Source organism: Halopenitus persicus (assembly GCF_900107205.1).
Lineage (GTDB): Archaea > Halobacteriota > Halobacteria > Halobacteriales > Haloferacaceae > Halopenitus > Halopenitus persicus.
Genome location: NZ_FNPC01000001.1, coordinates 249580 through 305287, shown reverse-complemented (window position 1 = coordinate 305287; position 55708 = coordinate 249580). Strand labels below are relative to the sequence as shown.

Below are 55708 nucleotides of genomic sequence, written 5' to 3'. Positions count from 1 at the left end.
GGTGGCCATCCCGCTGGCGGTCTCGGGAGCGCTTAACCCGTTCTTCGCCGCCCTGGCGATGGCCGCCAGCAGCGCAATCGTGGTGACGAACTCGACGCGGCCGGTGCTCGACGACGACCCGGCGTCCGAGGCGTCCGAGGCGTCCGAGGCACCCGACTCGGCGTCCGGAACGTCCGACTCGGCGTCCGGAACGTCCGACCCGGCCTCCGAAGCATCCGGCCCGGCGTTCTGACCGGCAACCGACGGACGAACCCACAGCGGCGCTTGCGGGCCGTTATTCCTCGATACGGACGGTCAACACCGGCACCGGGGACTGCTTGACGACGCGCTGGGAGACGCTGCCGACGATGTTCCGCTCGTAGTTGTCGCCGCTGGTTCCCATCACCACGAGGTCGATCCCGGCCTCCTCGACGTACTCGATGATCGCCGGCGAGGGGTCCCCGACGTCGACCGCGGAGGTCGTCGGGATCCCCCGGTCGGCCGCGGCGTCGACGGCGGCGTCGACCGCGGACCGGGCCTGTGCCTCGAGGTCGCTTCGGACCTCGTCGACGCGGTCGTCGTCGAGGGTCAGAAAGGAGCGGTCGTCGACGACGGACAGCACGTGCAGCGTCGCGTCCCGGGTCTCGGCCATGTCGAGGGCGTACTCGAGCACCGCGTCCGTCCGCTCGGTGCCGTCGGTCGGGAACAGGATGTGGTCGAACATCAACGGGCGAATCGAGGCTCGTCGGCTATTTAAGTTCGCCGTGCTCGTCCGGGCGGAACGCGGCGGTCGGTTGACGATTGATCGTCCGAAAGTATTCGAGACGCGACACCAGCCCGCGTTCCGACGCTCACGGAACACTCGGTACGGATGGATATAGCCGTTAATGGAGCCATTAGTTAGTACGCTCTGTCGAGGACGTCACATACCGTTGTGCCGCGTAGAATCCGATGGCATAGATTCCGAACGCAAACGGCCCTACAGCAAAGATCCCGACCGAAAATATTCCGACGGAGAAGACGCCTGCAGAGAAGATCCCGACCGAGAAGATACCTGCGGACAGCACACCGAGGCTGAAGTTTCCCGCTGCGAGGAATCCGAATGCCGATTGCTCAGCGGAAAGAACCTCGTATCCTGCTACCGTTTCAATACCAGCCAGCGTCAACACTAACGCGATCGCCAACGAGCCGAGTGCGACGATACCGCCGGAATTCCGCCAATCAATCTCCATATCTGACTATCCGTTCTGAATAGTGTAAACTTTTCTACGAATCTGAACACCCAGGGAAGAATTAGCAGGTTTTGTATCATCCTTCGGTGGTCTGAATATTTTTCATCCTCCGGGTTATATCACATATTTAATATTTAAATGATGGCTCTATTTCGGGGCATTAAGAATGGTGATACATTTGAAGTTGTTAATCCTCAAACTTGTTTATGGAGAGAACTCCTATGCCCGTCGAAGACCTCGCACGAAGCGACGCCGTCACAGCTGATCCGAATACTCCCGTCGCCGAACTCGCAGCGACGATGGACGAGGAGAACGTTGGGAGCGTCGTGATCACGGATGATGATACTCCCGTCGGGATCGTCACGGACCGAGACCTGACCGTTCGCGTTCTCGGAGAGGAGGTTGACCCGGCCGACCGGACTGCCGAAGACGTAATGACCGACGATCTCCGTACAGCTGAGCCCGGTGCTGGGTTCTACGAGGTGACTAACCTGATGGCTGAACACGGTATCCGGCGACTCCCCATCCGTGAAGACGATGCCCTCGTCGGAATCATTACCGCTGATGATATGACTGAACTACTGGCCGACGAACAACAACAGTTCGGAGAGATCATCCGAGCCCAGCGACCTGAATACTAATGCCGGAAGAACAACTGTTCAAAACTGAGGAACGAGTGACGAGAGCGGAAATCACTGAAGCGCTACGTGATGCTGCCGATCAGATCGAATCAGGGAGTGTCCGGTTGGCGAATGATACCGAAAAGCGGACCGTTACCGTTCCGGAAAATCCCCGATTCGAAGTCGAACTTGAACGCCTCACGGATTCGGAAACCGGCGAGCAACGGTACGAACTCGAGTATGAAATCAGGTGGACAAAGTAGCGTTCAAAAATGTTCGAAAACGGAGACAGCTGAGACGACGTCTGTCCATCGAATTTCGTAGCTATACCGATCGAGGTGCGTAGAAACGTCCGGATATCACGATGCTGCTGATGATGATGCTGCTGATGATGTCGATCAACTGATCATATATCAACTCAAAAGTGGCTACAAATCCAGTATGAAACCATTAGAAACGCACGATATATTCCGGGTAGCGGTATAGTTGGTTACTATTCCCTATGTCACCGTCAAACGGAGACGGCAGTGCAGCTCTTCCGACCTTTGCTGCATTGGATACACGAGCGGTACTTGAACGGGAACGACGTGGTGCCAGTATTCAACTGGATACAAACTACTTTCGAGGTCAAGAATTAGCGCTCCAGGCTGTTGAGGCCTCTTCGATAACCGAGCGTCGGAACGTTGCATCCCGATCGCGCGAATTCTATCGTCAAATACAGGTTGACTTCGACTCGTTTACTCGGGAAAATCTCGAATCAGCGTCGGCGAAGTTCCGTCGTGTTCTTCAGCAAATACCCGAAGTACAGTATCTCAAAAGGAATTTCCCGGAAACCTGTTTCGTCGTCCCGGAATGGCTGAGAGCAGGTGGAAACGTCAACTACGGTGGCCGTCTCTACTTTTTCCGAGATGAAGATGCTCCGGAACCTACCGAGATCTTGCAACGGAATATTGAAGCAGTGATGAACGATGACCGTGCCGGTTTCGAGCAGTATCAAGGGGTTCTCCACGGATATCCGGCGTGTTGTGTCGATTATTTCTCGGACTATGAGCGTCGAGCGGAAACGGGTCCTGAGTTAGAAGCGGTGGAGACGATCGCGGACTGTATCAATACCGATATGATTCGTGACGACGTCGATCGTTCGGTTTCGATCGAGGAGATCGTGGATGGTATCTTTGAAATCCCGCAGGTGTATGCGTTTTTCACGCGGGAGTTTTACCCGGAACCGAGGTGTGAACGTGCACGTCGTCAGGGGGTTTCCATTTACGAGACCCTTTGTAAGACGTACCCGGAAGACCTCGTCAAAGATCATTTCCGCATTAACGTTGCGTGGAGTTATCTGATGGCGAAAGCCACTATGCCTGAAAACAGGCAGACTGATCGACCGGTTCCGGGCTCCCTCGGGCGGGAGCATCTCCTATTCTACTTACCGCTATCAATGACCGTGACGACTCCACAGTATCGACGTGACTGATCCTTCTGAAACGGTGTCCCGAGATGCCTTAACCGCCCCCGTCTTTTCCAGGTATCCCCGTCAGTTAGCCATTGGACTTCTCGGAACGGTGCTTCGCCCGTTCCCCCTGTAGACCGCGTATGGGTCAGAATATATCCCCCGTTGAGGGTTTCAACGGTGCCAGATCCTCATAACAATGCTCCGACACGCGCCGTCCGAGCGGCGCGTTCAGACGGTGCGCACGAACCGCCGCAGGGTGTCGCCGTTCGCGTCACGGAGCTCGATCTCGAACTGCGCGCCGGACGGGCCGTCCGAGAGGGCATCGCGGGATGCCGAGACCGCGTACGGCGGCTCGTCGCTTCGGTCGAGCACCTCCCCGCCGGAGGTGAGCACGACGTGGTCGACGCCCTCGCTCGTCTCGAGCTCGCAGCTGACGGCGTCGGCGCCCGTCTCACAGGTCAGCTCCGCGGTCACGTCCCCGCCCGCGTCGGCGCCGAAGCCGGACGAGAAGTCGAGCAGCATCACGCCCGGCGCGATCGTCCCCACGACCGCGACGATCACGAGGAACGTCCCGAAGTTGATCTTCGACCCGTGACGCGCGATCCGCCGCACGACGGGATGCTCGGCGGTCCGACGCAGCCGTATCACGGCCGGGACGACGAGCAGGTGGGTGAACGGCCCCCACGCGAGCAGGACGAAGCCGTAGGCCATCGCGTACCGCAGGACGATCGCGTCGGTCCAGTAGGCCAACAGCACGTTCCCGCCCATCCACAGGAAGAACCCGAGGAAGACGAGCGCGCCGCTTTTGAGCCAGCGCCACACGGGCGTGTTGGTGTAGTAGACGCTCAGGAGGTTCCGCCAGGCCTGGCGAACGATGCCGCCGAGCTGCATCGGGAGATGGATGCGTGGGGTGTCGGTCATTCGTTGGGGTCGTGGGGTCGTGGGGTCATTCGTCGGTCACTCGGTCGTGCGGTCTTTATCAGGCGTTCGGTCGTGCGGTCGGTGGAGCGTTTATCAGGCGTTCTGTCGTGCAGTCGTGCGGTCTTTATCAGGCGTTCAGTCGTGCGGTCGGTGGAGCGTTTATCAGGCGTTCAGTCGTGCGGTCGGTGGAGCGTTTATCAGGCGTTCAGTCGTGCGGTCGGTGGAGCGTTTATCAGGCGTTCAGTCGTGCGGTCGGTGGAGCGTTTATCAGGCGTTCAGTCGTGCGGTCGGTGGAGCGTTTATCAGGGGCGTTCGGTTAGCGGGTCAGTCGTCGCGAACCCGGCAGAGGCCGGGCGACGACCGGCGCCTACGCGCCGATCGACCACAGCTGCGTCACGAGGTACCAGTTCAGCACGTAGATGGCGATGAAGACGGCGAGGAAGACCAGACACAGCGTGAAGGTCCCGCGGAGTTCCACCGCGTGGATCGGCTGCCCGCCGTCGGCGTGGAGTCCACCCTCGGGCAACAGCCCGCCGTCGTCGCCGCCCGGGAGTCGGTCGCCGAACAGCAGCGAGCCGACCGACACGAGGATGAACAGCGCGCCGGAGGCGATCGCCACCACCGCGAAGATCCCGAAGATCATGAATATCGGGATCGCCGCCGCGAAGCTGAACTCGGAGCCGGGGATGTTTCGGACGACCTCGGCGGTCCGCCGCGGGACGCCGTAGAGGATCCCGGCGTACATCATCATCAGCGTGACGATGCTCATCGCGCCGGCGTAGGCGTACGGCACCGCGGACGCCAGCGTGTTCGAGACGAAGTCGCGGCGGAACATCGTCTTGATGACGAAGAAGACGAGCCCCATGAAGGCCAGCGTCGTCCCGAGCACGACGGTCGCGTGGAAGTGCCCGACCGCCGCGAAGGTGTTGTGCCAGGTCATGTTGACCTGCATTTGGCCCATCACGACGCCGGTGATCCCGCCGAGGAAGCCGAAGAGGATGATGCTGAAGACGGTGGCGGCGAAGACGGGATTCCCCCAGGGCGCGGAGGTGAGCCAGCCGAAGAGCCCGCCGCCCTGGCCGCGGCGACGACGGCCGGCCTCGATCCCGGCCGGGATGGCGAACGCGTGGATCATGCTCGCGAAGGCCGCGCCGTAGAAGGCGTAGGAGGTGTTCCAGATCCGCCAGCCGGCGGAGACGCCGGGGTCGACCAGCAGGTGGTGGGCCGCCCCGAGGTTGATGAAGAAGAGGTAGAACACGAACGCCGTCCGGGAGACCTTCTCGGAGACGACGACCGCGCCGCCCACGACGTGGGTCAGGAAGTACCACACGGTGATCATCGCGAGCAGGTTGATCTGCTGGCTCCCGTGACCGATGATCCAGTAGAGCTGCCGGTAGATCCCCGGCTCGACGGCGGCGATCAGGTCGACCCGCCAGGCCAGCGCGTACGCGAAGGCGGCGATCCCGCCGAGGATCGCCTCGACGGCGATGATGCCGGTGATGAACGCGCCGAAGGCGACCAGCGGGAGCGACCGACGGGTCCCTCGGGTCTCGAACCAGATCGTCGCGAAGAACGGCAGCGCCGCGATCGTGGTCCCGAACAGGAAGACGATGGCGGTCCCGTAGAACCACGGCGAGACCGGCAGCGGGACGTACGCCGTCAACAGCGGGGCCTCGTTGGGCGCCTCCGTGAGCAGGATCGACGCGTTGACGCCGACCGCGCCGAGCGCCATGATCACCCAGCCGGCGCTCGCGAGCCGCCGCAGCGGAAGCTTCCGGCCGAGCACCATCGGCCCGCCGACGTAGAGGATGGCGATCTCCATGAAGACCATCCAGAAGATGAGCAGGTTCCACGCGTGCAGGCTCAGGTGCGTGTAGTAGCTGCCCGGGTCGAGGAAGCCGATGAACTCCCAGCGCGTCATCGCGACGGTGAAGGCGAAGACGCCGCCGACCGCCAGCGCGATCACCGCGGTCAGCCCGAACAGCTTCACGTGGTTCTCCACCGACCGGTGGACGTCGAGCCCGGTCACCGAGCAGGTCCGGAAGCCGTCCGCATCGTAGTCGTTCCGGAAGAGGGAGGTGATCGCCGACATGCTATCCCTCCACCACCGTGAACCGGCCGTGCATCGTTCGGTGTCCCTGGCCGCAGAACTCGTTACAGACGACGTGGTAGGTGCCCGGCTCGTCGAACGTCATCGGGATCACCCACTCCGACCCGGGGAAGACCTGGAGGTTGATCTGCTTGTTCAGGTTCTCCTCCGGCCGGACCGAGAAGCCGTGCTGGACGTCGTAGGCGCCGAGGTGGATGTCGTACTCGCGGCCGGCCTCGAGCACGGCCGGGAGGCCGTCCCAGTTGAATCGCATCGCGCCGACGTAGACGGAATCGCCGGGCGGGACCAGGCCGTCCTCGGTCTCCTCGGCGGCCTCCTTGTACTCGGCCACGCGCTCCTGATACTGCTCGGGGTCGACGTCGTAGGTCGTGCCGATCGGGTTCTGGTCGCCGAACTGGGTGAAGCCGGCCATCCAGGCGAAGATGCCGACCGACCACGCGCCGGCCAGTCCGAGCCAGATGCTCTCGCGGCGATTCACCGGCGAGTTCCACCAGTCGTCGTCGGGGTCCTCGAGCGGGTCACTCATCGGTGATCACCTCACGGGCAGCGACAGGAGGTCGAGCAGCCCCCAGCCGACGTAGGCCACGAGGAAGAACACGAACGCGGCCACGGCTAGCAGCCAGATGCGGTCGTACAACCGTTGCATCGCCGGGGTGTCGGCGGCGTCACGAGTGGGTTCGTTGCTCATCGGTCGCTCACACCACGGGATACTCACAGGTCCCTCGTGGGGGTTGTCGCGTACATGTTCGACCGACGCTTTCGGATCGCGGAAACGGGGGCGAATCGATTCGGGTGCCGTGGCGGCGAAACCGGTCTCCCGCGCGTGTCGGCGGCATCGGTCGCCCGTGCGTGCCGGCGGCATCGGTCGCCCGTGCGTGCCGGCGGAACCGGTCGCCCGCGCGGTTCACCGCGACGATGGTGGACGGTCAGAACGCGAGCGTCTCGAGGAGGATCGCCCCGAGGATGGCCCCGAGATAGGCGTTCGAGGCGTGGAAGCTCCGGTAGGCGGCCGCGCGGGCGTCGTTCGCGGCCGGCGCGTCGGCGTCGGTGCCCACGTCACCCGCCCGCCGATCGGCGTCGTACTGCCGGACCACGCTGCGGACGAACACCGCCCCGAGCGCCGTGGTCGCGAGCGCGTAGAGGAGGCCCAGGTCGGTGACGGTGCCCAGCAGGGCCGCGGCGACAAGGGTGATCCCGAGCCAGGCGAGGATCCGCCGCCGCGCGGTCGAGACGCCGGCGACGACCGGTAACATCGGGTAGTCGGCGCGGGCGTAGTCCTCGCGGTGGGCGATCGCGAGGTTGTAGAAGTGCGCCGGGGTCCAACAGCAGACGACGACCGCCAGCAGGACCGCCGGCAGGCCGACGGTGCCGGTCACCGCGGCGTAGCCGATCAGGGCCGGCAGAGCGCCCGACCCGCCGCCGATCACGGTGTTCCATCGGGTCGTCGGCTTCAGCAGGACCGTGTAGACGTACGCGTAGTAGACGACCGCGAGGGCGGTCAGGACGGTCGCCAGAACGTTGACGAACGCGAGCAGGATCGCCATCGAGACGGCGACGAGAAGCACGCCGAAGGCGACTGCCCGTCGAACCCCGACCCGGTCGGTGGCGACCGGGCGGTCAGCGGTGCGGCGCATCCGCCGGTCGCGGTCGCGTTCGTACACGTGGTTGAACGTGCCCGCGGCGCCGATCGCCAGGACGCCCCCGCCGAGGGTCGCGACGACCGTCACGCCGTCGAGCGCGGCGCCGGTCGCGGTCGCCAGCCCCATCCCCGCGAGCGCGAGCAGACACAACAACCACATCAGCCGCGGCTTGGTCAGCTCGAGATACGCCCGAAGGCGGTCGCCGAGCGTGGTCGACCGGGAGTCGGACGCGGGCGCATCCCCAGCCGAGTCGACCGCGAGGGCGTCCCCAGCCGAGTCGGCCGCGGAAGCGGTCGCGGAGCGATCGGTCGGGGACTCCGCGTCGATCAGTTCGTCATCGGCAACCGACGCGCCCGCGGTCGTCTCCAGCCGGTGGATCAGGGTCGCCAGGAGGACCGCGAAGACGGCGATCCCGCCGAGCAGGTGGAGCCGCCCGCCGAAGGGCCTGACGCCGGAGCGCCCCGCCAGCCCGATGCCGGCCTGGACCGGGTAGGCGACCACGACGGCCGCCGTGCCGATCCGGACGCCGCGTGCTGCCGCCGCGCGGCGGGCGACGACCGCCGTCGCGACCAGCAGCAGGCCGACGAGGACGGCGGCGACGTGGTGGGCCGCGGCCAGCGCCGGGCCGGCGTCCGCGGCGGCGGTCGCTCCGAGCGCGACGAGCAGGTAGGTCCCCACGACCGCCCAGGTCAACAGCGTCGTGAGTCGTGGTCGGTCCATACGCCGCGTTCTCGTTCCGTCCCCGCGGACCTTCCCCCGAACGTGTTCGCGACGCGGCGGTCAACCGGCGCGAGCGACGCGAGCGACGCGTGTCGGTGCGGGCGGCGTGTATCGCCCCGGCGACCGTCGGGAGTCGGCGATAGCTTTAGCACGCCCCTGGGTGAGGGATCGGACGACTCACCGGATGAACCGGAACGATCGGGCCTTGACCGGGTTCACGATGCTCGGACACGCGACCTTCCACACCTACGAGCTCGTCATCCCGATCCTCGTGGTCGTCTGGCTCGACGCCTTCTCGACGACGCCGGCGTTCCTCGGGGCGATCGTCGGCGCGAGCTACGCGGCCACCGGCGTCGGCGCGCTCCCGAGCGGCATCCTCTCGGACCGGATCAGCGGCAAGCGCCTCGTCGTCGCCTCGATGGCGGGGATGGGCGGCGGCTTCCTGATCGTGAGCGCCGCCCCGAACCTGGCGACGCTGTCGGTCGGCCTGCTCGTCTGGGGGATCGCAGCCAGCCTCTACCATCCCGCCGGGCTCTCGCTCATCAGCCGCGGCGCGACGGAGCGGGGGACGGCCTTCGCCTATCACGGCGCGGCCGGGAACGTCGGCGTCGCGACCGGGCCCCTGTTGGGCGCGATCCTGCTGGCGGCGTTCGACTGGCGCACCGTCGCCGCCCTCCTCGTCGTTCCCGTGGCGCTCGCCGTCGTGGTCGCGCTCGGACTGGAGTTCGACGAAACGGCCGGGGGCGACGCGACGAACGACCGGGAGACGGCCGACCGGGAGACCGACGAATCGGGGACGGCCGACCGGGAGACCGACGAATCGGGGACGGCCGACCGGGAGACCGACGAATCGGGGACGGCCGACCGGGAGACCGACGAATCGGAGACGGCCGACCGGGAAGTGGACGGCACCCTCCGGGAGTTCGCGGCCGGCTCCCGGCGCCTGTTCGTCGGGGGCTTCCTCCTCGTGTTCGTCATCGGAGGGCTCTACGGGCTCTATTATCGGGGCGTGTTCACGTTCCTCCCGGACGTGCTCGCCGGGGTCGCCGTCTTCGATCCGGTCGTGGTCGGCGGGCGATCGCTCGAACCGAGCCAGTACGTCTACTCCGGGCTGCTCCTGCTCGGCGGCGTCGGCCAGTACGTCGGCGGGAGGCTCGTCGACCGGTATCCCGCCGAGCGCGTGCTCGTCGCCAACTTCGGGATCCTCGTGCTCGTTGCCCTCGCGTTCCTGCCGGCGGCGAACGCGGGCGCCGGGCCGCTCCTCGTCGTCTCCGGACTGCTCGGCTTCTTCGTCTTCCTCGAGGGGCCCGTCAACCAGGAGGTCGTCTCGAAACACGTGCCGCGGGATCTGCGCGGGCTCTCGTTCGGCTGGACCTACGTCGCGATCTTCGGCGTCGGCGCCGGCGGCTCGGCGCTTTCCGGCGCGATCCTGACGCGCTGGTCGCCGGCGGTGCTGTTCGCGGCACTCGCCGGGATCGCCGTCCTGGCCGGGCTCGTCGGCGGTCTGTTGTTGCGGCGATCGGGATGACGAATGGTGAACCGGCGGCTGGCGTGATCGGGCCGGAACCGGCCGATCATTCGCTCCCGTTCGGGGCGTCGACGGCGCGGACCGCGACCAGGCCGGTGGGGCTCGCGACGAGGACGCGGCCGGCCGCGATCACCGGGGAGGCGTACGTCGTCGCGTGGACGCCGTCGTACCGCCACCGGACGCGGTCCGGCGTGAGGAGTCCGTCCCGGTCCCGGCGGTACGCGCGGAGGTCGCCGCTGGCGACGAGCACGTCGTCGTCGGTCACCACGGGCGCGGCGGTCCCCTCGCTCGGGAGGTGCGCCTGCCAGGTCGTCTCGCCGGAGGCCGGATCCAGCTCGTGGAGGTCGTGTGCGGCGACGTAGACGTCGCCGTCGCCGACCGCGACCGGGGCCCGGCTGTGGAGGTCGCGCCGCCAGCGAACCTCGCCCGCGAGATCGACCGCGACGGTCTCCCGCCAGCCGGTCTGGATCACGCCGCCCGGGTCGACGACTGCGGCCGCGTAGGGCGTGTCCACGGGGACGCGCCAGCGTTCGGTCCCGCGCTCGCGGTCGATGCACACGAGCGCGTCGCGGTCGGGAACGAAGACGGCGTCGCCGGCGACCGCCGGCGCGATCTGCGTCGCGGTGGAGTCGCCGAGGTTGTACTCGTCGTAGATGAGAGGATCGAGCGGGCGCCGCCAGCGCTCGCCCCCGTCGGGGTCGAGCCTGACGCAGGCGGTGGCGCTGCGCACGTAGCAGTCGCCGTCGGCCACGGTGACGCCGTAGGTCGCGCGGTCGCCGACGCGGACCGACCCGGCGAGCGCCCCGTCGCGCATCGAGAGCGCGGTCAGGGACGCCGGCGCGGGGTCCGGCGCGTCGGTCGTTCGAACGGTCCGTGTCGGGACGTAGAGCCGGTCCCGATCCGGATCGAGGGCGGGAGCGCCGGAGACCTCGGCGTTCAGCGACTGCGACCACGCCTCGCGATCCGGGACCGCGGCGGCGGGCGAGAGCGCGCGGACCTCGCGGCCGGCGGCGAAATAGACCGTGCCGTCCTGGACGACCGGCGGGACGTGCGTCCAGTCGCCGGGTGCGAGGCGATCGAATCCGACGGGTTCCGGGGTCCCGCCGTCGACGCGGTTGTGGTTCCGCGGGCCGGCGCCGAAGGTGCGCCAGTCGCCGTGGTGGTACGGGGCCGGCTCGTCGTCGGGTTGGAGGGCGCTGCAGCCGGCGAGCCCGGCGGCGGCTCCGGTCCCGACCGCGGCGAGGAACGCGCGGCGGGACGCCGGAACGTCACCGGATGGAGGGTCGTCAGGGGCGGACATCGTTCCGGATTCAGTCCCCGGTCGGAAGTGCGTTGTGCTCGATACGGGCTGATGGAGGCGGCGGTGTGGAGCCACGGAGACGGTCGGTGTGGAGCCACGGAGACGGTCGGTGTGGACCGGACACCCGGAACGACGGTAGCTTCTTGATGACGGCGATCGAGGCTCCGCGTATGGACGAGGCGGCGGTGTTCGACCACGTCATCACGGCGCTCGAGGAGCGGAACTACGACCCGCTCGTCCACGTCCCGGAGGCCCATAGCGAGACGTACGCGGACGTGTTGGACCGGTGTCGCCGACACGCGATCACCATCCGGGGTCGGTACCCGGACGTGATCGGGTTCACGGACCGCAATCGCGTGTTCGCGGTCGAGGTGAAGGGCTCGTCGGGGCTGCTCCGGGGCATCGGCCAGGCGCTCACCTACCAGGAGGGCGCGCACGTCTCCTACCTCGCGGGGGACGCGACCGCCGTCGACTCGCACGCGTCGCTGCTGCGGTCGAAGGGGGTTGGCGTCATCGGCGTCCGCGAGGACGGCGTGAGCGCCTGGCGGGCGCCCCCGCGGGCGGAGACGAGCACCGAGGTGGCCGACGTCGAGGGACAGCTGTCGCTGCGGCTCCGGGGCGGCGAGTTCGGCGGGGACGTCACCACGCTGACGCTCGCGCAGCCGCTGAACTACCTCGCGCCCGTGGTCGGGCTGGATGGTGCGGGACCGACGCCGCGGGACGAGCTCGTCGAGCGGCTCGCCGACGAGTATAGCTTCGGCGCGGGGGACGCGGCGGTCGCGAGCGCGCGGACGCTCGGCCTGCTGGCGGCCGGATCGCCGTGTCGCCTCACCGACCAGGGCGAGCTGTCGGCGACGGTCCTCCGGGGCTACGGCGTCGCGGACCTCGACGAGCTGTGGGCGATCAAGCGGGAGACGCGGGGGAGCACCGTCGTCGAGACGCATCCGCCGCTGGCGATCCTGTTGCGGAACGCGTTCGCGCGGCACCCCGAGTTCGGGCTGCTGCTCGAGGCGCTGCGCGCCGAGGGCCCGCGGGTGCACTTCCTCGACCTCCTCGAGCGGCTGGTCCGCGAGTACCCGAACGTGTTTTTAAGCGCGGTCTGTACGACCCGCGGCGCCGAGCGCGCCCGCGAGCTGATCGAGCGCGGCGAGACGGCCCGGATCTACGCGGACCCGGACGTCTGGCGGGACGTCGTCCGGAACAACGTCCTGTTCAACTTCGTCCAGCAGCTCAAACACGTCGGGGTCCTGGCGTCGGAGACGCGGAGCCACAGCGGCGCGATGGCCGAGTACGACCCCGACGAGAAGCCCTGGATCCTCGCTCCGGACGAACGAGGGTGAGTCAGCAGGTCGGTCGCGTCGCGACCCTCAGAGCGCGGTCTGCATCCCGCACTCGGGACACTCGACCCCGGGCGCGCCGTCGACCATCGCGAACTCGAGGTAGTCGCTGTCGCCGCAGGCCTCGCAGGGGCCGGCGATCCGGACGTCGGTCGACTCCTGGGGGGTGCCCATCGCGAGGGCGCGGAGGGGCTCGTCCGACTCGTTGCGGCCCTGCTGGTACTCGCCGGGTGCGAACCGGACCAGCTGGCCCTCGCCGACGGTGACCGTCTCGGTCTCGGCGGTCGGGCCGGAGGCCGTCTCGAAGGTGGCCTCGCCCTCGAGGACGAGGAACGTCTCCTCCTGGTCGAGGTGCGCGTGGAGCCCGGCGGTGAACGCCTCGCCGGGGTCGAGCGCGTAGTAGTTCATCGCGAAGTCGGTCGCCCCGAGGGCGTCGGCGACGCTGGCGCGGTTCTGCGGGCTGTCCTCGGCGCCGAGGTCGGCAACGTCGATCGTTTCCATACGGGTTCGATTTGGGTCGGATGCGTGAATAAGGTACTGCACGGCGGGGGGACGGTTCATATGTGGTTGCGACGAAGTGTTTGCGCCGATCGCCATCGAAACGGATCCCAGTAGTTGCGAAACGGTCCGCCAGAAAACCGACGAAGCCGCGGTCGACACGGGGACTGCAGTCACCGACTTCCGTTCGTGTGCTCGACATAATTGACAAAATGATATGCCGGGAATCACCACACAGAGATGGCGCCCAGTACCGATCCCTCGACGGTGATCGATGACGAAGTCCGTACGCTGTACGAGCGGTATCAGGAAGCCGAGAGCGACGCCGAACGCCACGAAATCGCCCTTGAGATGGGACGGCTCGACGGACGCCGACACGCGGACGTCTACGACGCGCCGGAATCCGAGTGACGACTTCCACGACTTCAGTTGTGGACTCTCTTCTCGAATCCGGGTGATATCCGACGAGCGAGACGAACATCCGGCCCAGCAGCGTTACGGACCGGCCACCAGGCGCTCGAGTCGGTCGTTTCGGTGGGATGGATGGCCCGTTCGACGCTGGTTTGACTCTCCGCGGGGGAATAGCGTAGGAAAATGTATCAAATTCTACATAAACATTAACTTATGATTATTATGATATATAATATTTATTTAAATTTATAGTTATTGGTGTTTAATTTATATATCATAATTCAATTTCGTGTTCATCGTAGTTCGGGGTGCCATCTCCACTGATCCGAGTTTAACCGTGTCACGTTAGACGGCGTATTTAGTCCAGTTTGATACTGGTCGAGGCTGATTTGCGCCGGATCGCGGTCTCACCAACACATTATTTCTCAGATCCGCGTCCTCCGTCAGCAGTCTTCCGATCTCTTATCTAGAGTTACAAATAATTCTAATACTAATATACTTGTTATATATTGGAATTTTATTTATCATTTATATTATATATAGAATTTATCAATACTCCGAAGTCATCTCGTTCAAGATCTTCTCCTCCAATGTCTCAACCGATGATCGCAGTATTTTCGGGATCTCTTTTCGAAACCGAGTATCGGTCATCCGATAGCTCGGCCCGAACAAGGAAATGGCGCAGATCGTGTTCCCGCTTACTCCCTTAACGCGGTGTCCAACCGCTCGTAATCCCTCGACGGCTTCCTCGTCCGAATACGCAAACCCCCTCTGCTTAATGTCCTTCAGTTCATCAAATAGTTCCGTCTTTGACGTGATCGTGTTTTCCGTCCGACGTGGGAGACCCCATCGGTCAACGATCTCATTCACCCGTTCCTTCGACATCGTTGCAAGAAGTGCTTTCCCCGATGCAGTGCAATGAAGGTGATAATAGGTTCCGGAGTGATACTCCTGGTTACCCATTCCTCCATCACTTGCTGCATATCGGTGTTCCGGATGATAGGACTCCTCGAGAATCAATCCCCGTCCATCGTTTTCGACAACCATATCGACCTCTTCGCGTGTTTCGTTGGCTAGTTCTCGGGTGGTTTCTATTGCGAGTTTGTGCTGTTTCTTCCTACTTCGAGCGTATCCGCCGAGGTTGTAGAATTTCAATCCGATGTGGTACTGTTCCCCCTCTTTGACTACGTATCCGTTATGTCTCAGTGTTTGAAGATGTTTGTAGGTGGTACTCTTTACCAGATCCAGCTCGGCAGTGATATCTGCCATCGTTGCGCCATTTTGGTCTTGAATAAACTCAACGATATCTAGAGAGCGCTGTGTCGTGTCTAGTATATTATCATTGTGATCAGTAGGCATTGACCAATGATATCGGCTCTATTTTTAATAGTTTTTCTCTTCCGAACGGCATATATACGCACGGATGGAAATAACTGGGTTGTCTTCAATTTCGGTGTGCATCTCAGATAGAGAAGTGAATCCCAAAGAAAAACTCGATTTTAGCCTCTCGTAGTCATCCCGTGTGAATTACTAATCTAGTAGTGTAATTTCAGAGACCGTGATGGATTATTATTTAATAGTTTTCGAGAGAGAAACTCACCAAATGGATGAATTCCGACAAGCGGTTCGTTCAATCGAACTAATAATTTGACCCGGTGGTCGCCGAAGGCATCGACGATTCGTGGCTTGATTACTTGCAGAACCACGGTGCGGGGGAACGGCACGCAGGTGACTCGACGAACCACTAGCAACCGACGAAGTCTGTGACTGATCTCGAATACGAAAACCTCCACAAGGACTCCGTGCACTGCTGCTGTAACCATCGTGCCTGGGTGAGCGTCTGTGATCCGCGAAATCCACCGTCGCCTTCGGAAACGTGGGGACAACGAGTTGACTGCGATGGTACTCTACCGGCACGGGTTATCCATCCAAGGTTGCCAAATATTTTTATACTATGGCATATGCTGTTTGTTGTATGGGTGCAACCCAATAGAACTATGGCGGGGACAGAGATCACTGCGGACGATGACGAAGAGTTCGGAGAGTCAGTCGATGAGATGTACAAGTCGCTTCACCCACAGGTGCTCTCGGACTTCGAGGATGAAATGCCCGAACTCTGGGGTGAAAAGTGGAAGGCGAACACCACGGTCGGGAAGCTCAGAACCGCACTCCTGCACAAACCGGGCGAAGAGATGCTCCAGGTCGGCGAGGAGACCCCCTGGGAGCCCCACGAATCCAGCCTTGCGGCGTGGCGTATGCGGGAGCAGCCGGATCTCGACGAGATGGTGGAACACCACTACAATCTGAAGGATACCCTTGAGGCGGAGGGGGTGGACGTCATCACCCGTGAGCCGGACCCGAACGATCCGCCGTACCAGGTCAAGTCGATTTATTGTGATGACGTCGCACAGCCTGCCGTATACGGGCACGTTATCCTCCGTATGTACGATAACGTGCGACGGGGTGAGGAGGTCCCGACGTACAAAACCCTGGCCAAGAACGACATTCCGGTCGTCGGAATGATCACTGGGAAAGGGATGGTTGAAGGAGGGACATGCGGATGGTTCGACGAGAAACACGCGTTTATTGAAGTCCACGTTCCTCGGGAAAACACGTCCGAACCGGAGGTGATGCGTGCAAACGAGGCGGGACACCAGCAACTGGCGAACATCATCAAATCACAGGACCCCGAGGTGGACATTCGGATTCAGTCGGGATACGGGGAAACGAAAGGGAACATCCCGTATGCGATGGTCGATCGCCATACCAGCATCGGCAAGGAGGAGTGGTACGATCCTCATCTGGTCGAATGGATGAAATCCGAGATGGACTGGAACTTCATCGAGCCGCCGGAGCACCTGGTTCGTGATCAGGTTCGGGCATTCACGCGTGGACCAAACACGGGAGTCGTGCTGGAGCCAGGGAAACTGCTCACCACGGATCAGTATCCGGAGGCGACGAGGTGGTTCGAATCGATCGGCCTCGAGGTGGTGGAAGTCAACGTCGAGAGCCTGGTTCGACCGCGAAATAGTGGGAGTATCCACTGCTGTGTCGGAAGCCTCCGACGCGATCCGGAACCCGAGGAACCGGATACGTACGCATAATCGGCCGATTTCGAAGGGACTGACGGTTAACGTGGCGAACGGCGTCGATTGAGCCTGGCAGCAAAAAGGAGTCGGGTATACTCCTGCTGAATTATTCGTTTCTCCTGATGCCAATCCAAAAATCATCTACCGCGATATGTGAGCATCCTGGACCACGTTCGACGAAGCGATCGTATATCCCACACATCCAACGTTCTCGCAGTTGACCTTCACACCACCGCGGGATGGAGGTGTATTATTGTTTCGATCTGGGATAAATTTATATGGATGGGCTATACAGATCGCTTTGATGCGTTCAAGAAGACGATTCATTCAGTCAGCGGGGGTTGCATCGTCGATGGTTGCTGGCCTCAGCGGCTGTTTGGGTAATGGCGATGGGGGCAATGGTAACGGCGGCGCTCAAACCGGAACCGTCGACGGTGACCCGGAGTTGGCCGACGAGCTTCGTGTTTCAACGTACGGCGGGGCGATGGGCAACGCAATCACGAGCACCGTGCTTGACGGTTTTGAGGAGGAATACGGCGTCGAGATCGTCTCCGGAGATTTCCCATCAAACTGGGGTCTCATCTCCCAGCTGCAGGCCGGAGAAGTCGATGTTGACGTTCTCATCCTGGATAACACCGCTGTTCCAACGGCGTACGAAGCCGATCTAATGCTGGAGCTTCGGCCGGAAAACATCCCGAACCTCGAACGGTATCAGGACCGGTTCGACCCACGAAACGCTCGATGGGACCCGACCGAAAACGGAGCGAGCTACGCACCGTTCCAATACTTCGCGGACGGAATGACGTATAATACGGAACAGCTGGAGACGCCGACGGAGTGGGACGATATGCTCACGGAGGAGGCGCAGGGACACGCGATCAATGCGTCGTGGATCGATCGGGTGCTCGGCGTGGCCGGCGTTGATATCGGCGTCAACGTCAGCGACCTCGGAACGGATACCGAATCAAAGCTGAATCAGATCTGGGAACGTGTAGAGGAGCAAAACGAATACATCTTTGAGTGGGCGGACACCGGAGGAACCATCCAGGATGCCTTCGCGAACGGGACTGCATACATCGGAATGATGTGGTATGGGAGAGCAACGACGCTCCACAATGAGGACGACGTTCCGATCGAGTACATCATCCCGGAGGAAGGAACGACGATGGCCACGAGCGGCTGGAGCGTTTCCGAGACGACGGATCGTCGCTACACCGCCGAGAAGTTCATCGATTACAGTCTCTCCGAGCAGGCACAATACGACTACGGCGAAGCCATCGGATACGTCCCAACGACGGAGATGGACGAACTCCCGCAAATCGTCCGAGACAACCCGGATTATCAGCAGCAAGATCGTCTGGAGTTCTTCGACGGCCACGCGCTTATGGACAATCAGTCCGATTGGGCAAGAGAGTTCCAGCAGCGCATTCGGCAGTAACATAGTGACCGCATATGACACCAACGCTACAGCAGACGGAGCCGACGTCGTCACGTGACGATCGAAAGGCAGTCGTTACGCTCGATTCCATAGTCAAAGAGTTCGGGGATGTGACGGCGGTTGACGGCGTTTCGATCGAGGTACGGGATGGGGAGTTCTTCTCGATCGTGGGACCGAGTGGGTGTGGAAAAACCACAACCCTTCGAATGATAGCCGGGTTTGAACGGCCGACTCGGGGACGGATCCACCTCGAGGACGAAGACGTCAGTCAGGTTCCCGCGTATGAACGGGATATTGGTATGGTATTCCAAGGGTACGCCCTCTTTCCACACAAAACCGTCGGCGAAAACGTCGCGTTCGGGCTCAAAATGCAGGGGGTCCCGGAGGAGGAGCGTGAAAAACGAGTCGCGGATATACTCTCGCTGGTGAATCTTCCGGGAACCGAGGATCGAAATCCCACGGAACTTTCGGGCGGGCAACAGCAGCGAGTCGCACTCGCACGCGCACTGGTCGTTGAACCCTCGGTGTTGTTGTTGGATGAGCCGTTATCGAATCTCGACCGCAAGCTGCGGGAGGAGATGCGCTTTGAACTCAAGCGGATCCAGAACGAGCTGGGGATCACCACGATCTACGTCACTCACGATCAGGAGGAGGCGATGTCAATGAGTGACCGGATACTGGTGCTAAATAAGGGTGAAATGGAGCAGATCGGGGAACCGTACGAGATCTATCACGGACCGTCAAACCAGTTCGTCGCCGACTTCATCGGAGACATCAATGCGTTACCGGGGACCATCGTGTCAAAGACGGATTCCCAATATACGGTTGAGCTTGAGGACACGGGAGATGAGATCGATCTCCCGCGTTCGGTGGCTGGACGTGAGCTTCAGGTGGACGCCCGGGTCAACGTCAACGTTCGTCCGGCGGACTCCCAGCTGGACACGAAGCTTGAGGAAGGGATCTCCCTCCAAGGAACGATCGAGGCGATAAACTTCCTCGGGAAGAGTGCGAACATTCTCATCGACGTGAACGGTCGCGAATTCCTCGTACAAGCGAACGGAAGAACGGCTGGTGGTCGTTACCAACCGGGAGATTCGGTCACGGTCAATTGGAAAACAGAGGCCAGCATACTTCTGCAAGAATCCTAAACAGATGTCAATCAAAAATAAGTTCGATGAGTTAAACCGAACGGCGAGCGTCTATTTCAAACGCGAGGAGGGGCGGCTGGGGTTACTCGAGATTCTCCCGGGAATAACGCTGATCACCATATTACTGGGTGGCTCACTCGGGATCGTTCTCCTCTACAGCTTTCTCGATCCTGCACCAGTCTCCGCCGAGTCAACGTTCACGCTCCAGCATTACAGAGAATTCTTCGAAACCGGATTCTATCTCTCGGTTCTCCTGGATTCGTTCATCATCGCGGTCATCACGACCGCCGCAGCACTCGCCTTGGGATACCCCGCCGCATACTACTTGACGATTATGGACAGTAAGTGGAAATCCCTCTACCTGCTGTTGATGATACTGCCGTTCTGGATCAACGTGGTGGTACGAACCTACGCGTGGCGCCTCATCCTCGGATCGAACGGGCTCATAAATTATCTTCTCGTCGATATTACAGGCGTGATTAACTCCCCGTTAGATCTGCTGTACTCGAAATCCGCGATCGCCATCGGCCTCGTCCACGTTTTTCTCCCATTTATGGTCATCCCGATCTACATCTCGTTGAACAATGTCGACCGATCAGGTATCGAAGCCGCAAAGAACCTCGGAGCGAACAAACTGGTGGCGTTCTCGGAGATCACGTTCCCGCAGAGCCTTCCGGGCGTCGCGGCGGGGGTATTGCTCGTGTTCGTGATGTCGTTCGGAGCGTTCGTCACGCCGTCGCTGCTCGGCGGCCAGCAGAATATCATGATCGGAAACATCATCGGACAGATGTTCAATGAACTCCAATCCTGGGGGCTTGGAGGAGCAATATCCGTCATCTTCATCGCCCTCGTGGTGACTATCGTGTACCTGTTCAACCGCCAAATCGGACTCGATGAACTCTACGGATCCGGAGGTGACGCGTGATGGGACTGATTCGAACGCTCAGTTCCAACATCGACCTCTCTGATGGATTCAGTACCCGGCTTCTGAAAGTCCACACACTGTTGCTTTTCACGTTCCTTTACGTCCCGATCGGCGTCGTCGTGCTGTTGTCGTTCACGCCGGATCAGGTGCCGACGTTTCCGATGCCGGGGATTAGTCTTCAGTGGTACGCGGAGATACTCCCGCCAAACTACAACGAGGAGCTGATATCCGCCCTTTTCACCAGTCTGAAGATCGCGACGTTGTCCTCGATCGGAGCGGGAGTCATCGGGACGCTCGCGGCGTTCGGAATGGTTCGACACGACCTCCACATCCGGTGGCTCTCGACTGACAAATTAAATACGGCCTTCCTGCTTCCGCTCGTCGTTCCGTGGATCGTGACGGGGATCGCCGTTGCAACCCTCTACAGTCTGCTCGGAATCTATGGGACGTTCTGGTCCGTGGTCCTTGGCCATATTCTCATCACGATACCGTTCGTCGTGACGATCGTTTCGAGCCAGCTCTACGGTTTCGACCGATCACTTGAGGAAGCGGCGCAAAATCTCGGTGCGTCGGAGATTCGAACGTTCTACGAAGTCACGTTCCCGATCGTCGTCCCCGGTATCCTCGGCGGAATGCTGTTCGCGTTCACGATCTCGTTTGACAACTTCACTCAGACGTTCTTTTGGACGAGTTTCGGAACGGACACGCTCCCCGTGTTCATTTACTCAATGATTCGAACGGGTATCGATCCCTCCGTGAACGCGATCGGAACCGTGATCGTTGGGTTCTCATTGACGGTTGCCGTAATCGGAGAGAAGCTTTCCCAACGAGTACTGGATTAATTCCGTTGCAGGTCTCAATTTCGTCAGCCACGTTTCTCACCGGCATAGATGCCCGGTTCGTCGTGCAGTTCACGGCGCTTCTGTCAGGTGCCGCCGATGACGAACTGCGCTGATATTGAGCTTGCGGAGACCATCATTGCGGTAGAAAGCCGCTCCGGCTACCTGGTCGGAGTATATGCCCGTTCCCCGATCGTGTATTAAATATATTTTATATATAATATCAATAGATATTATTTTATAATCGGCATTTGAACTACGGCCTATGGTGGAAGCCGAGGCTGCCAAAGCGTTCGCTATCGACTGGTTAGAGCAGAATCAAGATTGGCTCGCCGAGTTCGAGCAGGAGATCTGGGAGTATGCCGAACCGGCGTTTCGGGAGTACAAATCAGCGCGTGCGTATCGAGAAGTGCTCGAAGAACACGACTTCGAGGTTGAGGTCGGCACCGCTGATATGCCAACGGCGTTCCTTGCCGAATGGGGGACCGGTGAGCCGACGCTGGCGACGTATGCCGAGTACGACGCGGTGCCGGGAAACTCACAACAACGCGTCCCGTACGAAGCGCCTCGTGAAGGCCTTCATCCGTATGCAGCAGGGCACACGGATCCTCACTCCATACTTGGGGTGGGAACCCTCGGGGGGGTTCTCGCGGCGAAGAACGCGATGGAGGAGTTCGATCTCGACGGTCGGATCCGATACTTCGGAGAACCGGCGGAGAAGATCTGTGCCTCCAAACCGGTCCACGCGACGAAAGGCTACTTTGAGGACCACGATGCCCACATCTCCTATCACCCGTACCCGACGAATACCACGGTCTGGGACACCCAGTGTGGATCGTATTGGAGCGTCGTGTTCACCTTCGAATGTGATGAGCCGGAAACGTGGTCGGACCCGAGCGTGCTACCGGATATGGGGCCGTGGCATGCAGGGGCACGCGCACCCGGGGCTCTGGACGCCATCTCCCTTATGTATACGAACACGAAGCACACGAAGGAAGCGATGTTTCCCCACACCGGCACGTGGATCGTGAACGAACACGTGATGAATGCGGGTCAGAAAACGTCGGATAACCTCGCGCCACGCATCGGGCAGATACAATACTGCTGGCGTGCTCCGACCCTCGACATTCAACAACGGATCTACGAAATCCTACGACAAAACGCCGAACACGCAGCGTCGGTTTCCCATTGTTCGCTGTCGGAGACCTGGGTTACCAAAACGCGCGTCGGGCTGACTAATCACACCCTTTCAACGCTCACTTACGAGAACCTCAAACAGGCCGGCGCGCCGGAGTTGAGCGAGGAGGCCCGTGAATTCGGTCGAGAGATACAGCGGAATCTGGACGTCGAGCCGATGGAGAACCCCTTCAACGACGGAGCGGAAGAACTCATCGAGCCGCAAGACTACGAGGCCCAGCTCCGTCGCGGACTTCCGGAATGGCAGCAAAACTTCACCTCCGACGACTACGTCGATTATACATGGCACGCTCCAACGGTTCGCCTGTACACCGGCCGGCCGTGGCTTGACCCGCCGACCGAGGACTACAGTTACCCGGAATGGGCCTATAACGCGATCGGTGGCGTGCCCGAAGTAACGCATCCAGGGATGTTCACCGCCAGTAAAACGATCGCCGGAACGATGCTCGATCTGTTCGTCCGTCCGGACGCTCTCGAGGCTGCGACGGAGGAGTTCCGCGAACGGACCGGTGGCGGCATCGGCGGGAACGACTGGGTGTCGCCGCTGCTGCCGGAAGACCACACGCCGCCGACGGACCTGCCGTGGCCCGAATACGTTGAAACGCCACGCGGGAGGGAGTGGTCACTGGCGACGCCATCTCGAACGTGGAACGGAAACAAACCTTATGAGGGAACAGACTGACCGAACCGAAGTCGATCACTGAATCATTACGAACCATCAACTGTCATCGAATATGTCATCAAACTATACAGGCTCGGATCTAGTCGTCGACGCACTGGAGTCGTATGGAGTCACTCACGTCTTCGGCAATCCGGGAACGACGGAAGTGCCATTGCTCAACGCGCTCGGCGACTCCGAACTCCAGTACGTTCTGGGTTTACACGAGGATATTGCGGTTGGGATGGCTGCTGGGTACGCGAGTACCCGTCGATATCACGCCCACAAAGGAGACGCGTTTCCGCTCGGTGTCGTCAACCTTCACGTTGCGCCGGGGCTCGCACACGGACTTGGAAACCTCCAAAACGCGCATCAAAGCGGCGTTCCGCTGCTCGTGACCGCGGGCGAACACGGCACGAGCCATCGACACGAGGAACCGATCCTCTCGGGCGATCTCGTGAAGATGGCCGAGGAATACACGAAATGGAGCGCCGTCGTCGAGGACGTCTCCGCGCTGCCGACGATGCTCCGGCGGGCGATCCGAACCGCTTTGACCCCGCCAACCGCCCCCGTCTTCCTGGGATTTCCGATCGACGTGATGATGGCCGAGACGGATGAACGACCCGAGCGACTCGGTGGGATACCCGCCGCCGGACGTGGTGATCGCCAGCAGATCGAAGCGGCTGTTCGTGAGCTCGAAAACGCGACCGATCCCGTCCTGGTTTTGGGCGACCAAGTTGCACGAACCGGTCCTCGCGGGATCGAAGCCGCAACCACGCTCGCAGCCGAAACGGGGATGCCGGTGTACAGCGAGATGGCCACGGGCGAGATCAATTATCCGCCCGGCGACGACCAGTGGGTCTCCTTCATTGCGCCGGATCCGGACATGGCCCGAGTCGCGCTCGATTCCGATGCGCTCGTTTTCGTCGGATGTTCGACGAACGTTCCGTACATTCCATATGACGAGGCGTTCGTTCCGGATGACGCGACGACGATCCATATCGGCGATGAGGCTTGGGAACTCGGAAAAAACGAGCCCGCGGATATCGCGATCGTCGGCGACCCGGGGAGCGTGATGTCCGAGATCGCCGGTCTGGTTGACGTTTCGGAGGCGGAACGTGAGCGTCGGTACGGACGGATTCCGGAGCGACGCGAGGAGATGGAGCCGTTCCATCCGACCGCGGACGTGGACGCACCGTCGATCTCCAAACCGGCGCTCGCGGAGACGCTGGCTACCGTCGCACCCGACGCGCTCGTCGTCAACGAGAGCAACACCAGCAAGTACCCACTCCTCACTCGGTGGCCGCTTGATCCCGAACAGTTCATCGCCAATAAAAACGGCGGCCTAGGCTATGCGCTCCCCGCCGCCGTCGGGGCGGGCATCGCGGTTTCACAGAGTGGCGAGAAACGCTCCGTCATCGGATTCATCGGAGACGGATCGTTTTTGTATTACCCACAAACGATGTACACCGCGGCTCGATACGGCGTCGACGTGACCGTCGTCGTTCCAAACAACCGGAACTACCGGATCCTCAAGGACGGGATGTTGGAGATCTTCGGTGGAACCGACGACGATTACGACTACGTCGGAATGGACATCGATCCCGAGTTCGACATCGCCGAAAACACCCACAGCCAGGGTGTGGTCGCCGATTCGGTCCGGGACATCGAACTGCTCGAATCAACACTTCGCGAAGCAGTGACGACGGACAAGCCTGCGCTCGTCGACGTCCGCGTTGAAGACTAGAACACAAATCAATCAACGGAGGCACAACGGGTATGACTCGAGAATTCACGATGGTGGAGTTCGACGATACGCCGACGGAACCGTCCCGAATATCCGGGGTTCCGGGCATTGATCTGACCGAACGACTCGGGTGCGAGGAGGTTCGAGCGAGGGTCTGGTATCTCGATCCCGGCGACGCGATGGCACCCCATAAACAGGACCGACAGGAGGAACTCTATATCCCCCTTGCAGGACCGTGCCAGATCCGGATCGACGGAGAGCTCGTCACCGTTCCGACTGACTCCGCGGTGCGGATCCCCCCGGATACGCCGCGGCAGTTGCGCAACGACGATCAACACCAGCACGTGTGGCTCGTCGTTGGTGCTCCGCCGGTCGAAGACGACGGGATTCCGCTCACTTCCGAATAAATATCAATTTTAAGCATTGTTTCTCATCCTGACTTCAGTCAGTATAGCTGTTCACGGCTTACGGTCGACGAAAAACTCGATCACGGCGATCCCGACATACGAACGGCTCATCCCTCTCCCCGGATCCTGAAATAGCAACTGTATTACCAGTATTGATGACCAGATATAGCATCGATGAGGATTAGAAGCATAATTTAAATCGTTAATAGTATACGACGTCGTTGAATCTGAGTTTCATCGGCATCCTCGTCCCTCACGCCGCGACCGTCAGTATGCGATCGGAGTCGACGTAATCAACCGGACTGGGAAGTAACAAATATATTATTAGATAGTTAACTAATCATAATTACTATAATTCAGTCGATTGTGGATAGGGCGAAAGACGCGGTTCGGAGAACCTCCTTCCGCCCCGGCTAGCAACGGTCGCCGTCGTCGGGCGTCCACGCACACGCGTCGCCCGTCGCGAGGTCGCGCTCGTCGATGTACGCCGCGAGGCAGGCGTGGTTGCAGAAGTACGTCGGCGAGCCGCAGTCGTCCTCGCAGTCGCGGACGCAGACCGGGTCGTGGTCGAAGACGTGCGACCCACAGTACGCACACGGTTCGTCCGCGTCGGGCGTCGTGACGATCGTCGACATACCCCGTGTAGGGCGCTGCTACGGAAAACGGTTCCTCGGGCTGAGGGGTCGGACGTCCGTCACGACTCGGGGGCCGTCACGACTCGGGGGCCGTCACAGCTCGGGATACGCGTCCCGCCAGGGCGCGCGGCGCTCGACCGCGGCGCTGGCGGCAAGGATCGCGTCCTCGTCGAACCGCGAGCCGACGAGCTGGGCGCCGACCGGGAGCCCGGAGGGGGCACGGCCGGCCGGGACCGAGGCGGCGGGGTGGCCGCTGAGGTTCATCGGCCAGGTGAGCAGCCAGTCGAGGTAGGGGTCGATCTCGGTGCCGTCGACCGTCTCCGGGCCGATCCGGCCGGTCTCGAAGGGCTCACACGCCAGGGTCGCCGACAGGAGCAGGTCGTGGTCGTCCAGGACGTCCTGGAGCGCGTCGTACACGCGCGTCCGGACCACGTCCGCCTCCTTGAGCGTGAGGGCGTCGTGGTCGGCGCCCGCCTCGATGTGCTCCACCAGCGTCGGCGTGAGATCCGCTCGATGGTCCCCGAGGAGGTCGATCCCCTTCGTCTCCAGGTTTTGGGTAATGGAAGCCAGCGTGGACTGGAAGAGAACCATCTCGGCGTCCCGCATCCGCTCGAGGGGGAGGTCGAAGGCGGGGTCGACGCGGGTCACGGTGGCGCCGGCCGCACGCAGCGTCTCGGCCACCGCGTCGACGCGGTCCCGAACGGTCGGCTCGACCGGGAACGTCCCGAGGTCGGGGGAGTAGGCCACCGACAGGTCGTCGATCGGCCGGCGGGTCGCGGCCAGGTAGTCGGGGTCGGGGTTCGGGATGCTCACCGGGTCCCGGGGATGGGCGCCCGAGATGATCTCGAGCACCAGCGCCGAGTCCGCGACGGTCCGCGTGATCCCGCCGAGGGACATGAACGGGTACAGCGACACGAGCGCGTCCGGCCGGGAGGCCTCCGGAACGAGGCCGGCGGTCGGCTTGATCGCGTAGACGCCGCAGGCGCTGGCGGGGATGCGCAGCGACCCCGCCGCGTCCGAGCCGAGCGCGACGGGCACCATGCGCGCGGCCACCGCCGCGGCGCTGCCCCCGGAGGAGCCGCCCGCCGTCTTCTCCGGGTCGAAGGGGTTGCCCGTCGCCCCGTGCAGGGGGTTGGCGGTGTCCCCCTTGTGGCCGAACTCCGGGGAGTTCGTCGACCCCACCACGATCGCGCCCTCGTCGATCAGCCGCTGGACGATGACGGACGTCCCCGGGGGGTCGGCCCCCTCGAAGACGACCGATCCCTGCGAGCAGGGCAGCCCCTCGATGAAGGTGTCGAGGTCCTTCAACGCGATCGGCACGCCGTGGAGCCGCCCGCGCGGTTCCGCGGCGTCGTCGGCCGCGGCGGCCTCCTCGCGAGCCGCCTCCTCGCGGAGCTCGACGACCGCGTTGATCGTCCCGTTCGTTCGCTCGATCCGCTCGAAGGCGTCCGCGACCGCCCCCGTGGCGGTGGCGTCACCCTCCTCGATCGCCGCGGCGAGTCCGCGTGCCGAGAGTCGTGTCGTGTCGGTCATCGGTCGGTGGAAATGCCGGTCGGTCGGGCGGCCGCGAGTCCCGTCCGGGTGGGCTCGCGTTTCGTCCGGGCGGTCGTGCGTCTCGTCCGTCTGGAGAACGTCGATCGGTCACACATTCCACGCGATACACTCTCGCGGGGGGAGTAAGAAGTTCACCGTGACTTGGTCAACCTTTTAAATATGAATAGGGGTCAGCCGTCGAGCACGTTGTCGACCAGTCGCTGCTGGCCGCGCCGCAGCCGCGTCGAGACCGCCTGCGTGGAGACGCCGAGCTCGGCCGCGATCGCGTCCATCGTCGTCCCGCGGGGGACCTCGAAGTACCCGAGCTCGGCCGCGGTGCACAGCGTCCGGCGCTGCACCTCGGTGAGGCCCGCGGCGGTCGCCCTGGCCGTCGCGTTGATGCCGGCCCCCGCGTTCGTTCCGGGCTCCGCGTTCGTGCCGGTTCCCGCGTTCGTGCCGGTTCCCGCGCTCAGGTCGGGCTCCCCGCTCGTCCCGGTTTCCGAGTAGAGCGTTCGCAGGCGGAACGGGATGTCGCGCTCGGCACAGCCGTCCCGGTACGCGATCAGCGCGCTCCGGGAGGGGAAGCGCGCCCGCATCTCGAACCCGTCGGGGGTCCCGCGCGCCTCGAGAAGACGACCGAACGACCGCCGGCTCCCATCGCGATTGCCCAAACGCCAAGCTATATGAGATCGATCACCGATCGGGCGGTGTGATCGAACGCGACACACCGATACGCGTCGTCCAGTGTGGCATCGGCGCGATGGGGACGGAGATGCTTCGACTGCTGACCGACGATCCCGGCGTGACCGTCGTCGGCGCTGTCGACGTCGATCCCGAGAAAGTCGGGCAGGACGTCGGCGCCATCACCGGCGGTGGCGACGTCGGGATCGAGGTCGCGGACGACCTGGAGTCGGTGCTGGAGGCGACGGAACCGGACGCGGTCTGTCTGGCGACGGCGGACGCTGCGGCCGAGGCAATGGTCGCGGACCTGCTGACCTGTCTGCGTGCCGGGGCGGACGTCGTCTCCTCGAACGGCGGGTTCTTCTACCCGTACCGGACGCATCCGGTCCTGGCCCGGAAGGTCGACCGCGTCGCCCGAAAAAACGACGCGTCGGTCCTCTGCACCGGGCTCAACCCGGGCTTCGCCCTCGACACCCTTGTCGTCGCGTTGACGGCCGTCTCGGAGTCCATCGACGCCATCGAGGCCAGCCGGACCGTCGACTTCTCGCCGTACGGCGCCGGCGTCCTCGAACCGGGCGGCTTCGGGCTGGCCCCCGACGAGTGGACCCGCCGACGCGACGCGGGCGACCTGGCGGGACACGAGTCCTTTCCCGCGCAGATCCAAATGATCGCCGACGGCATCGGCCTCGACCTCGACGCGGTCGTCCAACGGGAGTTCGACCCGGTCGTCGCCGACGAGCACCGTCCGGTCGCGAGCGAGTACCCCGACATCGAGGCCGGGGCGGTCGCCGGGTTCGAACAGACCTACGCCGGCCTCGTCGACGGGGACCCCGTCGTGACGCTCACGCTGGCAGCCGTCGTCGACCCTGCAGCATCGGGGCTCGAGGGCGGCGACCGGATCGCCATCCGGGGCGTTCCCGACACCACGGTCACGACCGAGGCCCCCTTCGAACCGGGGCCGACGACGTGGGCGACGGTCGTCAATGCGCTTCCGAACGTCAGCAACGCCGATCCGGGCCTCAAGACGATGCTGGACCTGCCGCTCCCGTCGGCGTCGCTGGGCGATATGCGTAAGTTCCTCGATCCCGACCGCTGAGGACTGCGTCTTTCAATCCGCTCCTGTGTCCGCACCCTCCTCAAGCAATCGTCGAGGGAGTTCTGCTCCCTGATCGACTAATTCCGAATCAAACGAGACGAGCGTTGCGTCGGCAGCGTCAGCTGCTGAAAGGATCATCGCGTCCATCGGATACAACAGCGTTTTCGATCGGAGGCGGTTCGCTGCCATCATATCCGAGGCATCGGGGAAAGTCACAGTCATTCGGGACGTAATTCGATCCTCGATCGCATCAATTCGATCCCGTTCGAACCGTTTCTTTTGCTCAGAACGCTCCGCAGTTCCATCAGGCTGAGAACCGAAACGAGTGGATCGTCGGCTTGATCAAGTAGCTCGATCGCCTCGTCAGACCGATTCGTATCCCGAGTGACTGCTGCGACGAGGACGTTGGTGTCGATGAGATCCTCATAACCGTTCGCGGATGTCACGAACGGCCGCAACGGAGTCGGCCTCAACATCAAGCCCCAACTCTGACAACGCCTGTCCGAGCGGGACCGTCTCGTCATCGTCAGGATCCGAGGAAACGAACTCCTCGAAGTCGTCCGAGGTGAGACTCATACCAGATCTTACCTGTCGATTCGCAAAAGGCTACTGGTGGGACGTATCGCCCGAGCGAATACTGTCACCTCAATCAGCGTTCGTCCGCAGCAATAGTAGCGTCAGGAACTCTTTGTGTAACCAGATAGAGGAGAGCAGTTCCATCAGCCGATTTCCGGGGCATTCACTGAAAACGTGTGCAGATCTTTCCGGAGATTGCTATACCACGGTGACGAAGCCGACGAACCTGAGTCGGATCCACTCACGCCAAGCCGGCACAATGCCTTTCACCCGTCCGATGGTTCGATGTGATGATGTATTCCGGGCCGATTGACGTCCTCATCCGTTTCGGCGCCGTTCTCGTCGGCGTTGGATTCCTCGTGCAAGCCGGCCTGGTCCTCCGGCAAAGCATCGCGATGGCTGCCCCTGCGGCGGATCGGATCCGCGACGCCACCGGCGGTGACACCGTCGCCATCGACGGAACGGTCCGGGCAACTCGGGACGACGCCGGCGGGCTCCGAACCGTGACGGCTCCGCTCAGCGGCGATGACTGTGTCTTCGCGGCCTGGCGCATCGAGGAGTTCTTCGGACACGAAGTGGCCACGCAGGATGGCTGGACCGATCACGCCTCGGGCTACGATGCCGAAGCGTTCGAACTCGCTGACGGGAGCGGGACGATCGCGGTCGACGTCAGCGGTGACTGGGAGTTTCTCGAGACGGAATTCGATCTCGCGGGCCTCGACTCGCCACACCGGACGGTGTCGATCGACGAGGACGTCCCCGCAGAGATCCGGGACTTCGAGGCCGCCGTGGGCGCCGAGGATCGGACGCCTGCCGCCATCGACGTGCCGACGAGCGACGCCGGCCCGAAACAGGGGGACCGCCGGTACTACGAGGCAACGATCGACGCCGGCGACGACCTGTTCGTCTCGGGAGTCGCCAGCGAACGGGACGCCGAAACGGGACTCGTCGTCACTGGCGGCGGTGACGACCGGCTTCTGGTCTCGGACCAGGGCCGACGCGGTGCGACGCGGAGCCGGCTGTTCGGCGTCGTCGTGCTGTCGGTCGTCGGTCTCCTGCTCTGCTGGTACGGTGTCGCGCCACTCCTTCGAAGCGTTCCGATCACCCCGACGTGATCAATACACAGCGCGTATTCAGCACCCGATCGGGCGTCGACCTCCCAACGGAGGGTGCGCAACTCCGAAAGGCGGTCTCAATCCCGTACCATTCTTGCTGCTGCCGACGAAACCGGCAGCTATGCGCCGTCGCGCATTCCTTGCGTCCGCCCTGACCGCCGCCTCCACCACCGCTGCGGGGTGTAGTGCCGTCGAATCGCGAACCGAACACACGGATCCAACGGTGACGGCCGACGACGATCCCCGGGATGATGCGAGATATCTCGAATTTCGCGATGGCGGCACTGATCTCGCCACCGTGGGCGTTGACCCCAGGTTTGCTCCCCTGCCGGACCATCTTCACACGTGGGTGTCACACACTGACGACACCGAACTGCAGTCGCTCACACAGCGGTTTGTGGCAGTCGGCGGTGACGGAACCCCGCCGGAGCTGGCGCTCCAGGGCCCGTTTATGGGTGACTACGAACCCCATCCATCCGTGTCACTGTTCCGGGACGGGATGGCTGCCGTCGTCGACGTCCACCGGTTCGGCGAGATCGCCGACGAGACCGTATTCATCGATCTTCCGGTCACACACTGGCCGGAGTCGGCCCATCGACTCGTCGTCGAGAGCACCGTCGAACTCCTCGAACCGGGGCTCCGCGACCGAAGACACGTCCTCGACGGCCGACTCGAGTTCGAGTTCGCCGCCGAGACCGAAGCCGATGGACCACCCGATGACACGCCGGATCCCTCGGGGGAAAGTGAAAATCCTATGAAATGAAGGGGGATGATCGACGTTCGACGACGGCCTCCGGATCGGCGATCGAGCCGTTAAGCGGTCCAAAGACGGAGCCCCACTCTGACGACGCTATACGGCGACAACGCGGGGAGTTCCGTCGTCCCTGAACCAATGACTGGCCCCGAGATCAGCGGAGCGGATGGATCAGCTCACCGGTTGCACCAGTTGCGTGGAACGGCGACGTGGACGGTTCACCCGGACTCGGCGGCGTCGGCCCACGCGATGAGTTTCTCGAAGCCGACGAAGACGAGCAGGAACAGTACGATGAACGCGCTCCACCGGCCGACGTGGAATTCGCCGGTAAACGCGAGCACGTTGAAGATGTAGGAGATCGATGCGCCGATGGCGCCGGCCAGATACAGCCGTCCGCGGACGTTCATACACCCATCTTGGCCCGCGCCGAGATAGCCGTATGGGATCCCACCCCTCGGTCACGACGTCTCCGACCCCGCACCGCGAGTTCCGTCCCCGTCGCCGCCCGTTCGGACGTCCACCACACGATCCCTTAAATACCGTCGCGACGAACCGGTAAAGGTAACCCGACCTCACGAAAGGATCCCGTATGTCCACGTCCGATCTCGATCCCGGTGACGTCCGCGTGCTCGATCTCTTCTGCGGCGGCGGCGGCCTCTCGGAGGGGTTCCTCCAGGCCGGCTACGACGTCGTCGCCGGCGTCGACGTCAGCGAGGACTTCCTGGCGACCTACGAGCACAACCACGAGGACGCGCTGGCGATCCGGGCGGACCTCGCGGAGGTCGACCCCGCCGACTTCTTCGCGACGCACCCGATCGACCCCGACGCGATCGACGTCGTCATCGGCGGCCCGCCGTGTAAGGGGTTCAGCATCGCCGGCCACCGCGACCCCGACGACGAGCGCAACTCCCTGGTCGGCAGCTTCATCGACTTCGTCGAGTACGTCCAGCCGGCCGTCTTCGTGATGGAGAACGTCCCCGGGATCACCTCGATGGAGGACGGCGACACCCTGCGGTCGATCCTGGCGGGCTTTGCCGACGCGGGCTACGAGAAGACGCGCTACGAGACGCTCAACGCCGCGGACTACGGCGTCCCCCAGACGCGCCGCCGCGTGATCTTCATCGGCCGGCGGGACGGCGAGCAGCCGACCTACCCCGAGCGCACCCACGGCCCCGCCGAACAGGCCACGCTGACCGGCACCCGGCGCCAGTCCTACGTGACCGTCGCGGACGCCATCCTCGACCGGGACCTCGAGGGGCTCCCGAACACCGAGACCACCGACCACTCCGCGGACATGGTCGACCGGATCGCGGACGTCGACCCCGGCGAGAGCCTCTATGAGAGCTACGGCGACAGCTGGCGCCGGCTCGAGCCCGACGAGCCCGCGTTCACGATCAAGGAGAACCATAACGCGCCGTTCATCCACCCCGAGGAGGACCGCGTCGGGACCGTCCGCGAGTGTGCCATCCTCCAGTCGTTCCCCGACGACTACGTCTTCAAGGGGGCAAAGAGCACGCAGCTGAAGGTGGTCGGCAACGCCGTCCCCCCGGGCCTGGCCACCGCCGTCGCCGAGGCCATCGCCGCCGACGTCGCCGCGATGCGACGCGCCGAGCCCGTCTCGGAGTAGCGGCGGGTCGCCTCAGGGCGGGCGACCGGTCGGTTCCGCCAAAGCGACATCGAGACGAGTCCGAGGTATAACCCCTCTCGTTGCTGTCATTCGACCACGACGCGTTCGCTGCGTGTCGAACGATATCCGTGGCAACGAAACGCCGACTGCGTGTCTCGAGCGAGTACCGTACTCGGAACATCCCTCATTGACGATCAGCGCACGCCCAAGTAGCCGGCTGCCTCACGGGCGATCGTCTCGAGCGTCGCCGTGACGAGCTGACCTTCCTGCGTATTGATATCCCCGTGCCGGATCGAAACGACCGTCCAGGGGTTGACGTAGCTCTCTCGTGGCAATCCTCCTGATACGAAATCATCATCAGTAAGCGGGATCGCGACTGCTCTTCGAGTCGTCGTGATCGCGGCGTAGAGCGCTTCTTCGTCGCTGAACGGATGTGTGTCATCGCTCACCCGAACGTATGGACGATGGTCGTAGTCGGCGAACAGGTCGGGGCCCTTGACGACGGCACCGCGGTCGATCGGCATCGATCAGTCGTCCCCGTAGTAGTCGTCCGTCACCGACTCCGAACTGGCCTGCGTCTGTGCCGCGTACGACGCGAGTCGATCGTCCTCGGCGACCGCCCAGTACCGACCACGGTGACGCACGAGCCCTCGATCCTCGAGACGTGAGAGAACGGCACCGACGCTTCCGCGTGCGATGCCGGTTGCCTCGTGGATCTCGGTCTGCGTGAACGCGTGGTCCGGATTCTCGGCGAGGAACTCGAGGATTCGGGCGGGCTGTGTCCCCGCTTGGAGGTCGAGGACATCAGTTGGCTGATCGTCGAAGGCGTCGATGCTGATCGGCATATGTAATAAATTGTAATATACAGCAATAAATTTACGGGCGTGTAGGGCTCATCACTCCGTATTCGTTCGACGGACGTCGGAAGACGTCCTCGTCGTTGAGAGCCGACGTCTCTCCGCTGCGGCTATTGCGTCCGGTCGAGTATATAAATCACTCTCGCAGTCTTGCGATTATTGCTTATAAGGTGATGGGCTGGCCAAGATTTGAACTTGGGGCCTGCTCCGTGTGAAGGAGCCGTCATAACCGGACTAGACCACCAGCCCGCTATCGCCCGCTAGCCGGCGTTCCGACTTAAGGATTGCCTTGTGCCGCGACTCGTCGGCCCGAAAAACGGGTCCCGGTTCCTAGGCGGCGTCGCCGTCGTCGCGGGAGCCGCGCACCGTCTCCCGGAGGGACGCCGCCGCCTCGCGGGCCGTCTCCGCCGCGCGCTCGCCGGCCGCGATCAGGTCGGCTTTGATCGCTTCGAGCCGCGAGGGTTCCGGCTCCTCCTCGATGCCCGCCAGCTCGCGGGCCCGTTCCGCGACCGGTTCGACCTCCTCCTTCACGCCGGCCGTCGCGTGGTCGACCGCTCGTCCGAGGTAGTATCGTGCGTCCGTGAAGTGCTTGCTCATACCCATCGGTAGGGTGCCGACGGATATAGTCCTTGTGGAGACAACGGAACCTTTCCGAAGCGACGGAACCTTTCCGAAACGACGGAATAGTCGACCGCGGACGGGAATCGAGGTCGTGGAACGGGGTGGAACGAGGTGGGACGAAAACGAAACGGGTCGACCGGAGGGCGGTCCCTCGCCCGACCCACGGCATCCCGCCCGAAACTCAGTACGTCGGCGACTCCTCGGGCTCGTCCGCGCGGGCGTTCACCACGCGCGCGAGCGTGAACAGCGCGTCCGAGAGGCGGTTCAGGTACGCCAGGACGGCCTCCTCGACCGGTTCCTCGCGGGCGAGCGCGACCGTGCGTCGTTCGGCCCGCCGGACCACGGCGCGGGCGTGATGAAGCCGCGAGCCCGCCTCGCCGCCGCCCGGCAGCACGAACGACTGCAGCGGCGCCAGCTCCTCGGAGAGGACGTCGATCCGGTCCTCCAGCGCCGCGACGTGCTCGTCGGTCACGCGGGGATCGTCCGGATCGGGGTCGGGGTTCGCGAGGTCCGCCTGGACGACGTGGAGGTCGTTTTGCACGTCGGCGAGCGTCTCGTCGACGTCGGGATGGCCGGTCGGCCGGACCGTCCCGATCAGCGCGTTCGCCTCGTCGACCGTGCCGTAGGCCTCGATGCGGGGATCGGTCTTGGAGACGCGCTCCATCGTGCGGAGGTCCGTCTCCCCGGCGTCCCCGCGTCCGGTGTAGATGGTCACGCCAGCGTCCGCTCCACGTACTCGAGGATGTTCGCGCTCTCGGCCATCGTCACGCCGCGCTCGTCGTCGACGAGCACCGGCACCGCGCGCTGGCCGCTCACGCGTTTCACCTCGTCGCGCTTCGAGTGAAGCCCCTCGACCCACTCGGTCCGATACTCCAGGTCCGCCGCCCGCAGCGCGTCGTGAACCTTCTCACACCACGGGCAGCCCTCCAGGGCGTACAGCGTCAGCGCCATACGCGCCGTTGGGCCCGCGTCCTCATCAAGCTCCCGCCGCGCCGGCGGGCGCGTCCCTTCCCGGGAGTCGACGCGCGACCGCCTCGCCGTGCGGTCGGATCAGCCCCCGCCGAGGTACAGATCCATCACCTCCTCGCTCTCGAGCAGCTCCGTGCCGGTCCCCTCGAACCGGTTCTCGCCCATGTCGAGGACGTATCCCCGGTCGGAGACGCGCAGCGCCTGCTTTGCGTTCTGTTCGACCATCAGGATCGCCGTCTCGGTCCCGTCCCGGATGTCGACCAGCCGGTCGAACATGTCGTCGACCAGGTCGGGCGCCAGCCCCGCGGAGGGCTCGTCGACGACGAGGAGATCGGGGTCGACCATCAGCGCCGAGGAGAGCGCGAGCATCTGCTGTTGGCCGCCGCTCATGGACTCGGCCCGCTGGTGTTTCCGCTCCTCCAGGATCGGGAACCGGTCCCACACCTCCTGGTAGTCCGCCTCGGTCACCTCGTCTTTGATGTACGCGCCCATCTCCAGGTTCTCCTTGACCGACAGCGTCGGGAAGACGTTGCCCCGCTGGGGGACGTAACACATCCCGAGCTCGCTGACCGTGTCGGCCCGGCGGTCGGTGATGTCCTGGCCGTCGAAGCGAACCGTCCCCTCCCAGCAGTCGATGAGCCCGTAGATCGCCTTGAGCAGCGTCGACTTGCCCGCTCCGTTCGGGCCGATGATCGTCACTATCTCCTCCTCGTCGGCGTCGAGATCGACGCCGTGGAGGATCGTCGCGTCGCCGTATCCGGAAACCACGTCCCGGGCTTCGAGTAGTGCCATGGATGTATGTCGTGTCGCGTCGTGTCGGTTCTCGCGTCGCGTCGGTTCTCGTGTCGCGTCGGTTCCCTCTTCGTCCCCGTGCCTCGGGTCGCCCCAAACGGGGGCCGGGGCGGTCGGTCAGTCCACGCCGAGTGCGGTCAGTCCACGCCGAGGTAGGCGTCGATGACCGCCTCGTCCTCCTGGATCGCCTCGGGCTCGCCCTCGACGAGGACGTCCCCCTCGCTCATCACGATGATGGTGTCGCTCAGGTTCATGATGACCTCCATGTCGTGTTCGACGATACAGAAGGTGTAGCCCTCGTCCCGAAGCGTCTCGATGCGGTCCATCAGCTTCCGGGTGAGCGAGGGGTTGACCCCCGCGACCGGCTCGTCGAGCAGGATGACCTCCGGCTCGATCATCAGCACCCGACCCAGCTCGAGCAGCTTCCGCTGCCCGCCCGAGAGGTTGCCCGCGCGCTCGTCGCTCACGTGGTCGAGCTCCAGCAGCTCGAGCATCTCGCGGGCCTGCTCGCGGACTTCCGCCTCCTCGCGTTCCATCAGGTCCCGGCGCAGCCAGGTGTTCGCCAGGTTCTCGCCGGCCTGCCCCTGCGGGGCTAACATCAGGTTCTCGAGGACGGTCATCTCGGTCAGCTCGCGGGTGATCTGGAAGGTCCGGACGAGCCCCTCCCGGGCGAGCATATACGGCCGGCTGTTGGTGTGGCCCTCGCGGGCCTGCCGGACCCGCTCCTGGCCGGCGTAGAACCCGGCCCCGAGGCCCGCGCCGACCGCGAGCGTCCCGAGGCCGCCGACGGTGCCGAGCCCGAGGCCGGCCACGCCCGCGATGCCGCCGATCGTCCCGGCGGTGATCGCCGAGGCGCCGCCCCAGATGACGCGCTCGTCGCGGCTGGGCTCCATCAGGTCCTGGAGGTCCTCGCCGCGGAACCGGACGGTGCCGCCGTCGGGCTCCTCGAAGCCGCTGATGAGGTTGAACGTCGTCGTCTTGCCCGCGCCGTTGGGTCCGATGAGGCCGGTGATCGACCCCTCCTCGATCCCGAACGTCGCGCCGTCGACGGCGGTGATGCCGCCGTAATGCTTCTCGAGTCCCTCGACCTCGAGGACCGTCGTCATGAGTCACCCACCCCCGAGGAGTACTCCTCGCGGCCAAGCAGCCCGTCGGGCATGTAGTACAACACGATCAGGAACAACACGCCGACCACGACGAGCCGGAACGCGAGGACGTTCACCCGCAGCGCGGGCGGGAAGAAGCCGGCCAGCTGCGTGGTGGCCTGCTGGAACCCCCAGTAGAGGACCGCGCCAAGCAGAACGCCCTTGTTGTTGCCGACGCCGCCGACGAAGACAATGAGCAGCGCGATGAAGGTCGTCTCCGGGGCGCCGGTCCGGAAGGTGAGTCCCTGGGAGTACATCGCCCACATCGCCCCGGCGAAGCCGCCCAGCGCCGAGCCGATCACCATGCTCTGCACCTTGTAGACGAACGGGTCCTTCCCGAGCGACTTCACCACCGCCTCGTCGTTGCGGATCGCGCGCAGGACGCGGCCGAACGGCGACTGGACCGCGGCCTCAAGCACCGTGTACAGCGCCCCCAGCGACAGGAGGAACAGCGCGAGCTGGAACCGGCTGTAATCCAGCTGGACGGTCACGTCGCCGATGACCGCGATGGAGTAGCCGATCCCGGCGCTGCTGCCGAACTGGAGGAACCAAACGACGTTTCGGAAGAGCGTGCCGAGCACTCCCGAGAGGCTCCCGGAGCCGAGCGGGCCGAGGATCGGCAACAGGACGTACCAGATCCCGACGAACCAGACGGCGCCGAGTCCGACGACGGTCAGTTTGACGTCCGCGACCCACTCGTAGGACGTGATCGCGTGGTAGTAGGCGTACACGAGCGCGCCCAACAGCGCGAGCGTCCCGACGATCGACACCGAGATCCGGTCGGCGATCGGCAGCGGCAACAGCGCGACGAGCAGCCCCGTCCCGAACCCGACGCCGAGGGCCAGTTCGCGGCGGTCGAGATCGGCGTAATGCTGGCCGATCGCCACGAGCACCACGAGCCAGCCGTACACCGAGACCAGGGCGCCGACGAGCAACACGAGGGAGGCCGCAAGCAGCAGCGCCGCCGATATCACGGCCGCGATCAGCCCCGCGACGCCGGCCACCGCGAACCGGGATCCGAGAACGCCGGCGGCACGCGTTCCGAGGCCGAACGTCGTGACCGCGTAGATCCGGTCGAGCGGGAGTCGAGAGTCGTTTTCGCGCTGCAACGACAGCGCCGCCGTGGCGACCGCCCAGACGACGAACACCACGACCGAGAAGGCGACCGCGCCCACGAGGGTCCCCGGTTCGATCGGGAAGAGTCCCTGGAACGGCGGGGAGTACCCCCGGAGCGCGTCCGGCCCGTTCGCCAGCCAGCTCTCCGACTGGACGACCCGCTGGAAGATGACCGAGATCCCCAACAGCGTGATCGCGAGGTAGTCCTCGCGCAACCGTATCGTCGGCAGGGCCACGAGCCCGCCGATCACCCCCGTCAGTATCGTCGCGACGATGATCCCGAACGCCCAGGTGCCAACGAGGGGGATCTCCCCGAACCCGATGACGTAGTTGGTGAAGTCGGCCGGGTCGTCCGGCGGCAGCACGAACAGCGCGGAGGTGTACGCGCCGACCAGGAAGAACCCGACGTGGCCGAAGTCCAACAGCCCGGTGTGGCCGAACTTGACGTTCAGCCCGAGCGAGAGGACGCCGTAGATGGCCACCAGCAACGCGAACGAGACGACGACGTCGGAGACCGCCATCTCAGTTCCCCCCCACGATGCCTTCCGGCTTCACGAGCAACACCACGAGCAACACCACGAACGCGACCGGGATGCGGTAGGTCGCGCTGAGCCCGGGGATGGCGAAGATGCCGACCTCCATCGCCAGCCCGACGGCGTAGCTGCCGAGGATGGCGCCGTAGACGTTGATCCCGCCGAGGATGACGCCGGCGAACATCGGCAACAGCAGGTTGAACCCGAGGTTGATCGAGAGGTTCGAGAAGAGGAACCCCAACAGCACGCCCGCGAGCGCCCCGAACAGGCCGGCGATGATCCAGACGGTCATCATCACGCGCCGGGTGTTGATCCCGCGCACCATCGCGAGGTCGCGGTTGTCGCTGGTCGCCCGCATCGCCTTCCCCAGCGTCGTCGCTCTGAGCAGGTAGTGGAGCAGCCCCATCATCACGAGCGCGGTCAGGATGATCCCGATCCGGAGCGGGGACGCGCGAACGCGGGTGGCGTACCACGCAGTCTCGGGGACCGCTCCGGGGGCGAGCGCCGTTCCGCCGACCACGACCGTCGCGACGACGGCGAGCGCCGCCGCGAGGCGGCCGCCGATGACGCCCGCGGTGTCGGTCCGCCACCGGTAGGCCGCGACCCCGAGGATCGCAGCGATGGCGACGACCGCGACCACCTCGATCCACGAGTAGGAGAACGTCGCCAGCGGGATCTCGTTCCCGCCACGCGTCTCGCGGATCGCGAGCGAGAAGCCGTTGCCGGCCACGAAGAAGTCGAAGAACTTCGCGAACGTGATGTCGAGCTGGCCGCCCGCGAACGGGATCGTGGTGTCGACCTGGTAGGACCGGATCTCGCCGCCGAAGATCGTCTGGACCCCGAACCGGACGATGAACGCCACGGCCAGCGAGGCGATGAGCAGCATCGCCACCGAGGCGTCCTTCGCCCGGAACTTCCGGAAGACGAGCGACTCCATCAGGGGGACGAGCGCGCCCACGACGACGACCGCGAACAGCAACGCCGCGAGGAACGACGGCGTCCCGGTCACCACGAGGACGCCGACGACGGCCGCCGCGAGCACGTGTACCGCGACGGCCACCGACGGCGGGGCGTCGATCCCCCACCAGCCGCCCTTCAACGCGCGTCTCCCGCCGAGGTGATACACGATACCTAACACGCCAACGAACGAAACCGCGAACAGGAACGCCATTCCGCCGATGCCGATCCCGCGCGTGTCGGTCGCGAGAGCACCGAACCCGGGCACCGTGCCGGGCTTGTTCACCAACAACGCCGTGTAGGCGCCGAGCGTCAGGAGGTCACCGTGAGCGAAGTTGGGCACGTCGCCGATGTCGTACACCAACGCGAGCCCGATCGCGCCGAGCGCAACGATGCTCCCGGTGACGATCCCGTTCGATATCGCGTTCAACAACCCCGTTTCGACTGCCATGTACGCCATCTCATACCGCAGTACCTATACGATTATGGTATTTTTCATCTATTTTCGTCCGCATTATACATTCGCCGGCGTATTCGCCGCGGTTCCCTGCACCGCATTCGTCTCGGTCCCGGGACGTGAAGAACGGCGGACGTCGCGGTGATCTCGCGGATCGAACGCTCGCCCGGATCGAACGCTCGCCTGATCGGTCACGCTGAGCCACGCTCCGTGCGCATACGGACGGTAATTCGGGGAAATTCGTTGTATACTCGCCCCGCTGCGAGCACATGGTTTAATTACGCAGAAGGTCGAAACCGTTGAATGGACCATGTCATCGTACAACAGACGAGAGACGCTCAAGCGACTCGGCGCCGCGGCCGGCACCGCCGGCGTCGTCTCGCTTGCCGGTTGTTCACAGCAGGACGGCGGCAACGGCGGCGGCAACGGTAACGGCAACGGCGGCGGCAACGGTAACGGCAACGGCGGCGGTAACGGCAACGGCGACGGCAACGGCGATGGAAACGGCGACGGCAACGGCGGCGGTGGCGGCGATCCGATCCAGCTCGGGACGCTGTTCCCGATCACCGGCACGAGCAGCGCCTACGGCGGCGGCCATCAGCGAGCGGCGAACCTCGCGATCGAGGAGATAAACGCCGCGGGCGGGCCTCTCGACCGGGAGATCCAGGTCACCAACCGCGACACCGAGGGTGACCCCGCACGGGCCGGCCAGAAGTTCCGAACGATGATCAACGAGCAGGGGATCGTCGGGCTCATCGGGCCGTACTCGAGCGGCATCGGGACCACGCTCGCGCCGATCGCCAGGGACAACCGGGTGATGGAGGTCTCGAACGGCAACACCTCGCCGGCGCTGGCGACGGCCGGGATCAACGATAGCAACGGCGTGAAGTACTACGGCCGGGTGTCGCCGAACGACACCCAACAGGGACTGGTCGTCGCCCGGATCATGAACCAGACGCTGGAGGCCGAGACCGCCTCGTTCCTCTACGTCGATAACCCCTACGGCGAGGGGCTCGCGCAGGTCGCAAGCGAGAGCTTCGACGGCGAGACGCTCAACATGGTCGGCTACGCTCAGGAGGCCAGCGACTACACCTCCACGCTCGATTCGCTCTACGAGGGCGACCCCGACGTCGTCGGCGCCGTGATGTATCCGGGGAACGGGGAGACGATCCTCAACCAGTGGAACCAGGGCGGCTACGGCGGCCAGTGGGTCGCCGCCGAGGCGATCTGGTCGCCGGACCTGCTCTCGCGGCTCTCCGACATCGTCGAGGGGATGTACATCACCTCCCCGCAGACGGCCAACAGCGAGACGTTCCAGGAGAACATGGGCGGCCAGGACCAGATCACCCAGTTCGCGCCCCACGCCTACGACGCGACCTACCTCGAGGCGCTGGCGCTCCAGCGCGCCGGCGAGGCCAGCGGCACGGCGATCGCGGAGAACATCCGCGCCGTCTCGCGGCCGAACAACGGGGACACGACCATCGGCGTCGCGGAGTTCGAGGCCGGCAAGGAGGCCCTCGCGAACGGCGAGGCGATCAACTACGACGGCGCCTCCGGCAACGTCGACCTCAACGAGAACCTCGAGCCGGTCGTTCCCTACCGGATCATGCGGGTCGAGGACGGCGAGGCCGTGCTCCAGGAGGAGGTCCCCGTCTCCTACTTCGAGGGGAAGATCTAACGGCCCTCTCGGCCGATCCCTACCGGCCCTCTCGGCCGACCCGATTTTTTAAGCCCCGACCGCGAACCGAGGGTATGGTCGAGCTGGAAACGGAGTGGCATCCGTCGACGAAGCTGAACGTCATCGCCGGCGAGCTGGATTTCACGGCCGTGGACCCGCTTCCGGACGGCGTGACCCGGGACGAGATCGAGGAGAACTGTTACGCGCTGCGGACGCTGTACGGCGAGTACGTCGACGAGATCGTCGCTGAGACGACGCTGTCCCGACGGGAAGCCCAGACCTGGGTGCTCACGCGGCTCGTCCACGAGGGCGCCGAGCGGCTCTCCTACGAGGCGGTCGGCCTCTACATCTGGGCGATCGGCCGGTCGACCGACGGCGACCCGCTCTCGCGGACGATCGTCGCGGATTACGCCGAGCGCGCCGCCGAGAAGGTCCGCCGCGCCGAGGAGACCGTCAAACGAACCGGGCCGCCGCCGTATCCCGACGACTGTTACGAGGAGCCGGCGCTCGTGTGGCTCGAGGGAGCGGTCGCCGACCGCCTCCGCCGCCGCGCGGGCCCCGAGGAGACGTACGGCGACCTCCTCGAGCGGCTGCTCGACGAGACGCTCGCGTCGGTCCCGATCGCCGACCTGATCGCCGCTTACCGCCGGGAGGCCGGCAGCGAGTACGTCGCCGTCGAGACCGTCTACCCGAACTGGGACGAGCAGCTCCGGATCGTCGCGCACGCACCCGAAACCGCGACCGAAACCGCCCCACCCGAGGCGGTCGCCGAGGCGGACGCGGTGACCGTCGACGGAACGCCGCTCCCGTTCCGGTTCGAGGAGCGTGCCGAGCCACGGCGCGAGCGGTCACACCTCACCCTCTATGACGCCGCCGAGGGGATCGAGCCCGAAACCGGGATCGACCGACTCCGGGACGCCCTGGCCGCGGTCGAGGGAACCCTCCCGGAGGTGGTCGACCGCGTCCGCGAGGCGGGCGGCCGCGCGCTCGCGGTCGCGAACGAGCCCGCGGGCGCGGGCGCACACCTGCATCCCGTCTTCCCGGATGCGGAACGCGGCGACGCCGTGGACGCGTCCGACGCTGCCGAGGACGACCTGCCCGAGGGCGGCGGGCTCGCGCACCTGGAGCGGATCGAACTCGACGACCGGACGCTCGCGGTCGGCCGGATCTCGCCGACGACCGTCGCCGAGTACGGGACGCTCGCGGGGTCGACGACGCTGCTGTGGGCGGCGCCCGGCTTCGAATCGGGGCCGGTCGAACTGCCGGACGACCCGGTCGAGCGTCGCGAGCGGTTCCCCGCGACAGTGCTGCGGACCGCCTGACCGTCGAGCCACGAGGGACGGGATGGCGGACGCTACAGACCGTGGTACTCGCGGATCGTCGACCGCCAGTCCTCGGGGATCGGAACCGACTCCCCGGCGTCGGCGTCGTAGCTCACCTGGACCGACTCCGCCTCGGCGGCGACGCCCGCGTCGGTGGCGATCGTGTAGGTCATCGGGACGCTGGCGGTGCCGATCTCGGGAACGTCGATCGCGACGGTCACGGCCTCGTCGTCGAGGTCGATCGGGGCACGGTAGTCGATCGAGAGGCTCGCGAGCACGGTCTCCACCGCGGAGAGGTCGCGACCCAGCACCTCCCGGAAGTAGGCGGCCCGTGCCTGCTCGAGGTAGGTCGCGTAGACCGCGTTGTTGACGTGGCCCATCGAGTCGACGTCGCGGAACCGGACCGCGATCTCGGTCGTGAACGTGCTCATAGGAGGGCCTCGCCGGGAAGCGGTATGTAGCCATCGGCCGACCGACGCCGGATCGACCGACCACCGCCGGATCGGCCGACCGGGCCGGTATGGTCGGCCGCAACCGGTGCGACGTCAGTCCTCGGCCCGGGGCGCCAACACGAGCAACGCGGTGCTGTCGGCCCTGGCGACCGGGGAGATCTCCCGATCCCCGTCGAAGCGGGCGACGTCGCCGGGCTCGAGCTCGTGGATCTCGTCGTCGAGGTGCAGATCGATCGCGCCCTCCAGGAGATACGCCACGATCTCCCGGTCGGGATGGCGGTGCGGGTCGACGCGCTCGCCCGCCTCCAGCCGCAGCCGGATCGTCTTCGGCTCCGCGCTCGGGAAGGCGTTCGCGTGGGGCGCTCCCTCGAGGTCGGCGAGGGACCGGATCGTCGCCATCGGGATCACCGCCCTCCGTCGTCATCGCCATCCTGCTCGGTCTCGGTCCCGCCGTCCGGGTCGAACTCGCCGCGTTTGAGCCCCCGGCGGACCGGGTCGTGTTCCGCGTCGGTCGGCGGCGGGGACGTCACCAGCAGCGCCTCGAGTCGGGCGTCCTCGTCGGCCCGGATCCCGCGGTCGACGTCCGCCTCGACCGCGACGACGTCGCCGGGTTCAACGCGATGCTCGCGGTCGCCTTCCCGGACGAGGCCGGTCCCCGACCGCACGCTCACCACGAGGTCGCTGCCGGGCGCGTGGACCGGGATGAACTGGCCGGGCTCGAAGAAGCCGCAGACGACCTTCGTCCGGTCGGTGCGGAACGCGCCTTGGGCGCTGAACCGGTCCGCGTCGTACTGCCGCTCGGCGTCGAAATCGATCGCGGGCATTCACGCCACCTCGCCCGCGTCGTCGATGGCCGCCTCACTGGGCACGCCCAGTCTTGTCCTGCCGGTTGCTTCCAGCCTTATCCCGCCGGTCGCTTGCGGTCTCGTCTCGGTCGGACGGCGTCCGGTATGCATACGCTCGGGAAAACGGTCGCCGCACGGGTGTACGTTCACGCGAATATATTCCGATCGGGCGGCGCCGGGCGGTCGGCTCCGACGCGGTTGCGGGCCCGGCGCGGTTGTGACTCTCCGACGGTCAGGCGTCGGGCCAGCGCTCGATGTAGACCGTCTCGTCGGTATAAAAGCGGACCACGTCCTCGGCCTGCGCGTGGAGGTCGCCGAAAAAGGAATCCTTCCGGCCGCCGAAGTGGAAGAACGCCATCGGCGCCGCGGTCCCCGCGTTCACCGCGAGGTTGCCGGCCTCCGCGCGGTGGCGGAACCGCCTGGCGTCCGCGCCGCTGCCCGTGAACAGACTGGCGGCGTTGCCGAACTCGCTTCGGTTCATGATGTCGATCGCCTCCTCGATGCCGCTTGCGGGCAGCAGGCCCAGCACCGGCCCGAAGATCTCCTCGCGGGCGATGACCATGTCCGACGTCACGTCGCGGAACACGCACGGCCCGAGGAAGTTCCCGCCCTCGTGACCCTCGACGGTCACGTCGCGGCCGTCGTGGATGAGTTCCGCGCCCTCTTGGACTCCCGTCTCCACGTAGTTGCGGACGCGCTGCTCGTGGTCCGCCGAGATGAGCGCGCCGATCGTGGTCCCCTCCTCGAGGCCGTTCCCGACGACCTGTCGCTCGACCTCCTCGCGGACGAGGTCCACGAACTCCTCGTAGACCGACTCCTCGACCACGGCGACGTCGTTGGCCAGACAGCGCTCGCCGCCGCAGGCCAGCGCCGAGCCGACCGTCTTCTCGGCGGCGAACTCGAGGTCGGCCGACTCCGTCACGATCACGTGGTTCTTCGCGCCGCCCTGCGCCTGGACGCGCTTGCCGTTGGCCGCCGCCGTCTCGTAGATCGTCTCCGCGACGGGCGTGCTGCCGACAAACGAGACGCCCTCGATGCCGTCGTGTTCGAGGATCGCGTTCACGGTGTCGACGCTCCCGTGGACGAGCTGGACGACGCCGTCCGGGAAGCCGGCCCGATCGATGAGGTCGAAGAGGAACTCCGCCGTCAGCGGCGTCTGCTCGCTCGGCTTCAGGATGAACGAGTTGCCCGTCGCCACCGCGTACGGGAGGAACCACAGCGGGATCATCCCGGGGAAGTTGAACGGCGTGACGGCGGCGAAGACGCCGAGCGGCTTTCGAACCGCGGTCTCGTCGATGCTCGGCGCCGCGTTCTCGACGTGGCCGGCCTGCATCAGCGTGGGGATCCCGCAGGCGGTCTCGACGTTCTCGATGCCGCGGCGCAGTTCGCCCTTCGCCTCGCCGAAGGTCTTGCCGTGCTCCTCGACGAGCAGCGTCGCGAGGTCGTCCTGGTGCTCCTCGAGCAGCTGCTTGAGCTCGAACAGCGGCTGGATGCGCTCCTCGACGGGGCGCCGGTGCCACTCCTCGAAGGCGTCCTGCCCCCTCGTGACCGCCTCGTCGACGTCGCCCTCCGAGCTGTACCCGACGCGCGCGATCGACTCCCCGGTCGCCGGGTTGGTGACGTCCTCCCCGTCGGCGGCCGGCGTCGTCCACTCGCCGTCGACGTAGTTCCGTACCGTGCCGTGCTGAAGCTCCGTCTGGCTGGACATGCGTTCGTCGTCGAATCGGCGCCAAGCGTTATAAGCGTTCCCCGTTCTACGGAAGACGTCCGCCGGATGGAGTATATTCCGGACGAATTTCTCTTTTAATTTCTTCTCTCGGACATCATACTCCGAAACGGCGCTTCGTGCAAAGATTAATCAAACACACGCGCGTAGCCGGGCACAGTATGTCCGACGGATCCGCCGCCGAGCTGAACGAGATCGAACGGCTGGACAAGGACCACGTCCTCGGCACGTGGTCGTACCAGAGCGAGGTCAGCCCGACCCAGATCGTCGACGGGGACGGCGTCCGCTTCACCGACGCGGACGGCAACGAGTTCATCGACTTCTCGGGACAGCTGATGTGTTCGAACCTCGGCCACTCCGCCTCGCGGGTCTCGGAGGCGATCGCCGAGCAGGCCGCGGACGTCCCGTACGTCGCGCCGAACTACACCACGGAGGCGCGCGCGCGACTCGGCGAGAAGCTCGCCGAGGTCACGCCGGGGAACCTCTCGAAGACGTTCTTCTCGACCAGCGGCACGGAGGCGATCGAGGCCGCCATCAAGATCGCGAAGTTCTACACCGGCAAGGACAAGGTCGTCTCCCGCTACCGCTCGTATCACGGGGCGACGTACGGCTCGATCAGCGTCACCGGCGACCCGCGCCGGCTCGCCGCGGAGCCGGGGATGCCGGGCGCGATCAAGGCGCCGGACCCGTACGCGTACGGCTCCACGATGGACCCGATGGAGAGTCTGGAGTACATCGACGAGATGCTGATGCTCGAGGGGGACACGGTCGCCGCCGTCCTCGTCGAGCCCGTCGTCGGGTCGAACGGCATCCTCGTCCCGCCGGAGGAGTACCTCCCGCGGCTCAAGGAGATCGCTCACGACCACGGCGCGCTGCTGATCTGTGACGAGGTGATGGCCGGGTTCGGCCGGACCGGCGAGTGGTTCGGCAGCGACGTCTTCGGCGTCACGCCCGACATCATGACGATGGCGAAGGGGCTCACCGGCGCCTACCAGCCGCTTGGCGCGACGGTCGTCACCGACGAGATCGCCGCCCACTTCGAGGACGAGATGCTCACGCACGGGCACACGTACGCGGGTCATGCGGTGGCGTGTGCGGCCGGCGTCGCCGCCATCGAGACCTACCAGGAGGAGAACCTCATCGAGCGCGCGAGCGAGACGGGCGAGTACCTCGAAGCGCGGCTCGCGGACCTCGCGGACGCCCACCCGAGCGTCGGCGATACCCGCGGCGTCGGGCTGTTCCGCGGGATCGAGCTGACGAAACACCCCGAAAAGCGGGTGCCGTTCGGCGAGCGCGCGGACAAGCTCGCGAAGGGGAGCACGGTCGTCGACGAGGTTGCTGCGGCCGCCGGCGAGCACGGGACCTACGTCGCGAACATGATCAACACGCTGATCATCGCGCCGCCGCTGACGATCACGGAGGCGGAGATCGACGAGGCGATCGACGCCCTCGACGCGGCCCTCGAGGTATCCGACGACGCGATGGTGGCCTAATCCCCGGCGGCTCGGAGGTCGTTCGGTCTCGGCGGTCGGCGGTCGTCCGGTCTCGGCGGTCGGAGGTCGCCCGCTTTCGACGGTTGGAGGTCGTCCGCTTTCGGCGGTTGGAACTCATCCGATCGACTCGCCGCCGCAGACCGAGTATTCGTATAATATCCTATTTCAGGACGATATTCAACGATATATAAAACGTCGTTCTGCTAAATTCCGTTTTTATCGGAAGTATTTATATATCCTCGCGGCAAGCACGGGTATGACCGACGCGAACGGCGGCTTCGACGAGATGGACATCGAACTCCTGCGGTGCGTCGAGTCCGACTTCGACGTGAGCCTCGACGCCCTCTCCGAGGAGCTCGACCTCTCGAAGTCGGCGGTCCACTACCGGCTGAACAAGCTGAAGGACCGCGGCGTCATCGAGGGGGTCACCGCCGACCTCGACCCGCTCTCGTTCGGCCTCGATATGGTGGCCATCACCGAGGTCTCGGTGACCCACGAGCAGGGGTACTCCGAAAGCATCGGCGCCGACTTGGCCGCGCTTGCGGGCGTCGAGCAGGTCTACTACACGATGGGCGACGTCGACTTCGTGGTGATCTCCCGCGTCCAGGACCGCACGCAGATGAACGCGGTCATCGAGGAGATGGTCGCCGTGGAGGGCGTCAACGAGACGTCCTCCCGGTTCGTGATGGACGAGATCACCAGCCGCCCCCGCGTCATCGACGCGATGCCGGAGGCAGCCCGATCGAGGGTCGTCGAGGAGTGAGGCTCCGACGCTCCGGGACGTGTGCGACGTTCCCGTCGGGTCCCGTGAAGGCCGGGTATGTAGGATCCGCGCGAAGGCCGGGTCTGATCGTCGACCGGTCCGTCCGCGGTCTCATCCGCGAAGCGCCTCGACGGGGCGGTCGGTCGCCGCCTTCCAGGCCGGGTAGAGCCCGCTGAGGACGCTGGCGACGACCGCGAACGCGAAGCCGAAGACGAGGTAGCGCGCGCTGGACCACCGCACCACCAACAGCGCGTCGCCGGCGACGGCGTCGAACAGCACGAGCCCCACGCCCAGCGAGACGAGCGCGCCGACGGCGCCGCCGATCACGCCGATGAAGGCGGCCTCGGTCAGGATCATCCGGAGGATCTCCCCGCGGCGGATCCCGACCGCGCGCAGGACGCCGATCTCGCCGCGCCGTTCGATCGTGGACATCAACATCACGTTCAGGATGGCGACGCTGGCGACGACCAAGGAGATCGAGCCGATGCCCAACAGCGCGAGGTTCAGCGTGTTCAGGAAGGAGTCGATGTTCTCCTGGGCGCTTGCGAAGCTGGTGACGCTCAGCTCCTCCTCCTCGCCGTCGTTGAACTCGGCCTCGAGCCGGTCGACGATCGCGGTCGCTGCCTCGCCGTCCGCCGCGACGATCGTCACCGAGTCGTAGTGCTGCTGGTCGGCAAGCCCCGACGGCGGGATCACGAGCTCGTTGCCGCCGCCCCCGAAGCCGCCCTCGGCCTCGATGAGTCCGCGGATCCGGTAGAGCCGGCCCTCGTACTCCACGGGGTCGCCGAGCTCCAGGCCCAGCTCGCGGGCGGTCCCGGCGCTCAACAGCGCGCCGGACTGGAGGCGGTCCGGCGCCTCACCCGCGGAGGCGTTGTAGAGCGCGCTCGCCTCGGTCAGGCCGGTGACCGTGACGAACGCCTCCCCCTCCCGCGACTCGATCGTCGTCGTGTTGGTCTTCTGCGGGACGACCCGGGCGTCCGTGAGGAGGCGCTCGATCCGGGCGACCTGGTCGTCGGTGACGCCGTCGACGTCGCTGTCCTGGCCGCTGGTGACGGTCACCTCGTTGGTGAGGCTGCCGAGGTCGGTCGTCGCCTGCTGTTGGATCGCGGCGCCGGCGATCCCCAGCGACGCGATGGCGACGACGCCGATGACGATCCCCAGGGTCGCGAGCGCGGTCCGCACCCGGTTCCGGCCGAGGTTCCGCCAAGCCATCAGGACGCTCGGGAACCGAGTCAGGAGGTCGCTCGGCTTCACTCTTGCACCACCCCGTCGATCAGCTCGACCACGCGGTCGGCGTACTCGACCAGCTGCTCGTCGTGGGTGACCGAGACGACCGCGACGTCCTCGTCGGTCGTGAAGCGCGTGAGCTCGTCGAGGATCGTGGCCCCGGTGTCCCGGTCGAGGTTGCCCGTCGGTTCGTCGGCCAGCACGATGTCGGGTTCGTTGATCAGCGCCCGCGCGATCGCGACGCGCTGGCGCTGCCCGCCCGACAGCTCGTCCGGCGTGTGCGTGAGGCGGTCGCCGAGCCCGACGCGATGCAGGAGGTCGACCGCCCGGTCGCGCCGGTCGACCGACGTGTCCCACATCGAGGGGAGCTCGACGTTCTCGACCGCGGTGAGCATCGGCAGCAGGTGGAAGTCCTGGAAGACGAAGCCGATCCCCGACCGGCGCTCCTCGGTGAGCTCGGCCTCGGAGAAGTCGCTCACGACGCGGTCGTCGATCCGGACCGTCCCGCCCGTCGGCGTGTCGAGCAGCCCGATCACGTTGAGCATCGTGCTCTTCCCGGACCCCGAGGGACCGATGATCGAGACCATCTCGCCGCGGTCGGCGTGGAAGTCGACGTTCTCGAGCGCCACGACCGTCTCGGCCCCGCTCTCGTAGCGCTTCGTCACGGACTCCAGGACGATGACGCTCATCCGCGGATCCGACGAACGAGGCCGAGCCCGGCGACCACGACGAGCCCCACGATCGCGCCAAGCGCCACGCCGCCGAGGCCGCCGAGCAACCCGGATCCGCCCGAGCCGCCGCCGGCGCCGTCACCGCCGGCAGCGCCGGATCCGCCGGAACCGTCAGCATTGGCTCCCGCGCCGCCGAGCGATCCCGCCGCGCTCACGTCGACCGTCTGCGTGGTCGTGACGCGCTCGCCGTCGACGAGGTAGCTGATCTCGACCGGGACCGACTCGACGCCGCTCGCGAGGGTCGCGGTCAGCTCGAAGGTGGCGAACTCGCTGGCCTCGATCCCGCCGACGAAGTACTCCCGCGCGGGCGCGACCGGGGTCACTCCCTCCGCGGCGCCCACGCGCACGAGCACGGACTCGGCGTCGGTGCCGCCGAGGTTCGCAGCGTCGCCCTGGATCCGGGTCGCGGCGCCCTCGGGGACCGTCTCCACGCCGGTCAGCCGGACCTCCCCGTCGACCGGTCGGTCGAGTTCGACGGTGCGGGAGACGGAGTGCTCGGCGTCGGCGGCGGTGTAGGTCGCGGTGAACGTGACGGCGTCGCTGCGGACGCCCGAGAGGTCGACGGTGGCGGTCCCGTTGGATTCGGGCGCGACGTCGGGCACGTAGGTGCGGTCGACCACCTCATCGTCGACGGCGGCCGACAGCGACACCGCGGTGGCGTTCACGTTGCCGTAGTTGGTCAGCGTGACCCTGGCGGACTCGCCGTCGGCGGCGGTCGTGGCCGACAGGTCCGCGGTGGTCACCGGCTCCTCGACCTCGACCGAGACGGGGTACTGGTAGGCCTGCTGGACGCCGTCCGCGCCGCGGACGCTCACGTAGACGGTCAAAAAGTGGGTGCCGGCCTCCTCGAAGGTCGCCGACAGCGGGACCTCGACCGACCCGCCGGGGGCGACGTATCCGATCTCGCCGGTCTGGCCGTGGCGGTCGACGCCGCCGGACGTGCGCACGTGGACGGACGTGACGTCCACGGCGCCCGCGCTCGACTCGAGGTTCGCGATCTCGACGTCCAGCGTGACGGGCTCGCCGGTCGTAGGCGTGTCGGGTGAGACGGAGACGTTCGCGATCCGGACCTGCGGGTCGTCGGCCGCGGCGGGCGGCGGGACGGTCCCGACGCCGACGCCGAGAACTGCGAGGACGAGGAGTCCGGCAAGCAGTCGCGACCCGCTCATCGATCGCGGGTCGAAGCGTGTCGGTGCGGCGTGCGGGCAGGGCCGGTCGTGGAGCGAACGCGCCGTGGAGGGGCGGGTCGGCAGCGGGGGGTAGGAACGGCAGCTCGATTCGTCATAGCTCCGGTTGGGCGTCGATGCATAAACACGTTACCCAGCCGACCGGTTCGCGGTCGAGCGTTGAGAAGCGTGGCTGCTCACGGCGTCCGTCCTTGCCGAACGCGTGCTGCAGCTGGTCGGTCGGAGCAGCGCAATAAAGAAACGCGAAATCGGAGCTGACCCGCGAGGGTCAGTGGTTAGGCGTCCGTGTTAGGGACGGCGGCGGACGGCGAGGAGCGCAGCCGCGATGAGCGCGACGAGGGCGACGACGGCGCCGAAGCCGGGCGTCTCCTCCTCGGTGGGCTCAGTCGTGTCTGCGGGTTCCTCGGTTTCCTCAGGCGTGTCCTCAGGCGTGTCCTCAGGCGTGTCCTCAGGCGTGTCCTCAGGCGTGTCCTCAGGCGTCTCTACCTCTTCGACGACCTCGATGTCCTGACGGTCGGTGTTGTCACCGTCGTCGGACTCGACCGTGTAGGTACCGGTCTCGATGTCGGTCTCGGAGAGGTCGATCTCGACGGACCACATACCGTCGGTGCCCCAGGATTCCGTGCTGTCGATGCTGACGGAGTCGCCGTCCTCAGTGAGCAGCTCGACGGTGATCGTGTTGTCGTCGGGCTGGAGGTTGGTGGTACCCTCAACGGTGAGCGTACCGTCCATCGCGACCGGGTCCGTCGCGGACTCGATCGTCGTGAGACCGCTCGCGTAGCGGAAGTTCTCGGTAACGATCAGGTCGTCGCTCGCCGTGTCCTCGACGGAGTTGGCGAGGATGCGCTGGCGGACCTGGTCGGACGTGCCGGAGTAACCCTCGATGGCCGACTCGAAGGCACTTCCGTCAAGACTGCTGTTCTCACCGAAGTGGTCGTCACGGCCGGACGAGATGATGTGTGCGGAGACACTACCCTCGTTCAGGTTACCCATATCGACCGAGACGTTGTCGAACGTACCGTCGCTGTCGACGGAAACCTGTTCGGCAATTGCCTGTCCGCGGGAGTCGACGACGGCAACGATCACGTTGTTCTTACCCAGAGCAACGCCGCTGACGTCGACTTCGCCGTCGGACGTCGCGACCTGTCCGTTGTAGGTGGTGAAGGAGCCGCTAAGCTCGGTGTCAGTCACCTGGATGGACGAGGTGCTGCTGACGCCGCTGTTGAATTCGGACGTCGTCAGCGTCGGATCCGGACCGGCCGGAGTGTCGAGGTCCGCATCCGAAGCGTCGATGATGCCGAGGCGGTAGGTGCCCGGCAGCGAGAGGAGGTTGTTACCGAGCGTCTCGCCGTTCAGCACGACGCCTTCCTCCTCGAAGGTGTTGTCCGCGTCAACCGACGTGGTGTTCGAGCCGTCGATGGTGACGAGCTCGAAGTCGTTGTTGTTCCGTGCGTAGATGGCCACCTCGTCGATACCCTCGGAGGTGGTTCCGTTCACGGTTACCTCAGAGCCGACCACGTACGCTCCGGTCGGGCTGTTAAGCGAGACGGTCCCCTGAGTGACGTCCACGGACTGGTCGTCGTCAGAGGAGAAGTTGTTCACGACATCGCCGCCGAGCGTGTCGGAGCTCGTGATGTTCGCACCGGCCGGGTAGAGCTCAACGTCGACGGACGTGTCGGAGAGGTACTGCGTGTTGATGGAGCCAACGCCGTTACCGCCGTCGATCTCGACGACAGCGTAGGCGTAATCGATGTTGCTCGGGCTCGGGATACCGCTGCTACCAGCGGGGTACACCGTGCCGCCCGCAACGACGCCAGCTTCCGACGTGTCGCCGACGTTGCGGAAGATCTGCGATGCGCTCGTGTTCGAGATACCGGACCGGAAGTCACTCCCGTCGATCGTGACGGCGTGGAAGTTGCCCTCCGGGCTGTTCTCGACCGTGTACTGCAGGTTCTCGCCCTGAGTGATCTCGTCGCTGCTGAGGTTCAGGGACGCGGTCTGCGAGGAGGAGATCGTGACCGTCGTGGAGTCAGCCGCCGCTCCAAAGTCAAGATCTTCAACACCTGAAACCGAGAAGGTGTAGTCTCCCTCATCAACTGCATCGGGATCGATACTGAACGATCCGTCACCGTTTCTCGTCTGAGCACCAGTAACGATCTCGTCAGTAACGTCGAGACCGTTCTCGTCCTCAACGGTGAGCTCGACGTCCTCTGCAGCCTCGTAGTTGTAGTTAACCTGGACGCTGGCGCCGGAACCGTCAGCAACCAACGTACCGCCGGAGACGTCCGCTCCACCGGAGTTCTGGACTTCGAACGTCGTCACACGCGGTCGCTGAACCGTGACGTTGTAGGAACCAGCAGCAGGGTTCCCGCTGCCGTCCGTTGAAGTCGCATACTGGCCCACCGGGGTATCGTCAGCCATCGGCATCTCAAGGACGCCGCTACCGCCGGTCTGCGAGAGGGAGCCCGGAGCGACTTCTGTATCGTCGTTTCGAACGAACGTGAGATCTTCTTCACCCTGGAAGATCACTGCACCAGATCCGACACCACCGACGCTTGTGGAAGTGTCATAGTTCTGGGCAATCGCGGAGTTGGAAGTGAGCCGCTCATCACTGTTGAAGACAGGGTTACCCGCAGCTCGGACATCCAGCGAGATGGTGGTGTCAAAGTTGCTAGCCGAGAAGGGCGTAGCGTCGTCGGCACCATTCTCCGTGGATCCGGAGTACGTTCCGTCTTCCTCCCAGGCACCAACGGTGTAACTGTTACCGCCAGACATTCCAGTGACGTCCGACGGTTTGAACTTGAACTCCACAGCGTTATCGCTGTCGTCCAAGTCGTTATTACCGTTATCCTGAATAGTATCAATTACTTCGTCAGATTGGATTGTACCATCGCCGTCTTCATCGAACGCGAAGACGACGTCCTTGCCGGAAGTTGAGGTGCTACCAGTAATGGTAACGTTCTCGTTTACTCCGACAGGGTTAGGCGATGCAGCTAACCCGCTAAAGTCATTGGAGTTACCCGCCGCGACGCCGCCAGTGAAGGCAACGCCCGCAGCAATCATGGACGTTACCATAATTGCCGCGAAGAAGACCGCATGGGCCTTCTTACGATAGTTTGTTTCGTTTGTCATAGTTGTGTTCTGTTTCGCACGGACTGTCTGAGAGACACCGCTGTCCCTCGTCCAGTCGACAGGCACAGATATAGTCACCACCATTAAGTACTTTGTGTATCTGTTAGGTAGGAGTTAACATACAGTAGACACTGGTTTTGCGGGGTGAGGAGCGCCGTATGAACCGGATCAGCGTTTCGTTGAAACGTCGATAATTCGGTCGAAAACTGCGCTTTGACGTGTTCTCTGAGTGGGTGTGCGAGTTGAAGTTTCATCCGCAGTTCGAGCCGTCTGACGCACGTCGAACGGTAGGTGTGTCAGACGATCGTCAGACTCTGGACGTTGTATTGTGTCCGGCCATAGCCATCTCGACCAAACGGACTCGACCGGTGGCGTAATCACCGGAAAGCCGCCGCTTCTCACTCGCCGGAGCGAGCTGTCCCGATCAGCACGGCGAACGTCGCAGCGATGAGCGCGACGATCGCCACGATGAAACCAAACCCCGGGGTTTC

58 protein-coding genes and 1 tRNA gene (2 of these 59 running past the window's edge) are annotated in these 55708 nt (G+C 64.6%); 23 read left to right on the top strand and 36 right to left on the bottom strand.

From position 1 onward, the window contains the following. On the top strand, nt 1-232 hold the final stretch of the coding sequence (locus BLV25_RS01585; protein WP_092730429.1) for a heavy metal translocating P-type ATPase. 2573 nt of this gene lie to the left of the window's left edge; only the last 232 of its 2805 coding nucleotides appear in the window; its start codon lies beyond the left edge, outside the window; it ends in the stop codon at nt 230-232. Between the two features lie 42 nt (nt 233-274). Here BLV25_RS01585 and BLV25_RS01580 read toward each other — a convergent pair whose 3' ends face one another. Continuing rightward, nucleotides 275-703: a universal stress protein gene (locus BLV25_RS01580; protein ID WP_092730427.1), complete on the bottom strand. Its 429-nt coding sequence runs from the start codon at nt 701-703 to the stop codon at nt 275-277. A gap of 172 nt (nt 704-875) precedes the next feature. After that, nucleotides 876-1211, bottom strand: a complete 336-nt coding sequence (locus tag BLV25_RS01575; RefSeq protein ID WP_021073973.1) for a hypothetical protein — start codon at nt 1209-1211, stop codon at nt 876-878. A gap of 221 nt (nt 1212-1432) precedes the next feature. Here BLV25_RS01575 and BLV25_RS01570 point away from each other — a divergent pair, with 221 nt between their 5' ends. From BLV25_RS01570 to BLV25_RS16620, 3 genes are all read left to right on the top strand, one after another. Further along, the gene (locus tag BLV25_RS01570) at nt 1433-1852 is read left to right on the top strand and encodes a CBS domain-containing protein (protein ID WP_092730736.1); all 420 of its coding nucleotides are present in this window, start codon (nt 1433-1435) and stop codon (nt 1850-1852) included. Further along, complete coding sequence (locus tag BLV25_RS01565) at nt 1852-2094, top strand: amphi-Trp domain-containing protein (protein ID WP_081758063.1); 243 nt, start codon at nt 1852-1854, stop codon at nt 2092-2094. Before BLV25_RS01570 ends, BLV25_RS01565 begins: the two co-directional genes overlap by 1 nt. Before the next feature lie 239 nt (nt 2095-2333). After that, entirely contained in the window at nt 2334-3305 is a 972-nt protein-coding gene (locus tag BLV25_RS16620) for a hypothetical protein (RefSeq protein WP_143114368.1), read from the top strand. A gap of 207 nt (nt 3306-3512) precedes the next feature. Here the strand turns inward: BLV25_RS16620 and BLV25_RS01555 are convergent, their stop codons facing one another. From BLV25_RS01555 to cyoE, 5 genes are all read right to left on the bottom strand, one after another. After that, nucleotides 3513-4205, bottom strand: coding sequence for a hypothetical protein (locus BLV25_RS01555; RefSeq protein ID WP_092730423.1), 693 nt, complete (start codon nt 4203-4205; stop codon nt 3513-3515). A 367-nt stretch (nt 4206-4572) separates the two neighbouring features. Beyond that, nucleotides 4573-6297, bottom strand: coding sequence for a cytochrome c oxidase subunit I (locus BLV25_RS01550; RefSeq protein ID WP_092730421.1), 1725 nt, complete (start codon nt 6295-6297; stop codon nt 4573-4575). A 1-nt stretch (nt 6298) separates the two neighbouring features. After that, on the bottom strand, nt 6299-6841 hold the full coding sequence (locus BLV25_RS01545) for a cupredoxin domain-containing protein (protein WP_021073978.1): 543 nt from the start codon (nt 6839-6841) through the stop codon (nt 6299-6301). A 6-nt stretch (nt 6842-6847) separates the two neighbouring features. Next, nucleotides 6848-7003: a hypothetical protein gene (locus BLV25_RS17210; RefSeq protein ID WP_176819401.1), complete on the bottom strand. Its 156-nt coding sequence runs from the start codon at nt 7001-7003 to the stop codon at nt 6848-6850. 238 nt (nt 7004-7241) lie between these two features. After that, on the bottom strand, nt 7242-8675 hold the full coding sequence (gene cyoE, locus BLV25_RS01540) for a heme o synthase (protein ID WP_039400602.1): 1434 nt from the start codon (nt 8673-8675) through the stop codon (nt 7242-7244). Between the two features lie 184 nt (nt 8676-8859). On the opposite strand from cyoE, the gene BLV25_RS01535 reads away from it, so the two are divergent. Then, the gene (locus tag BLV25_RS01535) at nt 8860-10203 is read left to right on the top strand and encodes an MFS transporter (protein WP_092730419.1); all 1344 of its coding nucleotides are present in this window, start codon (nt 8860-8862) and stop codon (nt 10201-10203) included. Between the two features lie 46 nt (nt 10204-10249). On the opposite strand, the gene BLV25_RS01530 is transcribed toward BLV25_RS01535, so the two are convergent. After that, nucleotides 10250-11503: an outer membrane protein assembly factor BamB family protein gene (locus BLV25_RS01530; RefSeq protein ID WP_092730417.1), complete on the bottom strand. Its 1254-nt coding sequence runs from the start codon at nt 11501-11503 to the stop codon at nt 10250-10252. Nucleotides 11504-11673: 170 nt separating this feature from the next. On the opposite strand from BLV25_RS01530, the gene BLV25_RS01525 reads away from it, so the two are divergent. Further along, on the top strand, nt 11674-12843 hold the full coding sequence (locus BLV25_RS01525) for a hypothetical protein (protein WP_092730415.1): 1170 nt from the start codon (nt 11674-11676) through the stop codon (nt 12841-12843). A gap of 27 nt (nt 12844-12870) precedes the next feature. On the opposite strand, the gene BLV25_RS01520 is transcribed toward BLV25_RS01525, so the two are convergent. Then, nucleotides 12871-13341 carry a cupin domain-containing protein gene (locus BLV25_RS01520; protein ID WP_092730413.1) on the bottom strand — a complete coding sequence of 157 codons (471 nt, stop codon included), beginning with the start codon at nt 13339-13341 and terminating at the stop codon, nt 12871-12873. A 237-nt stretch (nt 13342-13578) separates the two neighbouring features. Here BLV25_RS01520 and BLV25_RS17205 point away from each other — a divergent pair, with 237 nt between their 5' ends. Next, complete coding sequence (locus tag BLV25_RS17205; protein WP_176819414.1) at nt 13579-13749, top strand: hypothetical protein; 171 nt, start codon at nt 13579-13581, stop codon at nt 13747-13749. 549 nt (nt 13750-14298) lie between these two features. Here BLV25_RS17205 and BLV25_RS01515 read toward each other — a convergent pair. Then, complete coding sequence (locus tag BLV25_RS01515) at nt 14299-15108, bottom strand: IclR family transcriptional regulator (RefSeq protein ID WP_092730411.1); 810 nt, start codon at nt 15106-15108, stop codon at nt 14299-14301. 638 nt (nt 15109-15746) lie between these two features. Here BLV25_RS01515 and BLV25_RS01510 point away from each other — a divergent pair. The 8 genes from BLV25_RS01510 (at nt 15747) to BLV25_RS01475 (ending at nt 25197) form a co-directional block, all read left to right on the top strand. Then, entirely contained in the window at nt 15747-16853 is a 1107-nt protein-coding gene (locus BLV25_RS01510; protein ID WP_176819413.1) for a dimethylarginine dimethylaminohydrolase family protein, read from the top strand. Nucleotides 16854-17190: 337 nt separating this feature from the next. Continuing rightward, nucleotides 17191-18276 carry an ABC transporter substrate-binding protein gene (locus BLV25_RS01505; RefSeq protein ID WP_176819412.1) on the top strand — a complete coding sequence of 362 codons (1086 nt, stop codon included), beginning with the start codon at nt 17191-17193 and terminating at the stop codon, nt 18274-18276. A gap of 14 nt (nt 18277-18290) precedes the next feature. Then, nucleotides 18291-19424 (top strand): ABC transporter ATP-binding protein, encoded by a 1134-nt coding sequence (locus BLV25_RS01500; RefSeq protein ID WP_092730405.1) that lies wholly within the window; start codon nt 18291-18293, stop codon nt 19422-19424. Further along, on the top strand, nt 19348-20349 hold the full coding sequence (locus tag BLV25_RS01495; RefSeq protein ID WP_256335624.1) for an ABC transporter permease: 1002 nt from the start codon (nt 19348-19350) through the stop codon (nt 20347-20349). The genes BLV25_RS01500 and BLV25_RS01495 overlap by 77 nt, the downstream gene beginning before the upstream one ends. Next, nucleotides 20349-21191, top strand: a complete 843-nt coding sequence (locus BLV25_RS01490) for an ABC transporter permease (protein ID WP_092730401.1) — start codon at nt 20349-20351, stop codon at nt 21189-21191. Before BLV25_RS01495 ends, BLV25_RS01490 begins: the two co-directional genes overlap by 1 nt. Nucleotides 21192-21453: 262 nt before the next feature. After that, nucleotides 21454-23067, top strand: a complete 1614-nt coding sequence (locus BLV25_RS01485; RefSeq protein ID WP_092730399.1) for a zinc-binding metallopeptidase family protein — start codon at nt 21454-21456, stop codon at nt 23065-23067. A 52-nt stretch (nt 23068-23119) separates the two neighbouring features. After that, nucleotides 23120-24790: a thiamine pyrophosphate-binding protein gene (locus BLV25_RS01480; protein WP_092730397.1), complete on the top strand. Its 1671-nt coding sequence runs from the start codon at nt 23120-23122 to the stop codon at nt 24788-24790. Between the two features lie 32 nt (nt 24791-24822). Further along, entirely contained in the window at nt 24823-25197 is a 375-nt protein-coding gene (locus BLV25_RS01475) for a cupin domain-containing protein (RefSeq protein WP_092730395.1), read from the top strand. Between the two features lie 413 nt (nt 25198-25610). Here BLV25_RS01475 and BLV25_RS01470 read toward each other — a convergent pair whose 3' ends face one another. The 3 genes from BLV25_RS01470 to BLV25_RS01460 form a co-directional block, all read right to left on the bottom strand. Beyond that, complete coding sequence (locus BLV25_RS01470) at nt 25611-25832, bottom strand: hypothetical protein (protein WP_092730393.1); 222 nt, start codon at nt 25830-25832, stop codon at nt 25611-25613. A gap of 93 nt (nt 25833-25925) precedes the next feature. Further along, complete coding sequence (locus BLV25_RS01465; protein WP_092730391.1) at nt 25926-27365, bottom strand: amidase; 1440 nt, start codon at nt 27363-27365, stop codon at nt 25926-25928. A gap of 191 nt (nt 27366-27556) precedes the next feature. Then, nucleotides 27557-28036 carry a helix-turn-helix domain-containing protein gene (locus tag BLV25_RS01460; protein WP_218128590.1) on the bottom strand — a complete coding sequence of 160 codons (480 nt, stop codon included), beginning with the start codon at nt 28034-28036 and terminating at the stop codon, nt 27557-27559. Nucleotides 28037-28074: 38 nt separating this feature from the next. On the opposite strand from BLV25_RS01460, the gene BLV25_RS01455 reads away from it, so the two are divergent. After that, the gene (locus tag BLV25_RS01455; RefSeq protein ID WP_092730389.1) at nt 28075-29142 is read left to right on the top strand and encodes an NAD(P)H-dependent amine dehydrogenase family protein; all 1068 of its coding nucleotides are present in this window, start codon (nt 28075-28077) and stop codon (nt 29140-29142) included. Between the two features lie 12 nt (nt 29143-29154). On the opposite strand, the gene BLV25_RS17755 is transcribed toward BLV25_RS01455, so the two are convergent. The 3 genes from BLV25_RS17755 to BLV25_RS17200 are packed head-to-tail and all read right to left on the bottom strand — an operon-like array spanning nt 29155 to nt 29718. Further along, complete coding sequence (locus tag BLV25_RS17755) at nt 29155-29364, bottom strand: hypothetical protein (RefSeq protein ID WP_343123925.1); 210 nt, start codon at nt 29362-29364, stop codon at nt 29155-29157. Beyond that, on the bottom strand, nt 29361-29618 hold the full coding sequence (locus BLV25_RS17750; protein ID WP_256335622.1) for a PIN domain-containing protein: 258 nt from the start codon (nt 29616-29618) through the stop codon (nt 29361-29363). Before BLV25_RS17750 ends, BLV25_RS17755 begins: the two co-directional genes overlap by 4 nt. Next, entirely contained in the window at nt 29566-29718 is a 153-nt protein-coding gene (locus tag BLV25_RS17200; protein WP_176819411.1) for a hypothetical protein, read from the bottom strand. The genes BLV25_RS17750 and BLV25_RS17200 overlap by 53 nt, the downstream gene beginning before the upstream one ends. 293 nt (nt 29719-30011) lie before the next feature. On the opposite strand from BLV25_RS17200, the gene BLV25_RS01445 reads away from it, so the two are divergent. Both BLV25_RS01445 and BLV25_RS01440 read left to right on the top strand, forming a co-directional pair. Continuing rightward, on the top strand, nt 30012-30833 hold the full coding sequence (locus tag BLV25_RS01445; RefSeq protein ID WP_092730387.1) for a hypothetical protein: 822 nt from the start codon (nt 30012-30014) through the stop codon (nt 30831-30833). Between the two features lie 121 nt (nt 30834-30954). Further along, complete coding sequence (locus tag BLV25_RS01440; protein WP_092730385.1) at nt 30955-31596, top strand: hypothetical protein; 642 nt, start codon at nt 30955-30957, stop codon at nt 31594-31596. Nucleotides 31597-31805: 209 nt separating this feature from the next. Here BLV25_RS01440 and BLV25_RS01435 read toward each other — a convergent pair whose 3' ends face one another. Then, a complete protein-coding gene (locus BLV25_RS01435; protein WP_021072580.1) occupies nt 31806-31994 on the bottom strand; it encodes a hypothetical protein in 189 nt (62 codons plus the stop codon). A gap of 182 nt (nt 31995-32176) precedes the next feature. Between BLV25_RS01435 and BLV25_RS01430 the strand changes: the two genes are divergently transcribed. Next, nucleotides 32177-33214 carry a DNA cytosine methyltransferase gene (locus BLV25_RS01430; protein ID WP_021072581.1) on the top strand — a complete coding sequence of 346 codons (1038 nt, stop codon included), beginning with the start codon at nt 32177-32179 and terminating at the stop codon, nt 33212-33214. A gap of 194 nt (nt 33215-33408) precedes the next feature. Here the strand turns inward: BLV25_RS01430 and BLV25_RS01425 are convergent, their stop codons facing one another. From BLV25_RS01425 to BLV25_RS01380, 10 genes are all read right to left on the bottom strand, one after another. Further along, entirely contained in the window at nt 33409-33738 is a 330-nt protein-coding gene (locus tag BLV25_RS01425; protein WP_021072582.1) for a hypothetical protein, read from the bottom strand. 3 nt (nt 33739-33741) lie between these two features. Next, a complete protein-coding gene (locus BLV25_RS01420; RefSeq protein ID WP_092730383.1) occupies nt 33742-34059 on the bottom strand; it encodes a helix-turn-helix transcriptional regulator in 318 nt (105 codons plus the stop codon). Between the two features lie 186 nt (nt 34060-34245). Further along, nucleotides 34246-34320: transfer RNA gene (locus tag BLV25_RS01415), tRNA-Val, on the bottom strand. A gap of 81 nt (nt 34321-34401) precedes the next feature. After that, complete coding sequence (locus BLV25_RS01410; RefSeq protein WP_092730381.1) at nt 34402-34668, bottom strand: DUF7553 family protein; 267 nt, start codon at nt 34666-34668, stop codon at nt 34402-34404. Nucleotides 34669-34873: 205 nt separating this feature from the next. Further along, nucleotides 34874-35407: a cob(I)yrinic acid a,c-diamide adenosyltransferase gene (locus tag BLV25_RS01405; protein ID WP_092730379.1), complete on the bottom strand. Its 534-nt coding sequence runs from the start codon at nt 35405-35407 to the stop codon at nt 34874-34876. Next, nucleotides 35404-35643 (bottom strand): glutathione S-transferase N-terminal domain-containing protein, encoded by a 240-nt coding sequence (locus BLV25_RS01400; protein ID WP_021072586.1) that lies wholly within the window; start codon nt 35641-35643, stop codon nt 35404-35406. Before BLV25_RS01400 ends, BLV25_RS01405 begins: the two co-directional genes overlap by 4 nt. 99 nt (nt 35644-35742) lie before the next feature. After that, nucleotides 35743-36453 (bottom strand): ABC transporter ATP-binding protein, encoded by a 711-nt coding sequence (locus BLV25_RS01395; protein ID WP_039402117.1) that lies wholly within the window; start codon nt 36451-36453, stop codon nt 35743-35745. Nucleotides 36454-36590: 137 nt separating this feature from the next. Next, nucleotides 36591-37559 (bottom strand): ABC transporter ATP-binding protein, encoded by a 969-nt coding sequence (locus BLV25_RS01390; protein WP_021072588.1) that lies wholly within the window; start codon nt 37557-37559, stop codon nt 36591-36593. Continuing rightward, the gene (locus BLV25_RS01385; RefSeq protein ID WP_021072589.1) at nt 37556-39235 is read right to left on the bottom strand and encodes a branched-chain amino acid ABC transporter permease; all 1680 of its coding nucleotides are present in this window, start codon (nt 39233-39235) and stop codon (nt 37556-37558) included. The genes BLV25_RS01390 and BLV25_RS01385 overlap by 4 nt, the downstream gene beginning before the upstream one ends. 1 nt (nt 39236) lies before the next feature. Further along, a complete protein-coding gene (locus tag BLV25_RS01380) occupies nt 39237-40655 on the bottom strand; it encodes a branched-chain amino acid ABC transporter permease (protein WP_021072590.1) in 1419 nt (472 codons plus the stop codon). 316 nt (nt 40656-40971) lie between these two features. On the opposite strand from BLV25_RS01380, the gene BLV25_RS01375 reads away from it, so the two are divergent. Then, nucleotides 40972-42339: an ABC transporter substrate-binding protein gene (locus tag BLV25_RS01375; RefSeq protein ID WP_092730377.1), complete on the top strand. Its 1368-nt coding sequence runs from the start codon at nt 40972-40974 to the stop codon at nt 42337-42339. A 74-nt stretch (nt 42340-42413) separates the two neighbouring features. Next, entirely contained in the window at nt 42414-43661 is a 1248-nt protein-coding gene (locus tag BLV25_RS01370; protein ID WP_092730375.1) for a hypothetical protein, read from the top strand. A gap of 32 nt (nt 43662-43693) precedes the next feature. Here the strand turns inward: BLV25_RS01370 and BLV25_RS01365 are convergent, their stop codons facing one another. The 4 genes from BLV25_RS01365 to BLV25_RS01350 all read right to left on the bottom strand — a co-directional run bounded on the left by BLV25_RS01365 (nt 43694) and on the right by BLV25_RS01350 (nt 46666). Next, on the bottom strand, nt 43694-44092 hold the full coding sequence (locus tag BLV25_RS01365) for an acyl-CoA thioesterase (protein WP_092730373.1): 399 nt from the start codon (nt 44090-44092) through the stop codon (nt 43694-43696). A 114-nt stretch (nt 44093-44206) separates the two neighbouring features. Further along, nucleotides 44207-44512: a cupin domain-containing protein gene (locus BLV25_RS01360; protein ID WP_021072594.1), complete on the bottom strand. Its 306-nt coding sequence runs from the start codon at nt 44510-44512 to the stop codon at nt 44207-44209. Nucleotides 44513-44517: 5 nt separating this feature from the next. Then, nucleotides 44518-44937 carry a cupin domain-containing protein gene (locus BLV25_RS01355; RefSeq protein WP_092730371.1) on the bottom strand — a complete coding sequence of 140 codons (420 nt, stop codon included), beginning with the start codon at nt 44935-44937 and terminating at the stop codon, nt 44518-44520. Between the two features lie 253 nt (nt 44938-45190). After that, a complete protein-coding gene (locus BLV25_RS01350; protein WP_092730369.1) occupies nt 45191-46666 on the bottom strand; it encodes a CoA-acylating methylmalonate-semialdehyde dehydrogenase in 1476 nt (491 codons plus the stop codon). A gap of 179 nt (nt 46667-46845) precedes the next feature. Here BLV25_RS01350 and BLV25_RS01345 point away from each other — a divergent pair, with 179 nt between their 5' ends. Beyond that, the gene (locus tag BLV25_RS01345) at nt 46846-48177 is read left to right on the top strand and encodes an aminotransferase family protein (RefSeq protein WP_092730367.1); all 1332 of its coding nucleotides are present in this window, start codon (nt 46846-46848) and stop codon (nt 48175-48177) included. A gap of 256 nt (nt 48178-48433) precedes the next feature. Further along, nucleotides 48434-48940 carry an Lrp/AsnC family transcriptional regulator gene (locus tag BLV25_RS01340; protein WP_021072598.1) on the top strand — a complete coding sequence of 169 codons (507 nt, stop codon included), beginning with the start codon at nt 48434-48436 and terminating at the stop codon, nt 48938-48940. Nucleotides 48941-49051: 111 nt separating this feature from the next. Here the strand turns inward: BLV25_RS01340 and BLV25_RS01335 are convergent, their stop codons facing one another. From BLV25_RS01335 to BLV25_RS01315, 5 genes are all read right to left on the bottom strand, one after another. Next, nucleotides 49052-50194, bottom strand: coding sequence for an ABC transporter permease (locus BLV25_RS01335; RefSeq protein WP_173399978.1), 1143 nt, complete (start codon nt 50192-50194; stop codon nt 49052-49054). Then, a complete protein-coding gene (locus BLV25_RS01330; RefSeq protein WP_021072600.1) occupies nt 50191-50856 on the bottom strand; it encodes an ABC transporter ATP-binding protein in 666 nt (221 codons plus the stop codon). Before BLV25_RS01330 ends, BLV25_RS01335 begins: the two co-directional genes overlap by 4 nt. Beyond that, nucleotides 50853-52067, bottom strand: a complete 1215-nt coding sequence (locus tag BLV25_RS17745) for a COG1361 family protein (RefSeq protein ID WP_021072601.1) — start codon at nt 52065-52067, stop codon at nt 50853-50855. The genes BLV25_RS01330 and BLV25_RS17745 overlap by 4 nt, the downstream gene beginning before the upstream one ends. Before the next feature lie 306 nt (nt 52068-52373). Beyond that, on the bottom strand, nt 52374-55283 hold the full coding sequence (gene csg / locus BLV25_RS01320; RefSeq protein WP_176819410.1) for an HVO_2072 family ArtA-dependent S-layer glycoprotein: 2910 nt from the start codon (nt 55281-55283) through the stop codon (nt 52374-52376). Nucleotides 55284-55615: 332 nt separating this feature from the next. Further along, nucleotides 55616-55708, bottom strand: partial view of a BGTF surface domain-containing protein gene (locus BLV25_RS01315; protein ID WP_092730363.1) — the end only. It continues 2133 nt past the right edge of the window; 93 of the gene's 2226 nt are visible here — the last part of the coding sequence; its start codon lies beyond the right edge, outside the window; its stop codon occupies nt 55616-55618.

Bases quoted from the DNA above. Each gene is read 5' to 3' on its own strand.
- BLV25_RS01485 (WP_092730399.1), top strand. From the start codon at position 21,454: ATGGTGGAAGCCGAGGCTGCCAAAGCGTTCGCTATCGACTGGTTAGAG.
- BLV25_RS01420 (WP_092730383.1), bottom strand. From the start codon at position 34,059: ATGCCGATCAGCATCGACGCCTTCGACGATCAGCCAACTGATGTCCTC.
- BLV25_RS01525 (WP_092730415.1), top strand. From the start codon at position 11,674: ATGGACGAGGCGGCGGTGTTCGACCACGTCATCACGGCGCTCGAGGAG.
- BLV25_RS17755 (WP_343123925.1), bottom strand. From the start codon at position 29,364: ATGACTGTGACTTTCCCCGATGCCTCGGATATGATGGCAGCGAACCGC.
- BLV25_RS01355 (WP_092730371.1), bottom strand. From the start codon at position 44,937: ATGCCCGCGATCGATTTCGACGCCGAGCGGCAGTACGACGCGGACCGG.
- BLV25_RS01410 (WP_092730381.1), bottom strand. From the start codon at position 34,668: ATGAGCAAGCACTTCACGGACGCACGATACTACCTCGGACGAGCGGTC.
- BLV25_RS01430 (WP_021072581.1), top strand. From the start codon at position 32,177: ATGTCCACGTCCGATCTCGATCCCGGTGACGTCCGCGTGCTCGATCTC.
- BLV25_RS01425 (WP_021072582.1), bottom strand. From the start codon at position 33,738: ATGCCGATCGACCGCGGTGCCGTCGTCAAGGGCCCCGACCTGTTCGCC.
- BLV25_RS01465 (WP_092730391.1), bottom strand. From the start codon at position 27,365: ATGACCGACACGACACGACTCTCGGCACGCGGACTCGCCGCGGCGATC.
- BLV25_RS01570 (WP_092730736.1), top strand. From the start codon at position 1,433: ATGCCCGTCGAAGACCTCGCACGAAGCGACGCCGTCACAGCTGATCCG.
- BLV25_RS17745 (WP_021072601.1), bottom strand. From the start codon at position 52,067: ATGAGCGGGTCGCGACTGCTTGCCGGACTCCTCGTCCTCGCAGTTCTC.
- BLV25_RS01580 (WP_092730427.1), bottom strand. From the start codon at position 703: ATGTTCGACCACATCCTGTTCCCGACCGACGGCACCGAGCGGACGGAC.
- BLV25_RS01510 (WP_176819413.1), top strand. From the start codon at position 15,747: ATGGCGGGGACAGAGATCACTGCGGACGATGACGAAGAGTTCGGAGAG.
- BLV25_RS01575 (WP_021073973.1), bottom strand. From the start codon at position 1,211: ATGGAGATTGATTGGCGGAATTCCGGCGGTATCGTCGCACTCGGCTCG.
- BLV25_RS01370 (WP_092730375.1), top strand. From the start codon at position 42,414: ATGGTCGAGCTGGAAACGGAGTGGCATCCGTCGACGAAGCTGAACGTC.
- BLV25_RS01445 (WP_092730387.1), top strand. From the start codon at position 30,012: ATGTATTCCGGGCCGATTGACGTCCTCATCCGTTTCGGCGCCGTTCTC.
- BLV25_RS01480 (WP_092730397.1), top strand. From the start codon at position 23,120: ATGTCATCAAACTATACAGGCTCGGATCTAGTCGTCGACGCACTGGAG.
- BLV25_RS01375 (WP_092730377.1), top strand. From the start codon at position 40,972: ATGTCATCGTACAACAGACGAGAGACGCTCAAGCGACTCGGCGCCGCG.
- BLV25_RS01395 (WP_039402117.1), bottom strand. From the start codon at position 36,453: ATGGCACTACTCGAAGCCCGGGACGTGGTTTCCGGATACGGCGACGCG.
- BLV25_RS01555 (WP_092730423.1), bottom strand. From the start codon at position 4,205: ATGACCGACACCCCACGCATCCATCTCCCGATGCAGCTCGGCGGCATC.
- BLV25_RS01565 (WP_081758063.1), top strand. From the start codon at position 1,852: ATGCCGGAAGAACAACTGTTCAAAACTGAGGAACGAGTGACGAGAGCG.
- BLV25_RS01350 (WP_092730369.1), bottom strand. From the start codon at position 46,666: ATGTCCAGCCAGACGGAGCTTCAGCACGGCACGGTACGGAACTACGTC.
- BLV25_RS01545 (WP_021073978.1), bottom strand. From the start codon at position 6,841: ATGAGTGACCCGCTCGAGGACCCCGACGACGACTGGTGGAACTCGCCG.
- BLV25_RS01530 (WP_092730417.1), bottom strand. From the start codon at position 11,503: ATGTCCGCCCCTGACGACCCTCCATCCGGTGACGTTCCGGCGTCCCGC.
- BLV25_RS01390 (WP_021072588.1), bottom strand. From the start codon at position 37,559: ATGACGACGGTCCTCGAGGTCGAGGGACTCGAGAAGCATTACGGCGGC.
- BLV25_RS17210 (WP_176819401.1), bottom strand. From the start codon at position 7,003: ATGAGCAACGAACCCACTCGTGACGCCGCCGACACCCCGGCGATGCAA.
- BLV25_RS01470 (WP_092730393.1), bottom strand. From the start codon at position 25,832: ATGTCGACGATCGTCACGACGCCCGACGCGGACGAACCGTGTGCGTAC.
- BLV25_RS01515 (WP_092730411.1), bottom strand. From the start codon at position 15,108: ATGCCTACTGATCACAATGATAATATACTAGACACGACACAGCGCTCT.
- BLV25_RS01500 (WP_092730405.1), top strand. From the start codon at position 18,291: ATGACACCAACGCTACAGCAGACGGAGCCGACGTCGTCACGTGACGAT.
- BLV25_RS01520 (WP_092730413.1), bottom strand. From the start codon at position 13,341: ATGGAAACGATCGACGTTGCCGACCTCGGCGCCGAGGACAGCCCGCAG.
- BLV25_RS01340 (WP_021072598.1), top strand. From the start codon at position 48,434: ATGACCGACGCGAACGGCGGCTTCGACGAGATGGACATCGAACTCCTG.
- BLV25_RS01380 (WP_021072590.1), bottom strand. From the start codon at position 40,655: ATGGCAGTCGAAACGGGGTTGTTGAACGCGATATCGAACGGGATCGTC.
- BLV25_RS01385 (WP_021072589.1), bottom strand. From the start codon at position 39,235: ATGGCGGTCTCCGACGTCGTCGTCTCGTTCGCGTTGCTGGTGGCCATC.
- BLV25_RS01330 (WP_021072600.1), bottom strand. From the start codon at position 50,856: ATGAGCGTCATCGTCCTGGAGTCCGTGACGAAGCGCTACGAGAGCGGG.
- BLV25_RS01490 (WP_092730401.1), top strand. From the start codon at position 20,349: ATGGGACTGATTCGAACGCTCAGTTCCAACATCGACCTCTCTGATGGA.
- BLV25_RS01505 (WP_176819412.1), top strand. From the start codon at position 17,191: ATGGTTGCTGGCCTCAGCGGCTGTTTGGGTAATGGCGATGGGGGCAAT.
- BLV25_RS01550 (WP_092730421.1), bottom strand. From the start codon at position 6,297: ATGTCGGCGATCACCTCCCTCTTCCGGAACGACTACGATGCGGACGGC.
- BLV25_RS17750 (WP_256335622.1), bottom strand. From the start codon at position 29,618: ATGTTGAGGCCGACTCCGTTGCGGCCGTTCGTGACATCCGCGAACGGT.
- BLV25_RS17200 (WP_176819411.1), bottom strand. From the start codon at position 29,718: ATGAGTCTCACCTCGGACGACTTCGAGGAGTTCGTTTCCTCGGATCCT.
- BLV25_RS01365 (WP_092730373.1), bottom strand. From the start codon at position 44,092: ATGAGCACGTTCACGACCGAGATCGCGGTCCGGTTCCGCGACGTCGAC.
- BLV25_RS01435 (WP_021072580.1), bottom strand. From the start codon at position 31,994: ATGAACGTCCGCGGACGGCTGTATCTGGCCGGCGCCATCGGCGCATCG.
- BLV25_RS01475 (WP_092730395.1), top strand. From the start codon at position 24,823: ATGACTCGAGAATTCACGATGGTGGAGTTCGACGATACGCCGACGGAA.
- BLV25_RS01400 (WP_021072586.1), bottom strand. From the start codon at position 35,643: ATGGCGCTGACGCTGTACGCCCTGGAGGGCTGCCCGTGGTGTGAGAAG.
- BLV25_RS01360 (WP_021072594.1), bottom strand. From the start codon at position 44,512: ATGGCGACGATCCGGTCCCTCGCCGACCTCGAGGGAGCGCCCCACGCG.
- BLV25_RS01345 (WP_092730367.1), top strand. From the start codon at position 46,846: ATGTCCGACGGATCCGCCGCCGAGCTGAACGAGATCGAACGGCTGGAC.
- BLV25_RS01535 (WP_092730419.1), top strand. From the start codon at position 8,860: ATGAACCGGAACGATCGGGCCTTGACCGGGTTCACGATGCTCGGACAC.
- cyoE (WP_039400602.1), bottom strand. From the start codon at position 8,675: ATGGACCGACCACGACTCACGACGCTGTTGACCTGGGCGGTCGTGGGG.
- BLV25_RS17205 (WP_176819414.1), top strand. From the start codon at position 13,579: ATGGCGCCCAGTACCGATCCCTCGACGGTGATCGATGACGAAGTCCGT.
- BLV25_RS16620 (WP_143114368.1), top strand. From the start codon at position 2,334: ATGTCACCGTCAAACGGAGACGGCAGTGCAGCTCTTCCGACCTTTGCT.
- BLV25_RS01440 (WP_092730385.1), top strand. From the start codon at position 30,955: ATGCGCCGTCGCGCATTCCTTGCGTCCGCCCTGACCGCCGCCTCCACC.